The organism is Nocardia sp. NPDC050408, from assembly GCF_044458905.1.
Taxonomy (GTDB): Bacteria; Actinomycetota; Actinomycetes; order Mycobacteriales; family Mycobacteriaceae; genus Nocardia.
In genome coordinates, this window is sequence record NZ_JBITIL010000004.1 from 80,927 (window position 1) to 137,040 (window position 56,114).

General features: G+C 64.1%; 53 protein-coding genes and 3 pseudogenes (1 of these 56 cut by a window edge). 32 read left to right on the forward strand and 24 right to left on the reverse strand.

The window, feature by feature from the left end:
- The first annotated feature begins 218 nt into the window (after positions 1-218).
- The 6 genes from ACIBJI_RS13585 to ACIBJI_RS13610 all read left to right on the forward strand — a co-directional run bounded on the left by ACIBJI_RS13585 (position 219) and on the right by ACIBJI_RS13610 (position 6,385).
- Positions 219-1,349: an LLM class flavin-dependent oxidoreductase gene (locus tag ACIBJI_RS13585; protein WP_396954879.1), complete on the forward strand. Its 1,131-nt coding sequence runs from the start codon at positions 219-221 to the stop codon at positions 1,347-1,349.
- Complete coding sequence (locus ACIBJI_RS13590) at positions 1,346-2,509, forward strand: LLM class flavin-dependent oxidoreductase (protein WP_364354315.1); 1,164 nt, start codon at positions 1,346-1,348, stop codon at positions 2,507-2,509. The genes ACIBJI_RS13585 and ACIBJI_RS13590 overlap by 4 nt, the downstream gene beginning before the upstream one ends.
- Positions 2,510-2,521: 12 nt before the next feature.
- Positions 2,522-3,229, forward strand: a complete 708-nt coding sequence (locus ACIBJI_RS13595) for a class II aldolase/adducin family protein (protein ID WP_364354312.1) — start codon at positions 2,522-2,524, stop codon at positions 3,227-3,229.
- Positions 3,230-3,262: 33 nt separating this feature from the next.
- Entirely contained in the window at positions 3,263-4,213 is a 951-nt protein-coding gene (locus ACIBJI_RS13600) for an ABC transporter substrate-binding protein (RefSeq protein WP_364354309.1), read from the forward strand.
- A gap of 175 nt (positions 4,214-4,388) precedes the next feature.
- On the forward strand, positions 4,389-5,435 hold the full coding sequence (locus ACIBJI_RS13605; RefSeq protein WP_364354306.1) for a hypothetical protein: 1,047 nt from the start codon (positions 4,389-4,391) through the stop codon (positions 5,433-5,435).
- Between the two features lie 59 nt (positions 5,436-5,494).
- A complete protein-coding gene (locus ACIBJI_RS13610) occupies positions 5,495-6,385 on the forward strand; it encodes a class I SAM-dependent methyltransferase (protein WP_364354303.1) in 891 nt (296 codons plus the stop codon).
- A gap of 363 nt (positions 6,386-6,748) precedes the next feature.
- Here ACIBJI_RS13610 and ACIBJI_RS13615 read toward each other — a convergent pair whose 3' ends face one another.
- From ACIBJI_RS13615 to ACIBJI_RS13630, 4 genes are all read right to left on the reverse strand, one after another.
- On the reverse strand, positions 6,749-7,993 hold the full coding sequence (locus ACIBJI_RS13615) for an NADH:flavin oxidoreductase/NADH oxidase family protein (RefSeq protein ID WP_364354300.1): 1,245 nt from the start codon (positions 7,991-7,993) through the stop codon (positions 6,749-6,751).
- A 301-nt stretch (positions 7,994-8,294) separates the two neighbouring features.
- Complete coding sequence (locus tag ACIBJI_RS13620) at positions 8,295-9,812, reverse strand: AMP-binding protein (RefSeq protein ID WP_364354297.1); 1,518 nt, start codon at positions 9,810-9,812, stop codon at positions 8,295-8,297.
- An 11-nt stretch (positions 9,813-9,823) separates the two neighbouring features.
- Positions 9,824-10,771, reverse strand: coding sequence for an alpha/beta fold hydrolase (locus ACIBJI_RS13625; protein WP_364354583.1), 948 nt, complete (start codon positions 10,769-10,771; stop codon positions 9,824-9,826).
- Between the two features lie 8 nt (positions 10,772-10,779).
- On the reverse strand, positions 10,780-11,745 hold the full coding sequence (locus tag ACIBJI_RS13630; RefSeq protein ID WP_364354294.1) for an enoyl-CoA hydratase/isomerase family protein: 966 nt from the start codon (positions 11,743-11,745) through the stop codon (positions 10,780-10,782).
- Between the two features lie 164 nt (positions 11,746-11,909).
- Between ACIBJI_RS13630 and ACIBJI_RS13635 the strand changes: the two genes are divergently transcribed.
- On the forward strand, positions 11,910-12,614 hold the full coding sequence (locus ACIBJI_RS13635) for a WHG domain-containing protein (RefSeq protein ID WP_364354291.1): 705 nt from the start codon (positions 11,910-11,912) through the stop codon (positions 12,612-12,614).
- A 69-nt stretch (positions 12,615-12,683) separates the two neighbouring features.
- On the opposite strand, the gene ACIBJI_RS13640 is transcribed toward ACIBJI_RS13635, so the two are convergent.
- The 3 genes from ACIBJI_RS13640 to ACIBJI_RS13650 all read right to left on the reverse strand — a co-directional run bounded on the left by ACIBJI_RS13640 (position 12,684) and on the right by ACIBJI_RS13650 (position 15,679).
- A complete protein-coding gene (locus ACIBJI_RS13640; protein ID WP_364354288.1) occupies positions 12,684-13,577 on the reverse strand; it encodes an SDR family oxidoreductase in 894 nt (297 codons plus the stop codon).
- A 141-nt stretch (positions 13,578-13,718) separates the two neighbouring features.
- Positions 13,719-14,420, reverse strand: coding sequence for a WHG domain-containing protein (locus ACIBJI_RS13645; RefSeq protein WP_364354285.1), 702 nt, complete (start codon positions 14,418-14,420; stop codon positions 13,719-13,721).
- A gap of 662 nt (positions 14,421-15,082) precedes the next feature.
- Positions 15,083-15,679, reverse strand: coding sequence for a helix-turn-helix domain-containing protein (locus ACIBJI_RS13650; RefSeq protein WP_364354282.1), 597 nt, complete (start codon positions 15,677-15,679; stop codon positions 15,083-15,085).
- Between the two features lie 92 nt (positions 15,680-15,771).
- On the opposite strand from ACIBJI_RS13650, the gene ACIBJI_RS13655 reads away from it, so the two are divergent.
- Entirely contained in the window at positions 15,772-16,674 is a 903-nt protein-coding gene (locus ACIBJI_RS13655; RefSeq protein ID WP_396954880.1) for an alpha/beta fold hydrolase, read from the forward strand.
- A 302-nt stretch (positions 16,675-16,976) separates the two neighbouring features.
- Positions 16,977-17,801, forward strand: a complete 825-nt coding sequence (locus tag ACIBJI_RS13660; RefSeq protein WP_364359996.1) for an SDR family oxidoreductase — start codon at positions 16,977-16,979, stop codon at positions 17,799-17,801.
- A 170-nt stretch (positions 17,802-17,971) separates the two neighbouring features.
- Here the strand turns inward: ACIBJI_RS13660 and ACIBJI_RS13665 are convergent.
- A pseudogene (locus ACIBJI_RS13665) lies at positions 17,972-18,034 on the reverse strand (nitroreductase family deazaflavin-dependent oxidoreductase); the annotation flags it as partial.
- Between the two features lie 527 nt (positions 18,035-18,561).
- Between ACIBJI_RS13665 and ACIBJI_RS13670 the strand changes: the two are divergent.
- A complete protein-coding gene (locus tag ACIBJI_RS13670; RefSeq protein WP_364359993.1) occupies positions 18,562-19,554 on the forward strand; it encodes an NADP-dependent oxidoreductase in 993 nt (330 codons plus the stop codon).
- A gap of 384 nt (positions 19,555-19,938) precedes the next feature.
- On the opposite strand, the gene ACIBJI_RS13675 is transcribed toward ACIBJI_RS13670, so the two are convergent.
- Entirely contained in the window at positions 19,939-20,172 is a 234-nt protein-coding gene (locus tag ACIBJI_RS13675; protein WP_364359990.1) for a hypothetical protein, read from the reverse strand.
- Between the two features lie 28 nt (positions 20,173-20,200).
- Here ACIBJI_RS13675 and ACIBJI_RS13680 point away from each other — a divergent pair, with 28 nt between their 5' ends.
- The gene (locus tag ACIBJI_RS13680; protein WP_364359987.1) at positions 20,201-20,953 is read left to right on the forward strand and encodes a helix-turn-helix domain-containing protein; all 753 of its coding nucleotides are present in this window, start codon (positions 20,201-20,203) and stop codon (positions 20,951-20,953) included.
- On the opposite strand, the gene ACIBJI_RS13685 is transcribed toward ACIBJI_RS13680, so the two are convergent.
- Together ACIBJI_RS13685 and ACIBJI_RS13690 are read right to left on the reverse strand one after the other, a co-directional pair.
- Positions 20,880-22,457 (reverse strand): GMC family oxidoreductase N-terminal domain-containing protein, encoded by a 1,578-nt coding sequence (locus ACIBJI_RS13685; protein ID WP_364359984.1) that lies wholly within the window; start codon positions 22,455-22,457, stop codon positions 20,880-20,882. The genes ACIBJI_RS13680 and ACIBJI_RS13685 overlap by 74 nt on opposite strands.
- Before the next feature lie 13 nt (positions 22,458-22,470).
- Positions 22,471-24,180 carry an aldehyde dehydrogenase family protein gene (locus ACIBJI_RS13690; RefSeq protein WP_396954881.1) on the reverse strand — a complete coding sequence of 570 codons (1,710 nt, stop codon included), beginning with the start codon at positions 24,178-24,180 and terminating at the stop codon, positions 22,471-22,473.
- A gap of 129 nt (positions 24,181-24,309) precedes the next feature.
- Here ACIBJI_RS13690 and ACIBJI_RS13695 point away from each other — a divergent pair, with 129 nt between their 5' ends.
- Complete coding sequence (locus ACIBJI_RS13695; RefSeq protein WP_364359978.1) at positions 24,310-25,491, forward strand: helix-turn-helix domain-containing protein; 1,182 nt, start codon at positions 24,310-24,312, stop codon at positions 25,489-25,491.
- 285 nt (positions 25,492-25,776) lie between these two features.
- Here the strand turns inward: ACIBJI_RS13695 and ACIBJI_RS13700 are convergent, their stop codons facing one another.
- Positions 25,777-26,133, reverse strand: a complete 357-nt coding sequence (locus ACIBJI_RS13700; protein ID WP_397084327.1) for a hypothetical protein — start codon at positions 26,131-26,133, stop codon at positions 25,777-25,779.
- 94 nt (positions 26,134-26,227) lie between these two features.
- Between ACIBJI_RS13700 and ACIBJI_RS13705 the strand changes: the two genes are divergently transcribed.
- The 4 genes and pseudogenes from ACIBJI_RS13705 to ACIBJI_RS13720 all read left to right on the forward strand — a co-directional run bounded on the left by ACIBJI_RS13705 (position 26,228) and on the right by ACIBJI_RS13720 (position 30,221).
- Positions 26,228-26,836, forward strand: a complete 609-nt coding sequence (locus tag ACIBJI_RS13705; RefSeq protein ID WP_396954882.1) for a TetR/AcrR family transcriptional regulator — start codon at positions 26,228-26,230, stop codon at positions 26,834-26,836.
- Between the two features lie 313 nt (positions 26,837-27,149).
- Positions 27,150-28,026, forward strand: a pseudogene (locus ACIBJI_RS13710) (SDR family NAD(P)-dependent oxidoreductase).
- The gene (locus ACIBJI_RS13715) at positions 28,016-29,494 is read left to right on the forward strand and encodes an amidase (protein ID WP_364359966.1); all 1,479 of its coding nucleotides are present in this window, start codon (positions 28,016-28,018) and stop codon (positions 29,492-29,494) included. The pseudogene ACIBJI_RS13710 and the gene ACIBJI_RS13715 overlap by 11 nt, the downstream one beginning before the upstream one ends.
- Before the next feature lie 70 nt (positions 29,495-29,564).
- On the forward strand, positions 29,565-30,221 hold the full coding sequence (locus ACIBJI_RS13720; protein ID WP_396954883.1) for a winged helix-turn-helix transcriptional regulator: 657 nt from the start codon (positions 29,565-29,567) through the stop codon (positions 30,219-30,221).
- Positions 30,222-30,270: 49 nt separating this feature from the next.
- Here the strand turns inward: ACIBJI_RS13720 and ACIBJI_RS13725 are convergent, their stop codons facing one another.
- Entirely contained in the window at positions 30,271-30,978 is a 708-nt protein-coding gene (locus ACIBJI_RS13725; protein ID WP_364360235.1) for an SDR family oxidoreductase, read from the reverse strand.
- A gap of 242 nt (positions 30,979-31,220) precedes the next feature.
- On the opposite strand from ACIBJI_RS13725, the gene ACIBJI_RS13730 reads away from it, so the two are divergent.
- The 3 genes from ACIBJI_RS13730 to ACIBJI_RS13740 all read left to right on the forward strand — a co-directional run bounded on the left by ACIBJI_RS13730 (position 31,221) and on the right by ACIBJI_RS13740 (position 34,084).
- Positions 31,221-32,312: an alkene reductase gene (locus ACIBJI_RS13730; protein WP_364360238.1), complete on the forward strand. Its 1,092-nt coding sequence runs from the start codon at positions 31,221-31,223 to the stop codon at positions 32,310-32,312.
- A 70-nt stretch (positions 32,313-32,382) separates the two neighbouring features.
- Complete coding sequence (locus tag ACIBJI_RS13735) at positions 32,383-33,234, forward strand: alpha/beta fold hydrolase (RefSeq protein ID WP_397084329.1); 852 nt, start codon at positions 32,383-32,385, stop codon at positions 33,232-33,234.
- Positions 33,235-33,427: 193 nt separating this feature from the next.
- Positions 33,428-34,084, forward strand: a complete 657-nt coding sequence (locus ACIBJI_RS13740) for a winged helix-turn-helix transcriptional regulator (protein WP_397084331.1) — start codon at positions 33,428-33,430, stop codon at positions 34,082-34,084.
- Here ACIBJI_RS13740 and ACIBJI_RS13745 read toward each other — a convergent pair.
- Together ACIBJI_RS13745 and ACIBJI_RS13750 are read right to left on the reverse strand one after the other, a co-directional pair.
- Positions 34,081-34,959, reverse strand: coding sequence for an alpha/beta fold hydrolase (locus ACIBJI_RS13745; protein WP_396954887.1), 879 nt, complete (start codon positions 34,957-34,959; stop codon positions 34,081-34,083). The genes ACIBJI_RS13740 and ACIBJI_RS13745 overlap by 4 nt on opposite strands.
- A gap of 33 nt (positions 34,960-34,992) precedes the next feature.
- Positions 34,993-35,841 carry an alpha/beta fold hydrolase gene (locus ACIBJI_RS13750; RefSeq protein WP_397084333.1) on the reverse strand — a complete coding sequence of 283 codons (849 nt, stop codon included), beginning with the start codon at positions 35,839-35,841 and terminating at the stop codon, positions 34,993-34,995.
- A 92-nt stretch (positions 35,842-35,933) separates the two neighbouring features.
- On the opposite strand from ACIBJI_RS13750, the gene ACIBJI_RS13755 reads away from it, so the two are divergent.
- The 3 genes from ACIBJI_RS13755 to ACIBJI_RS13765 all read left to right on the forward strand — a co-directional run bounded on the left by ACIBJI_RS13755 (position 35,934) and on the right by ACIBJI_RS13765 (position 38,288).
- Positions 35,934-36,539 (forward strand): TetR/AcrR family transcriptional regulator, encoded by a 606-nt coding sequence (locus ACIBJI_RS13755; protein ID WP_397084335.1) that lies wholly within the window; start codon positions 35,934-35,936, stop codon positions 36,537-36,539.
- Between the two features lie 219 nt (positions 36,540-36,758).
- A complete protein-coding gene (locus tag ACIBJI_RS13760; protein ID WP_397084337.1) occupies positions 36,759-37,790 on the forward strand; it encodes a MauE/DoxX family redox-associated membrane protein in 1,032 nt (343 codons plus the stop codon).
- Positions 37,791-37,952: 162 nt separating this feature from the next.
- Positions 37,953-38,288, forward strand: coding sequence for a calmodulin (locus ACIBJI_RS13765; RefSeq protein ID WP_364349606.1), 336 nt, complete (start codon positions 37,953-37,955; stop codon positions 38,286-38,288).
- Between the two features lie 123 nt (positions 38,289-38,411).
- Here ACIBJI_RS13765 and ACIBJI_RS13770 read toward each other — a convergent pair whose 3' ends face one another.
- On the reverse strand, positions 38,412-39,692 hold the full coding sequence (locus ACIBJI_RS13770; protein WP_364349609.1) for a GNAT family N-acetyltransferase: 1,281 nt from the start codon (positions 39,690-39,692) through the stop codon (positions 38,412-38,414).
- A 693-nt stretch (positions 39,693-40,385) separates the two neighbouring features.
- Between ACIBJI_RS13770 and ACIBJI_RS13775 the strand changes: the two are divergent.
- The 3 genes and pseudogenes from ACIBJI_RS13775 to ACIBJI_RS13785 form a co-directional block, all read left to right on the forward strand.
- Positions 40,386-40,508: pseudogene (locus ACIBJI_RS13775) on the forward strand (alpha/beta hydrolase); the annotation flags it as partial.
- A 79-nt stretch (positions 40,509-40,587) separates the two neighbouring features.
- On the forward strand, positions 40,588-41,538 hold the full coding sequence (locus ACIBJI_RS13780; RefSeq protein ID WP_397084339.1) for a DUF5996 family protein: 951 nt from the start codon (positions 40,588-40,590) through the stop codon (positions 41,536-41,538).
- A gap of 25 nt (positions 41,539-41,563) precedes the next feature.
- The gene (locus tag ACIBJI_RS13785; protein WP_397084341.1) at positions 41,564-42,034 is read left to right on the forward strand and encodes a VOC family protein; all 471 of its coding nucleotides are present in this window, start codon (positions 41,564-41,566) and stop codon (positions 42,032-42,034) included.
- Between the two features lie 1,095 nt (positions 42,035-43,129).
- On the opposite strand, the gene ACIBJI_RS13790 is transcribed toward ACIBJI_RS13785, so the two are convergent.
- A complete protein-coding gene (locus tag ACIBJI_RS13790; RefSeq protein ID WP_364349621.1) occupies positions 43,130-43,636 on the reverse strand; it encodes a flavin reductase family protein in 507 nt (168 codons plus the stop codon).
- Positions 43,637-43,787: 151 nt separating this feature from the next.
- Between ACIBJI_RS13790 and ACIBJI_RS13795 the strand changes: the two genes are divergently transcribed.
- Positions 43,788-44,210 (forward strand): low affinity iron permease family protein, encoded by a 423-nt coding sequence (locus ACIBJI_RS13795; protein ID WP_364349624.1) that lies wholly within the window; start codon positions 43,788-43,790, stop codon positions 44,208-44,210.
- A 62-nt stretch (positions 44,211-44,272) separates the two neighbouring features.
- Here the strand turns inward: ACIBJI_RS13795 and ACIBJI_RS13800 are convergent, their stop codons facing one another.
- The 4 genes from ACIBJI_RS13800 to ACIBJI_RS13815 all read right to left on the reverse strand — a co-directional run bounded on the left by ACIBJI_RS13800 (position 44,273) and on the right by ACIBJI_RS13815 (position 47,320).
- The gene (locus ACIBJI_RS13800) at positions 44,273-44,431 is read right to left on the reverse strand and encodes a hypothetical protein (protein ID WP_364349627.1); all 159 of its coding nucleotides are present in this window, start codon (positions 44,429-44,431) and stop codon (positions 44,273-44,275) included.
- Positions 44,432-44,449: 18 nt separating this feature from the next.
- The gene (locus ACIBJI_RS13805; protein ID WP_364349630.1) at positions 44,450-44,761 is read right to left on the reverse strand and encodes a DUF3467 domain-containing protein; all 312 of its coding nucleotides are present in this window, start codon (positions 44,759-44,761) and stop codon (positions 44,450-44,452) included.
- 94 nt (positions 44,762-44,855) lie between these two features.
- A complete protein-coding gene (locus ACIBJI_RS13810; RefSeq protein WP_364349633.1) occupies positions 44,856-45,368 on the reverse strand; it encodes a hypothetical protein in 513 nt (170 codons plus the stop codon).
- Between the two features lie 518 nt (positions 45,369-45,886).
- Positions 45,887-47,320 (reverse strand): aminobutyraldehyde dehydrogenase, encoded by a 1,434-nt coding sequence (locus ACIBJI_RS13815; RefSeq protein WP_397084344.1) that lies wholly within the window; start codon positions 47,318-47,320, stop codon positions 45,887-45,889.
- 355 nt (positions 47,321-47,675) lie between these two features.
- Between ACIBJI_RS13815 and ACIBJI_RS13820 the strand changes: the two genes are divergently transcribed.
- The gene (locus ACIBJI_RS13820) at positions 47,676-48,731 is read left to right on the forward strand and encodes a D-alanyl-D-alanine carboxypeptidase family protein (RefSeq protein WP_397084346.1); all 1,056 of its coding nucleotides are present in this window, start codon (positions 47,676-47,678) and stop codon (positions 48,729-48,731) included.
- Positions 48,732-49,031: 300 nt separating this feature from the next.
- Here the strand turns inward: ACIBJI_RS13820 and ACIBJI_RS13825 are convergent, their stop codons facing one another.
- Positions 49,032-50,027 (reverse strand): alpha/beta hydrolase, encoded by a 996-nt coding sequence (locus tag ACIBJI_RS13825; RefSeq protein WP_364349642.1) that lies wholly within the window; start codon positions 50,025-50,027, stop codon positions 49,032-49,034.
- A 208-nt stretch (positions 50,028-50,235) separates the two neighbouring features.
- Here ACIBJI_RS13825 and ACIBJI_RS13830 point away from each other — a divergent pair, with 208 nt between their 5' ends.
- The 4 genes from ACIBJI_RS13830 (at position 50,236) to ACIBJI_RS13845 (ending at position 53,917) form a co-directional block, all read left to right on the forward strand.
- Positions 50,236-51,849: a GMC family oxidoreductase gene (locus ACIBJI_RS13830; protein WP_397084348.1), complete on the forward strand. Its 1,614-nt coding sequence runs from the start codon at positions 50,236-50,238 to the stop codon at positions 51,847-51,849.
- Complete coding sequence (locus tag ACIBJI_RS13835; protein ID WP_397084350.1) at positions 51,849-52,043, forward strand: hypothetical protein; 195 nt, start codon at positions 51,849-51,851, stop codon at positions 52,041-52,043. The genes ACIBJI_RS13830 and ACIBJI_RS13835 overlap by 1 nt, the downstream gene beginning before the upstream one ends.
- 277 nt (positions 52,044-52,320) lie before the next feature.
- Positions 52,321-52,833, forward strand: coding sequence for a hypothetical protein (locus ACIBJI_RS13840; protein ID WP_397084352.1), 513 nt, complete (start codon positions 52,321-52,323; stop codon positions 52,831-52,833).
- 55 nt (positions 52,834-52,888) lie between these two features.
- On the forward strand, positions 52,889-53,917 hold the full coding sequence (locus ACIBJI_RS13845; protein ID WP_397084354.1) for an AraC family transcriptional regulator: 1,029 nt from the start codon (positions 52,889-52,891) through the stop codon (positions 53,915-53,917).
- Positions 53,918-53,929: 12 nt separating this feature from the next.
- On the opposite strand, the gene ACIBJI_RS13850 is transcribed toward ACIBJI_RS13845, so the two are convergent.
- Positions 53,930-54,091, reverse strand: a complete 162-nt coding sequence (locus ACIBJI_RS13850) for a hypothetical protein (RefSeq protein ID WP_364349657.1) — start codon at positions 54,089-54,091, stop codon at positions 53,930-53,932.
- Between the two features lie 226 nt (positions 54,092-54,317).
- On the opposite strand from ACIBJI_RS13850, the gene ACIBJI_RS13855 reads away from it, so the two are divergent.
- On the forward strand, positions 54,318-55,511 hold the full coding sequence (locus tag ACIBJI_RS13855) for an IS110 family transposase (RefSeq protein ID WP_397084735.1): 1,194 nt from the start codon (positions 54,318-54,320) through the stop codon (positions 55,509-55,511).
- A gap of 38 nt (positions 55,512-55,549) precedes the next feature.
- On the opposite strand, the gene ACIBJI_RS13860 is transcribed toward ACIBJI_RS13855, so the two are convergent.
- Positions 55,550-56,114, reverse strand: the 3' portion of a protein-coding gene (locus tag ACIBJI_RS13860) for an alpha/beta hydrolase (RefSeq protein WP_397084357.1). Its footprint extends 290 nt past the window's final position; the window shows 565 of its 855 coding nt (coding positions 291-855); its start codon lies off the right edge, out of view; it ends in the stop codon at positions 55,550-55,552.

The window sequence follows — 56,114 nt, forward strand, 5'->3', positions numbered from 1 at the left end:
GGCCCGGAGGAGGCAGCGCGCGTAACCACGGAGGGCTCCTCGGGCATGCCAGAAAGGACACCGCATGACCGAGTCAGGGCCCGGAGGAGGCAGCGCGCGTAACCACGGAGGGCTCCTCGGGCATGCCAGAAAGGACACCGCATGACCGAGTCAGGGCCCGGAGGAGGCAGCGTGCGTAACCACGGAGGGCTCCTCGGGCATGCCAGAAAGGACACCGCATGACCGAGTATCTGTGGCGGCTGCCCAGCCATGGTGACGGCCGCCGAGCTCGCCCGCAGTTACGTCACCGCGGTGGATTCGGTGACCCGGTCCCGACACCGGCCGGCGGGCCCTTCGGTGCGCGCCCGGACGACCGGGAACCGACCGATGTACGCCCCGGGCACTTCGGGCCTTTCGACGATCTGCACCAGGTGATCGACGCCGCCGAGCTGGCGGGCCTCGACGGTGTGCTCGCACCGTACGACCCGCTGGGCGAGGAATCGTGGATCGTGGCAGGCGGTGCATTGCGCGCCACCCGCCACGCGCGCGTGATCGTAGAATTCCAGCCTGCTTTCGGCACTCCGGTGTACGCGGCGAAGGTCTCGGCCACCCTGCAACGGCTATCCGCGGGACGGTTGAGCTGGCGGCTGGCCGTCGACACCGACGCCGAGGATGCGCGTACCCGCGGCGACCGCGTCAGCGGGGACGACCGGTATGCGCGGGCAGCAGAGTTCCTGACCGTGGCGCGGGGTGTGTGGAATGCCGACCCGGTGCCCGGCGCGGGATTCCAAGGCACCGGGTTCGATTTCGCGGGCGAATACTACGACGTGATCGACGGCGGCTTCCGCGGCATCCTGTCCGGGTTGCCCTTCCCGACGGTGTACCTGTCGGGCACTTCGGGGCCGGCACTGGATCTTTCGGCCCGCCACGGTGATGTGCACCTGTTCACCGAATCCACCGACGGTCCGGCCGCAGCGCTGGCGCAGCTGCGAGAGCGCACCGCCGAGACCGGTCGCCGTGTGCGTGCGGGGCTGGAGCTGCCGGTGATCGCCCGCGAAACCGAGGACGAGGCATGGGCGCGCGCGGAACGCCAATGGCGCGAAGTACATCCCGACGGTCCCGGCGCGCGGTCGCTGAGTCTCGACGGTGCCCGCTGGGCCGGGTTCACCGAGCTCGGCTACCCGCAGCCGGTCGGCCTGGTCGGCAGCTACGAGGACGTGGCCCAGCAGTTGCAGGTCTACGAGGCCGCCGGTTTCGACAGCATTGTGCTGTCCGGGCACCCGCACATCGAGGAAGTGCACCGCGCCGGTGAGCATTTGCTGTTCCTGGCCGATCCGGCCGGCCGCACCCTGCAGGAGACCACGGCATGAGCATCGACATCTATTGGCGCATCGGCATGGAAGGCGACCATGCCTCCCTGCGTACCCCGCGCCGCTACAACCGCGGCGACGCCAACGGCTACGGCCCGGGCAATATCGCCCCGGCCGTGCGCGGCGGCGCACTCGATGGCTACAGCTACATCGACCACGTCGCCGCTGTCGCCAAAGCCAGTGAATCTGCCGGATTCCTGGGCGGTCTGTTGCCCTCGTTCCCAGTGACCGAGGACCCGTGGGCCTTTGCCGCTGCGCTGGCCCGCGAGACCACCACCTATCGGTTCATGGTCGCCTTCCAACCCGGGTTCCTGCATCCGGTGCAGGCCGCGCGCATGTCGGCCAGCCTGCAACGCGCCACCGGCGGACGACTGGTCTACAACATCATCAGCGGAGGCGGTGGCCCGGCCCAATTGTGGTGGGGCGACAAGGTATCCCACGACGACCGCTACGCACGTACCAGCGAATTCCTCGACGTGCTGCGCGGGGTGTGGGACGGACAGCCCTTCACCCACGCCGGCCGGTTCTTTGGCACCGACGCCGCCGCCCTGCCGCCAGGCCTGGCAGGGCAACCGTTCCCGGAGGTCTACTTCTCCGGGTCCTCGGGTGCAGCAGTGCAGGCCGCCGGCCGTCACGCCGACTACTATCTTTCCTGGCTCGAGCCCTACGCCGATCTGCGCGCCAAGTTCGATGGGGTGCGCGCGCACGCCGAAACGATCGGGCGCACCCCGAAATTCGCGGTCCGCATCGACATCGTGGCCCGTCACACCGAGGAAGCGGCCTGGGCCGAGATTCGCAAAGGCTGGGCCTTCGTCGATCGCGACGCTGCCAACCGCGCCGCCCGAGGTGATTCGGTCGGTGCGGCCCGCATCAAAGGCTGGGTGCCCGAAACCATCACCGGCTACCGCGATCTGGAAGTGCAGCCCAACGTCTGGTGCGGGTTCAGCCTGATTCGCGGCGGGCCCGCCTTCGGTCTGGTCGGCAGCTACGAACAGGTCGCCCAACGCCTCGACGAGTTGATCGATCTCGGTGTCGACGCCTTCATTCTGGCCGGTAACCCGCATCTGGAAGAGGCCTACCGGATCGGTGAGGAAGTTCTGCCGTTGCTGGGTCGCACCCGTCTGACCACCCCGAGCACTCCCGTCCTCACCCACGCCTGACTAGGAGAAGCCATGACCACCACCGAGATTCGGCTCGACGAGACCGTGCAGGCCTTCGTCGTCGCCGCGACCCGTGACGCGGAGAAGGCCTTCCGAGTGCTGCGTGAGACCGGCACCGTCACCGGCAACGGCACCGTCAATTTCGTCGAACGCGTACCGGGCACCGAGATCGCCGTCGCCCTCAACGAACCGGGCCCGTGGGCCGAGGACCGCACCGTCGTGCCGGTCGTGGCCGGCTTCGACGGAGACGTGCTCTCCGGCACCGGATCCGCCGGGTTCGTCACCGGCTATGCCAAGGTGTTCCGCGCGCACCCGGAGATCACCTCCGTGGTGCACGTGCACAGCCCGTGGCTGGGCGGCTGGGCCCAGACTCACCGCGTGTTCCCCATCCGCTACGCCGCGGTGCAGCGGCTGACCCTGTCGCGGCAGATTCCGCCGCATATCGACCGCAGCATCGGCGCCGGCGATTTCATTCTCGACCAGCTCACGCGGGACCCCGACCTGATCGCCATCTTCGAAGCCAACGGCGGCGCCAACGTTATCGGCCGCGCCGGACTGCTGGAGCTGGCCAAGCTGGTGGTCCTGCTCGAGGAAGGCGCTCAATATCAGGCCATCGCCGAAACACTCGGCGGCTCGGTTGATTTCGACAAATCCAACCTCGCCGTCCAGTGGGGTCGCACCGGCCTCGCTGACGAAGCCCGCCGCCGCGGCCTGATCTGACCACCACTCCCCAGTATCCCCAGGAGCCTTTCCATGACCGTTCGTGTCGGCTACTTCCCGCACAACAACTCCCTGTTCGTCCTGCGCCACCGCGGCATCCTCGAGCGGACCCTGCCCGAGGTGGAATGGGTGGACCTGCGCGCTCTGCCGCAGCCGGAGCGCGTGGATGTGAAAACCGCACTGCCGTCGCTGCATTCGGACTTCTTGTTCACCGATCCCGGCTACGACTTCATCGGCACCGGCTTCACCCCGCCGGTCACCGCCTTGGCCCACGGCCGCGACATCGTCTACGTCGGCATCTCCGGTCCGCGCATCGAGAACGGGCGCCTGGTCACCAAGGCCGACAGTGGCATCGAATCGGTCGCCGATTTGAAGGGCAAGCGTGTCGGCATCGCCCACGGCTCTTGGCAGACCACGCTGCTGCTGTTCGCGCTGGAGAAGGCCGGACTGGGCTGGGCCGATATCGAACCGGTCGATACCGACGTGCACGACGGTGGCGCCGCGCTGATTGCCGGCGACCTCGATGCCTGGGTCGGCGCCTACCCGGGGTTGACGGCCGTGGAGGCCGTCACCGAACTGCGGACGCTGATCGACACCGAATCGCTGTTCAGCCATCCTTCGCTGTGGTTCACCCGCCGCGACTTCGCCGAGAACAATCGCGAAGCCCTCGCGGCGATCATTGCCGCGCTGCAGGAATCCGATGCGTGGATCGTGCAGAACCCGCGCGCGGCCGCCCAGTACTTCGTCGACGACATCGTCGCCCGGGGTGGCAGCGCCGATCTGGATGCATGGGAGGCGGCGCTGCGCGGGCGGCCGTTCGGCATCGGCCCGGTGACCGAGGAATTCCTCGACGAACAGCAGCACGCCGCGGACCTACTCGCCGCGAACGGGCTACTGCCCCAGACGATTCGCACGCGCGAAGCGGTCGACGCATCGATCGGTGAGTTCGTCGCCGCGAGCCGCGAACCGGCGACCGCCAACTGACAAGCTTGATCCGGCCGCCCGAGTGAGCGGCCGGACAGCATCTCGGTGCAACCGTAGGCAATTGGGTGCTGAGCGAGGATGCTACGGGGCAGCTGACCCCGACCACGAACCGCTGCCGTTCAGATAAGTCGACGGTTCCGTAGCAGATTGCAACAGGTGCTGTGTAACCACGACGATGACCGTGCTGCCGATCTTGGAGTTGAGGGTGGCGGTGCCGTGCACCGAGTGCCTCAACCACAACCACTGGACCAAATGCGATCTGCGCCATGGGGGACCAACGATTCAGACCTCCAGGATGGGGTTGTTCCGCGGGTCTGTTGGCTATGATCGGACTGTCGAGACTCTGCGAGCTGTTGCTCATCTCAATGTAGGCGGGGGGCTGATGGTGAGTAGCGAACACTCGCGGCCTGCTCAACGGCGACAAGCCAATGAGCGCGCAATTTACCGCCAGTTGCGCGAGCAGGATACGGCCTTCGGTGGCGCCACCCCGTCCCCGCATCAGTTGGTCGCAGTGGTCTTCGACAGCGACCTATCGGAGACTGGCGACCTCACCAGAAGAATCCGGGTTGTACTTCGCCTAGGCGATCTACAAGGAGGAACACCAGAATATCTTTGGCGTATTCCGCATCCGCCCCGACGGCCGCCGTTCGCGCTTGACATTCGAGTGCTTCCGAATCCTTTGGCATATCGCATTGAGCAAGCAGAGATATCGTCCGATGTTGCCTGCACCAATGTGGTATTCGATTTGGCGGACTGCGTAGGGGGGAGGGTTATCGAGTTAGTATTCAGCTACTCACTCGAAAATTCGATAGATATAACGCGCCGTGGTCTATTCTCTACGAGTCATACCTTTGTTTGGACGTACACTTTCGTATCTCAAACCAGCTATTTCGAGACTAAACTCAGTTTTCCGAGAGGTGCGAGCCTGAGCGTCGACAGCAACGAAACCTCGCTTCATGCCTTTGAACGCACCGCGGAGATCGACGGACGTGCAGTGTATTCATATACAAGCTGGGAGCCGCGGCAAGGGCGGACAATTAGCGGCTGCGTGACGTACCGAATTTGGTCGTCCGCAATCGAGCCGGTCGTCGCGATTGCGGGAGGTGCGGTCATTGCTATTCCGGCAGCATTTGCGACGAACGTACTCACGGGGGTCATAACCTTCGGCCTTGCCGCGCTGGTTACAGGATTCGCCCAAGCTATGATCGGCCGACTGAAGTAAGTTACGTACGTATGGTCATAGTTGAAAATTGAAGTCCGCTACAATAGTATAGGCGCAATATGCGAAATTGGGCATCTCGAGTATTCGATTGGAACTCTCTGTCCGCCAGTTACCCGGCCCAGTATGAACACCTGAATGAGAAGTACGGGCAACTCTATTCGGCGGCGGCAGAACGGTTAACGGCGGTTTCGGGAATCTCTTCTGGTGGTGTTGTTGTTGATGTTGGCGCAGGCAGCGGCTTCTCTACCGAGATTATCGCCCAAGAGGTCGGGAGATCGGGCCGTGTGTTAGCCATTGATCCGAGCGTCCCGATGCTCGAGCGGGCGCGTGCGAGATCCTATCCATGTCCGATCACCTTCCGTAAGGGTGAGGCGGAAGATATCTATACGATTGCAGAAGAGGAGGGGTTCCTCGGATGTGATGAAGTTTTGTCCAGTTTCACTTACTACTATACGTTTCTCGACAGACCGTCACTCCATCGCGCCATATATGATGTTCTCAAACCTGGTGGTAAATGGGCATTCAACCTAACCAAATATCTTGGCGAGATGAGAATTGAGGGGAACGAGTACAATAAGTTTGGCAAGATTTACGTCAACAAGCTCAAATCCACCGTTGCACGTCGTGGTATTGATCCTGGCGTTCGGAACGACGAGGCATCTGGTCAATTTACGGATACGGCCTGGGAAGCGGCGGAGCTACACGCGGCTGGTTTCGTTGATATCGAGATCGAGGCCTGGCCGCTACCATTAGTGCCTAGTGAAGCATTTCGCTTCACGCTCGATGGATTCTATAGTCATGGATCGCGAGTCACCTTTCTTCCGTCCCTGATGAATGTTCCGATCGGCGAGCGTATCGAGCTTATGACGGAAGCTCTGACCGACTGCGCGGACGAGCTCGACTCCCACTCTCCTCCACATATAGCCAATTTCGTCGCCCGACGTCCATAGTTTTATGCCGACTGAACGGCGATTCGTCTTGCTATTAGGCTCCAGGTAGCTGCGGGCAAAGTAGCGGTGTGTTACCTGGTCGAGGCTCGGCTGTCGCTGCGTGCTGAGGACCGATCGCCCTTGGTCATGCCCTATGTTGAGACTTCACCATCCGCGGCGACTGACTGGAAAGCTCGTGTTCGGCGGCGTCGTGATCGCGATCCGGCTCCGTGATAAATCCATCAGTATCGCAAGGGTGATCCCGCCGCCGCTCGAACTCATCAAGGTTACCCAGAGGGTTGAACCCTTTCCTGTCCGGTTGTGTCAACCAGGATTGTTTGCGGGGCAATCTATTTCGAAGTCAGGAGTTTTCGGGGTATCTACTTACAGGCCGCGCTTGGATCCGAAAGACGCCCGGCCGTTGCGGCGTAGCAGCGCGAGAGCAGTGGCGATGCGACCCCGATTCAGATCCGGCTCCAGACCGGCACCCACACGGTGCAATTGGTCTGTGTGCCAGCCGAGGTCGAGAAATCCGTCGAGCCCCTTGATATCGGTGACCTTGCTCAGGACGCCGCGCATTCCGGCTTGTATCTGGTGCGCGGTGAGGGTCTGCGCGCGCCCCGCGAGGATTATGTCGGCGGCGTCGGGCGTCGTCGCGGTCGGTCGGCCGATGCCGACGACATCGCACTCACCGGAGCGGACCGCATCGTCCATCGCGGTGCGGGACCGGAAACCGCCCGTGACCGCCAGCGGGATATCGCCGACGAGGGCGCGGACCGTGCGGGCGTACTCCAGGAAGTAGGCCTCTCGAGCCCGCGTACTGGCCGCGGCCGTGCCCATCATGGCCGGCTCCTCGTAGCTTCCACCGCTGACCTCGATCAGGTCGAGGCCCTCGCGCGCCAGTGCCGCCACGACGCCGCGGGACTCTTCCTCGGTGAAACCGCCGCGCTGGAAGTCGGCCGAGTTGAGCTTGATGCCCACCGCGAAACCGGGTGACACTCGCGCGCGGATGTGGCGGACGACCTCGAGCGCGAAGCGCATGCGTCGTTCAGGGTCACCACCCCAGGCGTCATCGCGCTGGTTGGTCAACGGCGAAAGGAACTGTGCCACAAGATATCCGTGCGCGCCGTGCACCTGTACGCCGTCGAAGCCCGCCGTCTCGCATACGGCCGCAGCGGCCGCGAAGCGCTCGATGATGTCCTCGATCTCCGTGGGCGTCAGCTCACGAGGGATGGTCGCGCCGGGCAGGTTCAGGGGGATCGGGCTGGGGGCGACGGGGGTATGTCCGAGTGCGAGGGGATTCGACTGGCGTCCGGGATGGTTGAGCTGTACCCAGATCGGGACGCCCGCGTCCTTGGTCGTCTTGGCCCAGCGGGTCAGCGCGTCGAGGTCGCGCTCATCTTCGATGACGACGTTGCCCGGCTCGCCGAGTTGCGCGCGATCGACCATGACGTTGCCGGTGATGAGCAGCCCGTACCCGCCTTGGCTCCAGGTCGCGTAGAGCTGCTCCAGGCGGCCGTCGGGGGAGTTCTGCTTGTTGCCCAGCGCTTCGCTCAACGCGGCCTTCATGATCCGGTTGGGGAGAACCTGGCCGCAGGGCAGTGTCAGCGGGTCGTGCAGGGCGGTCATAGAAATATTCCTTTCGATCAGGTCGGCCTCGAGCCGGATTCTTGCGCGGGTAGAGGCGCGGCCTCGCTGATGGCCTCTGGGTCTCGGGTCGAACGTTGCGAATGAGCGCCGCTGGCCGGGCTGTCTCCTGGCCGGGACCTTGCAGCTTTCCCGTGCGCTCGCCGACCGACAGCTCGCTGACGACGTGCTGGCGGAGGGCATCAGGAATGTCCTCACGCTGTTGGACATCGCACATTAAAAAATGCCCCGCCGCAGGATCCTGTGGCGGGCACCCTCGCAGCACCCCGCGAGCGTGACGAGGTCACGATCCAGCGGCTCGAGCGTGGTCTGTCCGTAGTGAGACCTTGTCGATCTTGCCGACCGCGTTCTTAGGGATGGCATCGACCACCAGGAACGTGGTAGGGCGTTTGTAGTGCGTGAGTTGCCGGGAGCACAGCTCTTTCAGAGCCGCGGGATCGATCGTCGAGCCCGGGCGAGGTTGGACGTAGGCGATGACGATCTCGCCCCATTTTTCGTCCGGTGCGCCGATCACGGCCGCCTCGAGTACCGAATGGTCGCCGACCAGGACGTCCTCGATCTCCTTGGGGTAGATATTCTCGCCGCCGCGGATGATCATGTCCTTCGATCGCCCGACCAGTGTCAGATAGCCCTCCGCGTCGACATGGCCGACGTCACCGGTATGCAACCAGCCGTCGACGATCACGCGCGCGGTGTCGTCCGGACGGCCGAGATAGCCGCGCATGACGTTGGGCCCGCGCACGACGAGCTCACCGTCCACTCCCGGCGCGACCTCGGTGCCCGAGTCGTCGACGATCCGAATCTCTTGTCCCGGGAACGGAAGTCCGACTGTCCCGGCGCGGCGTGGACCCGCGAGCGGGTTGATCGTTGTGCCGCATGTTCCTTCGGACAGCCCGTAGCCCTCGATGAGGGGAAATCCGTATCGGGCCTCGAATCGGGTCAGTAGCTCGGCCGAGGCTGGTGCCGCGCCACAGACGGCGAAACGCAATGACGAGGTATCGGGCCGGACACCGTCCGGGAGCGCGGCAAGAATGCTGTAGATCGTCGGCACCCCGCTGAAGAAGGTGGGACGCTCGGATTCGACGAGGTCGAAGAAGGTTCGGGGATCGAACCGGCCCGCGATGACGACACTCGCACCGGCGAGCAGCGGCGTGAGGATACTGACCACGATCCCATTGACATGGAACAGTGGCAGGATCAACAAGCACCGGTCGGTCGGTCCCACCACCAGTGCCTCGACTCCCATGAGCGCCATGGCATCGATGTTGGCGTGATCGAGCATCACGCCCTTTGGAACGCCCGTGGTGCCACTGGTGTAGATGAGCAGGGCCAGGGCGGACGAGTCCACCTGCGGCTGCTGGACCCACTCCAGCGCCGTTCGATGCAGGAGGTCCAGTGCGGACGTCGGCTCAGGGATATCCGCCACCTCGGTGGGCAGGTCACCCACCGCGAGTGTGGTGATGCCGCCGACCGGGGTTATGTCGTCCTCCACCACCAACAGGCGGGCATCGGAGTCGTCGAGCTGTCGAACGACCTCGTTATCGGTCAGGCTCGGATTGACCGGGGTGATGGTGGCGCCGAGCCGCCAGGCCGCGAACAGCAGCAGCACGAACTCGAGGCGGTTGCGCAACTGAAGAGCCACGACGTCGCCGGGGCCGATCCCGAGCTCTCGAAGGTGATGAGATGCCGCTCGAACGCGGTCCAGCAGCTGGGCATTGGTCAGCGACTGGGACCCATCGGCGATCGCGGGCCCATGCGGGTCCAGCTCGGCGCGGCGGTCGGGCAGAGAAGCAAAATTCATCGCGAGCGTACCTACCTTGATGTGACGCGATCCGGTTCGGGAATCGAAGGGGCGGGCGCCGGGGCGAATTGGCGGGTCAGGAACTCGACCTGGTCACGCACCAACGCTTCGAAGGCATCGCCGAGGTAGAAGTCGAAGTGGCCCGCGTCGTAGGTCTTGATCTCCCCTCGGGGCGCCGTGCGCGCGTATCGGAGGGTCTGCGTGGGTGGCGTGACAGTGTCGGTGTTGCTGACGCAGAACAGGATCGGGATGGTTATCTTCTTTGCCGCGCGTCCGGGTCGGTAGGCGGCGATCGTCGGAATGACCCGCGCGGCAGCCTCGTTCACGAACGTCGTCCCGTTGGGGATCAGCGCCTGGTAGCCGGGTAGCGCGTCCGGGGCGTTCATCAGGGCAGGGGAGCCGGGGGGTGCGGCCAGGGGGATCGTCACCGGTGCGCGGCCGAGGATCATGGCCGTCAGGTCTCGGACCAGCACTGGAGCAAGTTTGAGCGATGCGACCGGGCCCAGCGCGAGCGCTGAGGCCAAACCGTCGGTGAACGGGCATTGGGCCACGGCCGCTCGCAGTTCGGGATGGCGGGAAGCGACGGTGATGGCGTGGCCGCCGCCAAAGGAGCTGCCCCAGACCGCAATTCGTGTGCCGTCGACGTCCCGGCGAGCCCGGGCGTAGTCGATGGCGGCATCCCAGTCGGCGAGCTGCCGCTGGATCGACAGCAGTTGGCGAGGTTGGCCACCGCTGTCACCGAAGTGCCGATAGGTGAAGGCCAGGCAGGCGATCCCGGCCTTGGCGAACCGCTCGGCGAAGGCGTCCAGCCGCATCTCCCGGGTCGCGCCCAGGCCGTGACCGAGGACGACGACGGGTGGCGCGGTGACGCCGGTCGGCAGGTAGAGCCACGCGCTACATGTGCTGGTGCCGGAGGAGAAGTAGACGTCCTGACGGGTAAAGGGCTTTTCGGCGGCCATGGGTCGTCTCATCGTCCGTTCGTCGAGCGACGCCCGGGCACAATGCCCAGTTCGAGCGCTTGCTTGTAAATGTCGGGGTTGTAGAGGGGGAGTTCACCGTTGGATTCAGTGCTCTGCATGTAGTCGAGCATCAGTTCTTGACCGTCTTTCGACAGTGCGGTGCCCAGGAACTCGGTGCGCTCGACGTGCAGGCCGTCCGTCAGCGACATCGACCCGCCGAAATACACCGCTCGCTTGATGGCTTCGACCGATCCCTTTGTCCGCGAGCCGAAGTGGGCTGCGAGTTCGACCGCCCGCGCGACGACCTGGTCCTGTGGGACCACGTCGTCGACGGCCCCGTTGGCGAGTGCTTGCGCGGGTGTGAACGGCTTACCTTCGAGGATCGCGACCAAGGACTTGTGCGTGCCGATCAGGCGAGTCAGGCGCTGGCTGCCACCGCCGCCCGGCATGATGCCGAGGAGGACCTCCGGTTGGCCGATTAAGAAGTCGCCGTCGGCCATCACCCGAAGGTCGTTCGCCCAGGCGAACTCCGCCCCGAGGCCGAGTGCCGAACCGTTGAGAGCGGCGATGAAGATGACGCCACTGCGATTCATCCGAAGGAACGTCGTGTGCAGGCGCTCGAGTTCGACCGCGGGCCCCATCGGGGTCCGGTTTACCAAGGGGCCCAGGCGGGCCCGGTCCACATTCTTCGCGGTACGCGCGAGAACGGAGGCTCCGAGTCGGTTGACCGAGGGCACCGCGGCGCCTCCCTCCTGCAGCCAGCGGACATCGGCGTGGCTGACGAACCGCTCGGGATGCGCCCCGGTGAAGACGACCGCGTGCACGTTCGGGTCGCCGTCGACGCGGTCCACCAACGCTTCCAGCTGGTTGGCGATCTCGAGGCCGAACAATCCATGCGGGCCGCCGTCGACGCGGGCGATCAAAACTGCGCCGCGGTCCTCGATATCGAGGTGGCCCTTGCTGTGTTGTCTCATCGACTCTGCCTCCGTAATGCAAGTGGATTGGGATCGGCAGGCCGAGCCGGTGCCTGGCCGAGCTGCCAATAACGAAGTTACAAGGCTAATATAACGAAGTTACATGATGTGTGGCAATAGTCGTACCGTCGCGGGGCGGGCGAGCTGTGGAGTCGGGTGGAAATATGAGGAACGTGTCAGAGGATTCGACCAGCGAAAGCGTGCCGGAGCGGCTCGTCAAGGCGACCATCGGTCTGCTGGCCGAGCAGGGTCCTTCGGCCATCAAAGCGCGGACTGTGGCGTCGGCGACCGGACTGTCGACGATGGTGGTCTACAGCCACTTCGGTGGGATCCCCGAACTCGTTCGAGCTGTCGTCGACCGGGGATTCAAGGACCTCGACCTGGCATTTTCCCGAATGCCGGTGACCGCGGATCCGATCGCGGATCTGTTCACGATGGCGTTGACATGCCGGCGCGTCGCCCGGGAGAACCCCCACCTCTATGACCTGATGTTCGGTCTGTCCACACGCGCGACATATCGGCCGATGGGGGATTCCGACATACGTTTCAGCGGGCGGTCGCCGGCCTTCCGGGACGCCTACGCGCACATGGTCGAAGCGTGCCAGCGGCTCCTGGACTCCGGCCGAATCGAGCAGCAGGAACCCGAAGTCGTCGCCGCCCAGTTGTGGAGCTTCGTGCACGGCTATATCACCCTCGAGCTGGCCGAGCACTTCGCCGATTTCAGCGACCCGGTTGTGCAGGTGATGCTGCCGATGGGCGTGAACCTTTCGGTCGGGCTCGGCGATGAGCGGGAACGGGCACACGCCTCGCATGAGGCGGCACTGCACTCTTGCGACGCGCTCAATCCTCGGCCGATACATCCTCGATGAGCAGGGCCATCGGCGTGGCCTCGATCGCATAGTCCGTAGCCAGGCGGCAAGGGCGTCACTTTCTGATGGTTACGGGTGTTGTGCCGGACGGGTTTTGTCGGCTCCCGGCGTGAGTTGGTCATGACGCCCCAGTGCCGCGACCTCACGCTCCATGGTCGGAACCAGTTCGGCCGCGAAGCGCCTCGCCCAACGCCAGGTCAGCGGTGAGTTCACGGCGCCTTTCGCCCAGTTGGCGACGGCGACCGCGCGCGGTACGTAGACGCGGGCACGCCGGCGCGCGAGTCCATCGACGATCGCGGTGGCTGCCTCATCGACGCTCGTGGTGACATTGCCCGGATAGGGCAGCTTTTCGCGTATTCCCTGGAAAGAGGGGAGGTCCGCTTCCGCGCCTCGGACGAGATCGGTGTCGATCCACGAGGGGTGGACCACGCCGACCGTGATACCGAGGTGCGCCACCTCTTGGCGGTACGTCAGGGTGAGTATTTCGACTCCGGCTTTGCTCGCAGCGTAGGAGGCCATTCCTGCCAGGGGCATGAAGGACAGTGCGGACGCGATGACCAGCACGTGGCCTCGGGTGCGCTCGAGATGCGGTGTCGCGTGCTTGAGGGTGCGGAAGACGCCGTTGAGGTTGATGTCCAGAACTCGATCGAACGACGCCTCGTCCATCTGCCGCACGGTCCCGTAGGCCGCTACTCCGGCATTGGCGACAAGGAAGTCGATGCCACCCATGATCTCCGCGCAGTCATCGATTGCTGATCGCAGCGCGGTGCCATCGCACACGTCGGCCTCCCGCCAACATGCGGTGGGGCCCAGGTCGGCAGCGAGTGCGCGCAATTTTTCGGGCTCGAGTCCGATCAAGGCCAGGCGCGCGCCGCGGGCGGCGGCAAGACGTGCCACCTTCTCCCCGATGCCGCGTGCTGCTCCGGTAACTACCAGTCGTCGTCCCGCCAAGCTTCGTTGCATCAGCCGAGGATAACTTCGTTATAGACCGAAGGCAATAGCGCCGACGATTGCGGTGTCATGGTCCGATGCCGATGCCGATGCCGATGCCGATGCCGATGCCGATGCCGATGCCGATGCCGCCGTCGTTCGGTGGCTGTCCGCCTATTTCGAGTCGGTGCTCAGTGAGCGCGATGCGGCGGTCTCGGAGGCATTCGCCGACTCAGTCGTATCGCCCAACCCGACCAGCAGGTTCACTGTCATCGGTTGCAGTATCAAGCGGACGGGGTCTTGGACGTGGGTGAAGGAACCGCCCAATTCCAGCGTGATGAATCCGTGAACGCAACTCCAGAGTTGGGTGGCGATGGCGTCGGGGTCCTCGTCGCTGCGAACGCGGCCGCTGCGTATGAGTCGAGTGCATGTCTCGACCAGATGTGCGTAGTCCGACTGGAATTCCTTGGAGCGTCTGATGGCGCCGGAGTTCGAGGTTTCCAGTGCTCGATAGCTTCCACGTGTCGAGAGGCCGAACATCGCGTCGTAGAGGTGCGGATTGTCTTGGGCGAACCCGCGATAGGCCAGCGCCATCGCGAACAGATCGGTGACCGGATCTTCGCTCGGTGGAACTGCGACGAGGGTTCGGCCGAGGTCTCGGAATCCTTGCTCGACGACGGCTCGGAGTAGCTCGGGCACGCCACCGAGGTGGTAGTACACCGCCATCGTCGATACCTGCGCGGCCTCGGCCACCGACCGTGCCTTGATCTGCGACGGCCCCTTCTCGGCGAGCAGTCTCGTGGCCGCCTCGACCAACCGTTCGACGATCTGATCTGGCGTCAATCGAGTGGCGGCTTCCTTGCTTGGTTTCGGCATCGGAGCCGCGCACCTCCCTGTTCGGACTGCCGTGGGTTTGTGAAACGAGGCTACCGGGCATCCGTGCGAAGGATCGAGACGGCGAACACGGCGCATCATGGCGGCGTCGTATCCGCCGGGCCGATACAGCGGCAACTCACCGCTGTCTGCGGTCTATCGGTGACCTGCTCCTTGCCTTGCCGGTCCCGTCCCATGCCCCGTCTCGGTGGCAGCGGTCGTGCTCGAAATCGCCGGAATGCCGATCATGCTTGCCTGGCAGAGGCGCATCTCCTCGCGTTGAGCGAGATCGGCAGATCGATATCAGCGAGTTCGAATCGACCGGTGGTGGGATCTGGCGGTTCCGCGCGATCATCGACTTCGCCGCAAAGTATTGCCTGGCGGTGACAGTCACGCGGACTGCCTGCAGGGCGGACGCGCTGGCCTGCCAAATGGTGGCAGTTGAGGAGGCGGGCGGGTCCTCGGGGCTGTTTGCTGAGGCCGCAGCTCAGCAACGGGCGCTGCGAGCAGCGCTTGCTGCTGCTGTCGCCATCGTGGGCGGCGATCCACAATCGTGACGTGCGCCCATCGAGACGTCGCCGGGCTGCGTCTGCCCTGTATGCCTCGACTCCGGGCGGCGGACACGGGTCGTGGCGCTATCAGGATCCGGAATGGATCAGGTGAGCTCAGCGGTTTGTTGCTTGGCTGATGAGAGCTTCCGCCGCTCCCCGGGCATGTGCCCAGGGCGCCGGATCGTCGAGGGATGTGGACACGGCTGCACCCTCGAACAGGACAGCGAGCTGGTCGCCCAGCAGCTGGGGGTCTGCCGCGCCGGCTTGTCGGGCCAACTCGGCGAGTCCGTCGATGTAGTTCCGCTTGTACGCGTGGACGATGGCTTGAACACCGGGCATGGTCTCGGCTGCCTCAACCGCCGCATTGTGAAACGGGCAGCCGCGCATCGGCGCATCGGCGACATCTGGGCTGTCGAACAACGCGAGCAGCCGCGAACGCGGATCCGAATCGGACTCCCGCGACGGCGTGTCCGTGATGTCACCCGCCGCTTGTCGCAGCATGCGCAGATACTCCTCCACCAACGCGGTCTTACTCGGGAAGTGTTGGTAGAGAGTTCTTTTCGACACAGATGCTTTGGTCGCGATCAGTTCGACACCAGTGGCGTTGATGCCCTCGGTGTAGAACAGTTCGGCAGCTGCGTTCAGGATGCGCTGACGCGCACCACGCCCTCCTCGACGGGGTGATGCCTGGGTACCGGTCAGCGAAGCCATGAGCTAAGTATACCGATCTGTTTACAAGTGAGGCGATGTCGGCTACCGTCGTCCTCAAAGGTACACCAATCGGTTTACATTAGGAGGAAGTCATGACAGACCGGCGATCCACTCAGCGTGTTTCCGACCGTCATCAGCAGGGGTGGAGTGTTCGTGTGGGCGGCACGTCGTATGCAGATGCGCCGTCGAAATCCGTGCGGGTCGGTACAACGCGGTTCGCGTACCGCGAGTTGGGGCCCGATACCGGCGTGCCGGTGATCTTCTTGAATCATCTGGGTGCGAATCTGGACAACTGGGATCCCAGGGTGGTCGATGGCATCGCATCCAGGCATCGCGTGATCACCTTCGACAACCGTGGGGTCGGCGCATCCGAGGGCACGACACCGGACTCGGTCGAGGCGATGGCAGGCGATGCTGTCGCCTTCATCCACGCACTCGGTTTCGACCAGGTCGACATTCTGGGATTCTCCCTGGGCGGCTTCGTCGCGCAGGTGATCGCTCGCGAAGAGCCCGAACTGGTGCGAAAGCTGATCCTCGCAGGCACTGGCCCAGCGGGAGGTGACGGCATCCTCAACGTCACCTCGGTGACCTACCGCGACACATTCAAGGCAGTAGCCACCCTCAAGGACCCGAAAGAGAATCTGTTCTTCACCAAAACCGCGCACGGCAAATCGGAGGCTCGCGCGTTCGTGAACCGGTTGAAGGAACGCAGCGTCGACCGCGACAAGGCGATCACGCTGCGCGCTTTCCGCACTCAACTCAAAGCCATCCACGCATGGGGCGCACAAGAGCCAACCGACCTCGGCGGTATTCAGCACCCCATCCTCGTAGCCAACGGCGACGACGATCGAATGGTCCCGACCAGCAACTCCTTCGACCTACAACGACGCCTGCCGAACGCGACGCTCCGCATCTACCTCGACGCCGGACACGGCGGCATCTTCCAATACCACGACAGGTTCGTCGCAGAGGCACTCGAATTCCTGGCTTCCTGAGCCTCGGGCGCATCGGTTTCGCACTCGGTTCGCCAGGCCGAAAGGGGATTGGCGCAGGGGCCTGCATCAATCCTCTTGGTCTTTCTGCACAACACATATCGCGGGAATGGCCCCTCGAAGTCTCGCGCCTCACGCCACGAACGCATACGTAAGCACACCGATTGGTTTACATCGCGGCGCTGGACGGCGTACCGTCACACAAAGAAGTAAACCAATCGGTACACATCAGCGATCGATGGTGCATCGATCATCGGCCCGAGCAGCCTGACCAGTCGACGTTCGACGACGAGAGTAGGAAACGCATGCCTTCTGTATTGATTACCGGCGCCAGCAGGGGGATCGGTCTGGCGATCACCGAACACATGAGCGGACGAGGTTGGGAGGTGTATGCCACGGCTCGATCCGATGCCGCCCTCGAAAGTCTCGATCGCTTACCCAATGTGCACGCGATCGGTCTCGACATCACCGACAGGTCCGCCATCGCTACGCTTCCCGATCGACTCCCCGCTGAACTGAATGGCGTTGTCAACAATGCCGGCATCATCGTGAACGGACCGGTGGAGGGGTTGGCCCTCGATGAGTTGTCACGGCAACTCGAGGTCAACGTGACAGCCCAGATCGGTGTGACGCAGGCGGTGCTGCCGAAAATACGTGAGGCACGTGGACGGGTGGTGTTCATGTCATCGGTCAGTGGGTTGATCACCACGCCGGGTACCGGCGCCTACAGCGCATCGAAGTATGCAGTCGAGTCCTTGGCTGATGCACTCCGAATCGAGCTGCGCCCGTGGCGGATCCCCGTCTCGCTGATCGAGCCCGGGCCCACCCGTACCGACATGTGGGGTGGCATGCTCGACGAGCACGACCGCATGACCGCGCAACTGACCGACGAGCATCGCGAACTGTACGCATCACACCTTGCTGGGAGTCGGAAGCTGTTGGGCCGCATGCAAAAATTCGCGGGCGATCCCCAGAAGGTCGTGAAGGCCGTCGACCACGCGCTGACATCGAAACGCCCGAAGCGTCGATACCTGTGCGACAACGCCAGTCGGGCGCAGAAGTTCGTTGTCTCGATAACTCCTACAGCCGTCAACGACGCGGTCCTGTCAGCGGCCACCACGTCGAAGTGAATCCTTGCCGGTTGCCCGGAACCGGCCCGAGCCACCCGGGCAACCAACTCGCCGCGCTCGAAGAAGGCGCGTCGGGCCGGCTGCAGTGGACGACTCCTAATCCGCGGCGCCGATCTCGGCGGCCATACCGGCAATAGATTCGCGGCGCCGACGGGGCCGCCGCGTTGATATCAGCGCTGCTCGAGGACGAGCACGGGGATTTCGCGGTCAGTCCAGCTCTGGCGCGAGTCGAGGTCGGCGTAGGCCGCAACAAGTCGTGGCCACTGCCGCGCTCGCTCCCGCTTCGATCGCGCTCACCGCGCGGCGAGCGCCGCTGATCTCGATATGGGTGTCAGGATGTGCCGGCAGGTTGTAGTTACCACTGCGGGTTCTCGGGCGATCCAGCGGCCGACGCGACAATGATGATGTTGGGACCGTCGGTGATGTAGACGCGTCGCCCTCTACTCAGGCGTCGAGCAGACGCTTGTGCCGCAAGATTTCGAAGCTCAATGGCGAATCGGGCGGCCCACCGCTCCGCGACGGGCGGCGAGCTCACCATCAGGCGCGCGATCGGCGATCTCCTCAGTCGACGGCACCGACGGCGCAGGTTGACCCACTTTGATAACTTCGTTATTCTAAGTCCATCGTCCATGCCGAGGCGCGCCGATTGCAGGTCGCAATCATGTTGTGGACACACTTCCGCGCAATTCCATAAGTGGCCGAGCACATGCTCCGGGGCCACCAAACCGCGCATTACCCGAGAGAAGAGAAGGTAGGTGACATGAAGGCGTTCATTGTCGAGTCCTACGGCAAGGACGGACTACGGGCCGCAGACGTGCCCGAGCCCAGCGTGGGCCGTCGTGACGTTCTGGTCCAGGTCCGCGCGGCCAGCATCAACCCGCTGGACAAGATGGTTCGCAACGGCGAGTTCAAGCAGCTGCTGAAGTACAAGCGCCCGTTCATTCTTGGCCACGACGTCTCCGGTGTCGTGTCGGAGGTCGGCTCGGACGTCCATGCCTTCAAGGTCGGCGATGAGGTGTATGCCAGGCCGCGAGACCACCGGATCGGCACCTTCGCCGAGTTCATCGCGATCGACGAGGACGATGTAGCACTCAAGCCTCGCTCCTTGTCGTTCGACGAGGCCGCTGCCGTGCCGCTGGTCGCGCTGGCCGCCTGGCAGGCACTCGTCGACCTCGCCGAGGTCAAGCCTGGCCAGAAGGTCCTCATCCACGCCGGTGCGGGCGGACTCGGCTCGACCGCCATCCAGGTCGCCAAGCATCTGGGCGCCTACGTCGCCACCACAGCCCGCACCACTGACGTCGACAAGGTCCGCGCCTTGGGCGCCGACGAAGTCATCGACTTCACCAAGCGGGACTTCTCCGAGGTACTCACCGGATACGACGTCGTACTGGACTCGCTCGGGGGCACCAACCTGGAGAAGTCCCTGACCGTACTCAAGCCGGGCGGACTTGCCATCAGCGTAGTCGGCCCGCCGGACCCCTCCTTCGCCGCGCAAGTCGGTCAACCGCTCCTCGCACCCGTCATGGCGCTGTTGAGCCGCAAGGTCCGCAAGCAGGCGAAGAAGCGGGGAGTGCGGTACTCATTCTTCTTCATGAAGGCCAACGGCGCCCAACTCAACGAACTGGCCACGCTATACGACAACGGCACGCTGCGGACGGTGCTCGACCGCACCTTTCCTTTCGATCAAACACTCGAGGCCATGGCGTACGTCGAACAGGGCCGCGCCAACGGCAAGATCGTCGTCACGCGATGAGTGAATGCCTGAGATAGCTCGATGTCGAGGCATGGTCCAGCGGATCCTCGGTGCTCTCGCTGACGATGACGAGTCCATGGCCCGGCTGTGGGAGACGCTGCGGAGATTGCTCGATACGCCCGGTAGTTCCACCGACGACCCCCTTTCGCACCGAACCTTCGCTGGCGAAGCGAGATCACGGCCAGTTCCCGCGCCAACCTGTTGCACTGGGCTGCCTCCTTACTGCGGGCTCCGCGGGAACCGGTCACGGCGAACCTGAGCGCGGAAGTGGTCGGCATAGCCCGTGACGCATTCCGCCGAGGGGTCGAACAGATTCTGGTCACGGCGTATCACTCGGGACACAACGCACTCTTGAGGCATTGGATGCGGCTCGCGTTCACGGTCTCATCCGATCCGGTCGCACTCCAGGAAGCCCTCGACGTGGCTGCTCGCTCCCTGGTCGACTTCGTCGATGTCACGCTCGCCGCGCTGGCTGAGCAGCTCGAATCCGAACGTGCCGAACTCACCCGAGACAGCCACGCGCAGCGGTTCGAGTTGGTGAGCCTCGTCCTCGAAGGGGCACCGATGGCCGACGATCGCGCCAGCGACCGCCTCGGCTACCGATTCGACTGCCGCCACACCGCGGTCGTTTTGTGGACGGACCCCGGTGCGCCTGATCGACCCCGGCTTGCAGCGCGCGGCGGAGGCTCTGGGGACAGCCACTCACGCGCAGCAGACGTTGCATGTCATTGCCAGTTCCACCTCGCTGTGGACCTGGCTGGCAAACGTGACGGTCGACGACGCGCAAGCCCTCGCCGCGGCGACGTCACATATCGAGGGCGTCCGCATAGCCATGGGGCCACCCGACACCGGGGTAGAGGGCTTTCGGCGCAGCCACCTGGATGCGGTCGAGACACAGCGATTGATGCAACGGTTGCCGGACTTGCGTTTCGCCAGGTTCGCCGACGTCCAGCTCGTGACGCTCGCAACCTATAACGAGCAGCGGGCCCACGAGTTCGTCGCCCGCACGCTGGGGAAGGTGGCGAGCGCGGATCCCGAGCTCCGTGAGACCTTGCGGGTCTATATCCGTGAGCAGTTCAGCACGTCCCGTGCCGCACGAACACTCTTCGCGCATCGCAACACTGTCCTCAACCGCATCCAGCGCGCTGAGGAACTCCTGCCGATCCCTCTCGATCACAATGGTCTCGAGATCGGGGGGTCGCCTTGGAGATCGCGCACTGGCTGGGTCATCAGCCGGCCAACGGCGACAATCCGCAGAGCTGAGGAACGAGGTTCACCCGACGGGCGCCAGCTGATGGCCAACGCCCGGCGGGATGTCGCTGGAACTATGAGCCGCGGATCAGCTCGGCTGCTTTCTCACCGATCAGCACGCTCGGGGCGTGGGTGTGTCCGCGAATGATGCTCGGCATCACCGAGGCGTCCGCGACGCGCAGACCTTCGACACCACGAACCCGCAATTCCGGTGTTACTACGCTGGTTTCGTCGCTCCCCATCCGGCAGGTGCCCACTGGGTGATACAGCGTGTGCGAACAGGTAGTGAGCGCCAGTTCGAGCGTTTCCGGACCGGTATCCGCCGCGCCTGCGGGCCGAGCGACCTTGCCGAGCAGGGCTTTCAAAGCGGGTGCTTCGGCGATCTCCGCGCACATGCGCAGGCCCGTCAGGATGGCCGCGCGGTCCACTCCGCCACTGTCGGACAGGTAGCGGGGATCGATGATCGGCTTTGCCAGCGGATCGGCGGAGCGCAGCGAGATCCGGCCTCTGCTCTCGGGTTTGAGCAGAATAGATCCCATTACCACCGCGTGGCCGTACGGTTCCCCGATTCCCTCGTCGAAAAACGGTGCGGGTCCGAAGATGAGCTCGAGGTCGGGCAGATCCAGGTCCGGGCGGCTACGCACGAATCCGTATGCCTCCCCGACATTGGAGGTGAGCATGCCGCGGTGTCTGGCAACGTAATTGATGAGTTCCAGTGGCTTTTCCGCGGCGAACAAGCTGTCGTTGTCGACGTCGAAGCCGAGCATCGCGACCAGATGGTCCATCAGGTTCTCGCCCACCTCCGGTGCGTGGTGCACAGTGGCGATTCCGTGCTCGGCGAGATGTTCGCGATCGCCGATGCCCGACAGCATCAGCAGCTGCGGACTGTTGATCGCGCCGCCGCACAGCACCACCTCACGGCGGGCGTGCACCACCGCACGCTTCCCGCCCGACTCGAATTCGACTGCCACAGCACGCGTGCCATCGAAGATGATGCGCGTCGCGACGGCCTCGGTGCGCAACGTCAAATTCTTTCGGCCGAGCGCCGGCCGCAGGTAGGCGTCCGCCGTGCTCCAGCGTGCGCCGCGCTTCTGCGTCACGACGGTCTCGCAGAACCCCTTCGGCTCGGGCAGATTCGGGCGCTCCACCGTATGCCCGGCTTCGACCGCTGCCGCCAGCCATGCCGCGGTGAACCGGCGTGGACTGCGCTGCCGCGCAATATGTAGCGGACCGGCGACACCCTCGTCGGCTTCGCGTGCTCCCTCGACTACTTCGATCTTGCGGAAGTACCTTACGACCTCGGCGAAGGACCATTCGCTTCCAGCCCGCGCGGCCCACTCGTCGTAGTCCGCGGCGAATCCGCGCACCCACATCATCGCGTTGAGGGAGGACGAGCCGCCCAGCGTTTTGCCTCGGGGCCAATAGATTTCGCGGCCGCCGAGTCCGGGCTGCGGTTCGGTGCGGTAATCCCAATCCACCTCGCTGCGAAACAATTTCGAGAATGCGGCGGGGATATGGATGAACTTGTTTGTGTCCTCCGGCCCGGCCTCCAGCACGATGACGCTGGTGGCGGGGTCGGTACTGAGTCGGTTGGCGACCACAGCGCCCGCCGATCCGGTACCGATAACGACGTAATCGGCGTAGGTGTCCACGTGTGCTCCTGGGTCAGCCGCGCAGCGCGGATGCGAAGATTCCCGGCAGTTTTCCCCACCCGGGTGCTCCGGCGAACGCGGCGAGCCGCCGACCGGTTGTCGCTGCGGTCGTATTGTTCACAAACCACGGCGGCTTCGGTGTCAGGGACCACTCGCCGCGCAACACCGAGCGCGGCGCAGGGCGGAACGGCCCGCGCACGACTGTCCGTTCGGGCCGGTCGATCAGGAACGCGTTGTGCACCACACCGATTCCGCTCTGTACGTCGTCGATCGTATGGCCCGGGTAAGCGCCCCAGGTCGCCGCGGCGGTGAGGAACCCGGCGCCGGTCCACGCATTGATCGCGATTGTGCCGTAATGCAACTGCTCGACCAGTTCGTCGAATGCTGCGCCCAACGTACGGATGGTCGCCGGATGTGCGATGACGTTCACCCCGAGCGTGCCGACGAATTCATCGTTGGCCGTAGCCGCCGCCGCGCGCGCGAAATCGGCTCCGAGGCCCGACAATTCGACAACTCCGAGGACGGGTGCGAAATATTCGGTCCGCAACAGTGTTTCGCTGCGGTCGCCGCGCAGGCCGGACAGCAGCAAGCGACCGCCGAAATGTTCGGCACTCGGATAGGTCGATTCGGCTGACGCGACGCGATCGTCGCTGCCCGGGTAGTACGCGGGCCGGCTCGGTGCGGCATCGTAGGCGGTGCGCAGCTCTCGAAGGAAGTCGTCCTTCTGATCCCAGTCGGACGAAATCACAACAGCCTGTGTCGCGACACAGTTGTATCCGCCGTTGTGCAAGCGCTGAGTGGCGATGTGTTCGGCCTGGAATCGCAGATCGGCCTTGCTCCACCGGCCGGGTAGCACGATGGTCGGAGAGACGCCGCCGAGTTCGCTGGTGATCGGCTTGTCGAGTCGAGGTCGACCGGTGGCCTTGCGTGCCGCGGCATCCTCGCCGCGGCCCCAGACGATCGCGTCGTGTGTCGCTGCGCTGCCCGTCATATGCACGTGTGCGACGTCCGGATGCTGTACCAGGTATTCGCCGACATCGGCTGCGCCGGTGAGGATCCGGACCGCGCCGATCGCAATGAACGGCTCCAGCACCTCGGTCAAGGGCTTCAATAGCGGATCGGTGATCGGATTCAGTTTCAAGGCGACGACGCGGTTGTGCGCGATCAGTTCATAGAGCACGTCCAACGGGGCGATCGAGGTGATGTTGCCCGCGCCGAGCACCACGCCTATCCCCTGGGTGCGAACCGGGTCGAGCTGTGCCAGCCCCGCCGCTCGGATGGCTTCGGCCCGGCCGATGCCCGGCTGGAGCCACACCTCGGCGCTGAATCCGCTCAACAGCAACGAGTCGAAGACCGATGTGGGCAGCACGCGGACTGTCGTGCGTCCGCCGGTTGTACCGAAGTGTGCTTTCTCGAGCGGGCTACGCCCGTCGGCAAGGGTGAGCAGGCTGCGCTCCAGTGCCCCGGCCCCGGCTGCCATCGCATAGGGCCCGGATATCCATTCCTCGCCGACCAGCGCCGTCCGCGGATCCAGCCGCTTGTAGCTGATCGCCGCATCGACCCACTCTCGGGCGTATTTCGCGGTGAGTTCCCGCACGCGTCCGAGCAGCTCGGCGCGTGCGGCCAGGGAGATCGTGGCCCAAGCCTTTTCGCCCTCGACAAGGTCCGACAGCGCGGCGTCGACGGCGCCCCGCACGTCGGTCGGCGAATCGTTGATGGTCATAGCCCGAATTGTCCGCACCAACGCCGTCGCGCACTATGGGCGACGGTCGCGGGAGTGGGTGATCGACTTTGTGCGGCGGCACAATCGAGGTGTGGCGTGGCGCACACTCCTGAGTGGTACGCTGCGCTGGTGGCCAGGCCGTTGCATTCGATCGCGGCCACCGAACTCGCGAGGCAATTGCTGGAATCGGTGGATTCGCTGGCCGACGAGCTCGCCGACCGGATCGTCGCATCCGAACGTTCGTACTTGGACTCCCGACTACTGACCCGTGCGCAACTGCGCGGGGCCTGCCTGGACAACCTGACCGCAATGCTCGGCTACCTCGCGGGCCGCGATCCGGTCCGTCTGGAATCCGCGCGTGCGGCAGGCAGATTGAAGGCCGAGCAGGGCTTGCCGATAGCCGCGATGCTGCACGCGTATCGGCTCGGTGGTCGGCTGATCTGGGAAGAGTTGCTGGTCCGCGCGGGCGGTGTCGCCGACGGCGAACTGCTGAAGATTCCGGCCGAGTTGTGGGCCATCGTCGACCGGTGCTCCGATGCCGCGGCCGAGACCTACCGTGAGACCGCAACCCTGCTCGCCCTGGCCGATATCGAGTCGCGAGCCCGGGTGATTCGGACCCTGTTCGACGACCATGCGGAGAATCCCGCCGTGGTATTGGACGCGGCGCGCACTCTCGGCCTACCGGAGACCGGGATATTCGTGGTAGTCGCCGCCGAAGCCGGTCCGACCCGGACGACGATGTCGGCCGCGATCACGAAGCTCAACGACCGAGGCATCGTCTCGATCTGGGATAGCTACGCCGATACCCAGAACGGGGTGATCTGCGCGCACTCGGCCACCGAAATCGACACTGCCATAGCCTTACTCGGTGAAGTGATCGAAGCTCGTGCCGGTGTCAGCCGCACATTCACCGGTCCCCAAGGCATCGCTGCCGGGCTCGATGAGGCGCGACTCGCACTGAAGTGCACACCGAGCGGCGCGACCGCGATTACCCGCTACGAAGCGGCCCCCTTGGCACTACTGCTGGTCCGGCTACCTGATGCGGCGCACAGTGCGGCCGCACAAATCCTCGGACCGGTCATACATCTGCCGGAGACGGAGCGGACGGCTTTGTTGCAGACCCTCAACGCGTGGTTCGAATGCAAAGGGTCGACCGTGGCTGCCGCGCAACAGATGCACTACCACCGCAATACGGTGCTCTACCGGCTGCGCAAGATTCGCGATCTCACCGGCCGCGACTGCGATGACCCGGCGCAAGCAGCCGAACTTTACGTTGCGCTGCAGGCGATCCGGCTGCTGCGCCCGATGTAATGCGCGGCGGCTGCCCGAGTTCTACTGCGCGCCGCATCGCGACGAACCGTTGCGAACACGAGAGCTTCATCCCAGGTCGCGTGTTTCTGGATGAGCCCTCGGATATTGGCCGCGATGGACTCGCAAATTCCGAGCCCGGTGCATTTCGTGTAGTCGACGGTCACCTTCATGTGAATCACCTATCGGGGGAGTGTGCGACCTGGTGGCCGGTGTTTTCTGGCTCGCGCTGCGGAGGCGTTGTTTCGCGAGGGCTGCGGCCGCAGCGGACCTCGGGCGTCGAGGTCCTCAGAGTCCGCCGCGGTTGGCCGCCGGCAGTTTCGGAAAGGCCGGAGCGTAGATCCCCAGGTGTCCGGTGCTTGCCAGTGGCCGTATTCGTAGGAAGCACCCGACCTTGTGCGTGTTGGTCTTCAGGGCATGCTCGAAAGCCTTGGCGTGTCCGCCCGGTGAATATGCGTAGTCCTGGGCCAGGGCGAGTGTCTTCCACAGGCTGATCGAGGTGTGTTCGAACGGCAATTTCGACGACACGTCGACACTGCCGCGGTGGCCGGGGTGATGGGCGGCGCGACTGGCGGCGTGCAGGTTGTTGTGAATGAAGTTCGTCAGCTCGCGAGGGCGCACGATGCCGTGCACGATCGCTACCATCGGCTCGTCGTTGGCGAGCCTAAAACGGACACAGTGTCATCACAAGCAGTCACTCATTTCTGGCTGAGTTGGGCGCCCGCGATAGCCTGTCTCGGTGGCCGTCCTCGACAAACGCACCCGCGACGATCCGCGTCGGCGTGCTACCGAACTCGCTTTCCTGAACGCCACCGAGGCGCTGCTCGAGGAGGGCGCTTCGTATGCGGATCTCAACGTCAGTCGCATCGCGGAACGTGCAGGCCGCACTCGGACGGCGTTCTACGCGCACTTCGAAGATCGTCGCGAGTTGTTGCTGGCCCTCGTCGAAAAGGGCGGCGACGAGGTGCTGGTAGCTATCGCACCGTTCCTGGCGGTCGATGGCCCTATCACGCGCGATCAGGTCATGACATCGGTGCAGGGCATACTCGCGACCTTCCATGAACGCGCCACCCTGTTGCGGGCCGTGATCGAGGCGGCCGGTTACGACGAGGGCATCGCCGCCTACTGGGACGGAATTCTCGGCCGGTTCGTCGATATCGCACGGGAGCGACTCCGGGCCGAGGGTTTCGGTGAGGCCGAAGCCGCGGCTACTGCCACCTCGCTGATCTGGATGACCGAGCGCATGTGCTATCAGCAGGCCGTCCGCGGCACAACGGGCCTTGACGACCCCTCGGCCATCGCCGGAATCACCGAGGTGTGGTGGAGCGTGCTGCGAACCGCACATTGACGGCGGGATGGCGGTGTGGCAATCGAGCCGCCATCACGTGTGCCGAGGAATAGCCAGTGTGCGTCGCGTCATGACGCGAGGAGTGTCGCGCGGTCAGAGAGTCACTATACATTTCGTATACTGGCCTGTAGCGTGCGTCACATGCAACCGTCATCGACGTATCGTCGTCATGCATCGCTCGCGGATCGAGTCCGGCTTTATGGTGCACTGCACCAGACCGTGGCCCGATACGGAAAATACTGCGCAGCAACATCTTTGGTTGCTCCCCTGGCGATGCTGTCCCCTTCGTCGCAACTCGTCGAGGAGTGGTGACATGACACGTTATTCGCTTTCCGACAAGGTCGTCCTGATTACCGGAGCCGGTCGCGGGTTGGGTGCGGCCACCGCCGCAGCCCTGGTTGGGCGTGGAGCGCGGGTGTTGCTGGCGGATATTGATCTGGCTGCAGCGCAACAAGTTGCGGGCCACACTGCCCAGCGGGCAAGTGTTGGCGCTGAAATGCGATGTCACCCAACTCGATTCCGTTCAGGAAGCTGTGCGGCGAGCGCATGAGGTGTTCGGGCGTATCGACGTCGTGATCGCCAATGCCGGCGTTCTGGGGCGTGGTGCCACCTTCCGCGCACTGACACCGCGACAAGTGGGAAATGTTCTGTCGGTCAACGTCGATGGAGTTGTCAACACGGTGTCGGCCACGCTGGAATCGGTGATCGAGAACCGGGGACAGATCGTCCTGGTGAGTTCGGTATTCGCCTACATCAACGGCGCGGGCGCTATCCCTTACGCGATGAGCAAGGCCGCCGTCGAGCAACTGGGCCGGGGCCTCGGTGTCGAGTTGGCCAGGCATGGCGCGTCTGCCATGACGGCCTATTTCTCACTTATCCAGACCGACATGATCCGACAGGGCGTGGACGCGGATCCCCATGTACTCGCCCTGCTTGCCGCGATGCCCAAGTTCATCCTCAAACGAATTCAGCCGCAAACCGCGGCCGCCGCGATCGCCGACGGACTGGAACGTCGGCAACGCGCCATCACTATCCCTGGACGCTGGCGGCCAGTCGCAGCCCTTCGTGGTCTGGCCGGACCGATCGTCGACGGAAAACTTGCGCGCGATGTCACCGTGCAGCGAGCCCTTGCCCAACTCGAGAATCTTGCCGCTGTCGACGAACTCCCTCGGAGGAACCATGTCGGATGATCTTGCCTTCGCACCCGCCCACGAGCTACTGGCACATCTGCGCAGCGGTGAGGTTTCCAGTCGCGAACTCGTCGACCTCTACTTGCAGCGAATCGAGAAGCACGACCGTCGCCTGAACTCGGTGATCACGTTGGATGTCGAGCGTGCGCGCGCCGAGGCCGCCAAGGCGGACCAGGAGCGGGTCAGCGGCAATGAGTCGTTGGGACCGCTGCACGGATTGCCCATCACCGCGAAAGACAGTTACGAGACGGCAGGCATGAGGTCCGCGTGCGGTCGGCGCGACCTCGTCAACCATGTGCCGACCCGGGACGCGGAGCCGATTGCGCGGCTTCGCCGAGCCGGGGCAATCATCATGGGCAAGACGAATATGCCGCCCGGAAATCAGGACGTGCAGGCGGACAATCCTGTTTTCGGTCCGACGAACAATCCGTGGGACCTCTCACGCACATCGGGTGGTTCTGCTGGGGGAGGGGCGGTGGCGACCGCCGCCGGGCTCACCGCTTTCGACTTCGGCTCGGAAATCGGTGGCTCGACTCGGATCCCGTCGCATTTTGTCGGCTTGTACGGGCACAAAGCGACTTGGCGGTCGATCCCGCTGGTGGGCCACCTCCCACCAGGTCCTGGGACCGGCCGGTGGGCTGAGCCCGACCTTGCCTGCGCCGGCGCTCAGGTACGCGACGCGCGTGACCTGATTCCCGTCCTGGAGGCGACCACCGGCGCGTTGGCGCGTGACGGCGGCTTTACGTATCGGCTTGCGGGCCCCCGAGCCACCACTCTGAGCGACTTCCGCGTCGCGGTCTGGTTCGACGATCCGGACTGCCCAATAGACTCCGAGGTCAACGCCGCCATGATCAACGCGATCGACGTCTTGGAGCAGGCGGGCGCGAAGGTCCAGATCCAGCCTGCCGCGCTGCCGGTCAGTATCGGCGAGTCGCATAGAGTCTTCGAGCCACTGGTGTACGGACAGTTGTCGGGCGATCGCACCGGCATCACCCCGGCCTCTGGTGCCGCGATGGCGGTGCGTATCGCGCAGAACCCACGAGGAGCGGCCACGCGCGCTTTTCGAGGCACGTTCCAGTCGCACTATGCCTGGATGCAGGCGGACGCCAAGCGTCAGGAAATACGGGAGGGGTGGTACGAGTTCTTCAGCGAGTTCGACATCGTGCTCATGCCGGTTACTCCCACAGCGGCACCTGTGCACCACAACAAGTTGATCGACCGGTTCGGTCGGCGATTCGAGGTCGACGGCAAGGCCCGCTCCTACTGGGACCAGGTCAAATGGTGTGCCATCGCCAATATCGCCGGAGCGCCTGCCACGACGATTCCCACTGGTCTCGGCAGATCCGGGCTGCCGGTGGGCCTGCAAGCGATGGGACCCGCCGGCGGCGATCTGACCACGATCGAGTTCGCGGCACTTTTGGGCGAGCGACTCGGCGGGTATCTCCGCCCTGATGGCTATGGCGCGTGACTGTGACGGCACCGGCCCAAGCGCCACGGCGGTGCCTAGCCGACTCCTGGCCGTCCCTACACTCAGTCATGTGGAGACGGGTCGCCTGTACGGACAAGGGTGTCCGCTCGCGAGCGCTTTGGACGTGCTCGGCGAACGATGGACCTTGCTGATCATTCGGGAGTTGCTCCTCGGACCCAAGCGCTTCAACGAACTCGGTGCGAAGCTGCCGGCCGCCGGACCGAACCGCCTGACGAGCCGGCTTCGTCGGCTCCAAGGGGTCGGCGTCGTGGCGAAGGCATCCAGCGGTGCCTACGCGTTGACCGAGTTCGGTGAGGGACTGCGGACGCCCGTCATCGGCTTCGGGCTCTGGGGACTCGGTCTGATGTCAGAGGGAATCGAGCCGGAAACGGCCCGACCCGACATGGTCGCGCTCTGTATGACGGGAGCGGTCTCCCCGAATCTGCTGTCTGGTCTGAATCTCGTGTGCGTCGTACACACTCCCGAGGTCTTCACGATGAGCGTTCGCGAGTCTGCGCTGTCGGTGGCGTCCGGGGAATCAGAGTCGGAGTCGCCGGTCAGGCTCCACTGTTCGTCCGCAACCTTCATCGCGTTGACCATGGGCGCGGTCACCTTGGCGGAGGCCCGCCGCGTCGGTGCGGCCCGCGTGCTGGGCAAGGGGACAGGTCTTCCGAAGTTGTTCACGGCATTCGCGGCCACCACCCGGGAGTTCACAGCGGCTCTGTGAGTGGATGAGCTTCAATGCTCATCCGCGACACACGCCGCGTCGGCGTCCCTCAGCTGCTCATCAGCTGCGCGACCCGTTCCTGCACGGGGTCGCTCAACCAGGTGCGTGCCTGGCGGCTGAGCTCGTCGGCCAGTACCTCCGCATCGCCGGACTCGATGCCATCGAGTACCTGGCGAACGACATCTGCGGGATCGGACTTCGGCGAATCCGAGAACTTGCCCATGTCGGTGTCGACGAGTCCCATGTAGACGCCCACCACCTGGACCCCGCGTGGGGCGAGTTCGGTGCGCATCGAGTCCGTGGCGCTCCACATCGCCGCCTTCGATACGCCATAGCTCGCGCCGATGGGAAGCCATGCGAGAACCGACGAGACGTTGACGATGGCGCCGGAACGCTCGGCGATTCGATCGGCGAATGCGGAAGCCAGCGCAAGTGGACCGAACAGGTTCGTCTCGAGCTCCGCGCGAAGCATGGCCGTGGACCGGTCGAGCACCGAGGCCCCGCGGGCGATACCGGCGTTGTTGATCAGAACGCTGACATCGGTTGCGGTCGCGGCCGCTTCGGCGATCGACATCGCATTCGTGACATCGAGCTGCAGCGGAACGATGCGTGGGTCCGCCACGTGGATTGTCTGTGGGTCGCGGGCGGCGGCGTAGACCCTCGCCACACCACGGCCGAGTAGTTGCTCGACGTACTCGCGGCCCATGCCGCGGTTGGCTCCGGTGACGAGCACCGTTTGATCGGCGAGCGAAGTCATGCTGTCCTCCTGGATTAAGTAAACCGTTCGGTGTACTTTAGTGAAGCTACCCGGATGGCGCGCCTTTCGCAATGGGCGTCCATGTCGCCGCTCGACTTACGTAAACGTCGCTAGACATTGAAGTACCTGCCATCTGCGGCGTTGCTAAATCAGATACTAAAGACTATCGTTTTTTAAAGTGACAATCAGCTGCAGTGCTGTCGTCGTTCGTCATCCCAGCCCCTAATCAGGAGGATCACCGCATGTCTGTTGCTTTCAAACCGGTACGGATCGGACCTTGGGACCTGCCGCAGTCTTTCGTTATGGCGCCACTGACTCGTAGCCGCGCGGGGGAAGGCAACGTGCCCACGGCGATGAACGCCGAGTACTACACCCAACGAGCCGAAGCCGGGCTCATCGTCACGGAGGGCACTGCACCCAGTGCCGTCGGCCAGGGCTACCCCACTGTGCCCGGGCTCTACACCGACGAACAGGTCGCCGGATGGCGCCTCGTCGCCGATGGCGTTCACGGCGCCGGCGGCACGATCGTGGCTCAGTTGATGCACGTCGGGCGGGTCGCTCATGCCAGCAACAAGGGCGGTGTCGACACGATCTCGCCCAGCGCTGTCCAAGCTCCAGGCCAGATATTCACGCTGACCGGCATGGTCGATCACGATGTGCCCCGGGCCATCGAGACCGGTGAAATCGCCGGAATCATCGCCGAGTTCGTCGAGGCCGCCCGCAACGCGATCCGTGCCGGTCTCGACGGCGTCGAGATCCACGGTGCGAACGGCTATCTGCTGCACCAGTTCCTCGATCCGACGGTCAACCTCCGCGACGACGAATTCGGCGGCACGCCGGCGAATCGGGCTCGGTTCGTCATCGACGTGGTCAGGGCAGTCGCCGAGGCGATCGGCGCTGACCGTGTCGGCCTGCGGCTCTCGCCCGGCCATCAGTTGAACGGCATCGGCGAGGTGCCTGGTGCCGACCTCGACCAGACCTATCAGACGGTCGTAGATGGGATCGCGCCGTTAGGTCCGGCGTACCTGAGCATTTTGGCCAGTCCGTTCGAGTCTCTCGAACCGCTCGTCCGCGACCTCCGCACGCGATTCGGCGGCTCGGTGCTGCTGAACCTCGGTGCCACACCGGTGGCGACGTCGCTGGAGACGGTCGAGGAGCTGCTGGACAAGGGCGTGGCTGACGCCGTTGTCGTCGGGCGTGCCTTCCTCGCCAATCCCGATCTCGTAGAGCGTTGGCGCACTGGCGCGGAGCTGAACGCGGTGGACTTCACCACCCTGTACGGCGGCGACTCGCGCGGGTACACCGACTATCCGAGTCTCGCGGAGATCGCCTGAGCCGCAAGATTTTTCATCCCGCAGCTGGTAGTCGCGCAACCGATCCCGCACCACACCCGAGGAGAACGATATGAGTACCTACACACCTGTCAACACCGCCGAGAACCTGCATGTCGATGCCGCGTCGGGTCGTTTCACCTACCGCCGCATGGGCCCGCGCGGCGGAGTTCCGCTCGTGCTCGTGCACCGCTTCCGTGCCACCGTCGACTGGTGGGATCCGGAGTTCCTCGACATCCTCGCCGCCGAGCGCGACGTCATCCTGTTCGACAACATCGGTATCGGATACACCGGCGGTGAAGCTCTCACCACCGTCGAGGGATTCACCGCGGGCACGATCGAATTCATCGAAGCGCTGGGGCTGACCGAGGTCGACCTTCTCGGGTGGTCCTTCGGTGGTGTCGTCGCGCAGGCGGTCACGCTCACCCGACCCGATCTCGTCCGCAAGTTGATCGTTGCGGGCAGTGGATCGGGCCTCGCCCCCAACATGCCGACCATGAGCGAGCGGGTCCTCGGAATCATGGCCAAGCCGGATGCCGACCTCGATGACATGTTGTACCTGTTCTATCCCGAAACCGAAGGGGCTCGGAAGCTGGGGCTCGAACACTTCGACAAGGTTTCGGACATGATGCCGGCCGACGCCCCGGTAGTCAGCGAGGCGGCCGCGATGGGTCAGCTCCAAGCAATCGTCGCGGCGTTGGCGACTCCGTGGGAGCAGGTTGTCGCGGGGCTCGCGACCATCCGGCAACCTGTGCTCTACGCCAACGGTATGCACGACGTCATGATCCACGCCTTCGCGTCGTACTCCGCGGTTGAACACCTGCCGTCGGCCAAGTTGGTGCTGTACAGCGACGCCGGCCACGCATTCCTGTTCCAGCACCTCGAGGAGTTCACGGCAGAAGTCAAATCTTTCCTCGCGGACTGAGCTGCTATTCGGCGCTGTCTGTGAGTCGATCTGCGTGAACAACGTTTTCGTCAGCGTTCACGACATTCGACGAAACTCCCGATTCGTTTTCAGTCGGGAGCGGCGGCCAGGCTTCTTTGGGCATGGTGCGAACGTTCGATCGGCTGCCAGCAGCCATGACACATAAAAATGAAGTATTTACTATACTATGGTTATGCAACCTCGCACGTACGGCCAGAACTGCGGTCTTGCTCGTGCGCTCGACATCCTGGGTGATCGATGGACTCTTCTGATCCTGCGTGACCTGGGTATGGGGCCACGGAGATACAGGGACCTGGCCGAGGGACTGCCGGGCATCGGTACCAACCTGCTGGCCAGTCGTCTCAAAAGCCTCGAAGGGGCGGGCTTGATCGAGCGCACGGTGCTCGGGCCGCCGGCGCCGGTCGCGGCTTACGCCCTCACCAGCGTCGGCGAAGAGTTGCGGCCGGCGCTCGGTCAGCTCGCGGCATGGGGGTTCAGGCATGGTGCACCATTCGACGCCGCGGATATGACGCGCGCGGAATGGGTGGTCCAGGGGATATTGGCGCGTGCCGAGCCTGATGCCGTCGATCGGTTCGGCGGCGTCGTGCAGTTCAACGTCGGCGACGAGTCCGCGTGGATAGGGCCCTCGGCGGATGGAGTCATTTTGCGACCGGGAACGGCGCCGACGTTGCCCAAAGTCTGTCTGAATACCGATGTCTCGACACTTATCGCGCTGATGAACGATGAGATCAATGCAGCCGATGCCATAGAATCCGGCGCGATCACGGTCGAGGGCGACGACGAGCTGCAATCCTTTCTTCACGCCTACAGCCTGATGGGCTCCCGCTAGCTCGCCAGGAAATCGCGCAACGCGTCGATGGTCTGCTCGGGGGCTTCCTCCGGGAGGAAATGCCCGCAGTCCAAAGCGTGGCCGCGGAGGTCGTCGGCGTATCGACGCCATACCTCGAGCACGTCATAGTGAGTTCCGACAAAGCCGTGTGCGCCCCATAGGACCAGCAGTGCGCAGGTGATGCGACGGCTTGCCGCGGCGTCGACTTCGTCGTGTTCGAGATCGACGGAGGCCGCAGCGCGGTAGTCCTCGCAGCTCGCCCGGATCGCCTCGGGATCGCTGAAGCAGCGCACGTACTCCGATATCGCCTCTTCGTCGAATACCGCGCCCGGGCCGGACCATTGGTCGAGCTTTCGGCGCACGAAATACTCGGGCGCGCCGCCGATGAGAACTTCGGGCAGATCGGGTTCCTCGGCGAGGAAGAACCAGTGGTCGTAGACGGTTGCCAAGGCGCGGTCCACGTTCGCGAAAACATGTCGGGTGGGGGCGATGTCGAGAACCGCGGCTCTATCGACATGTTCGGGGTGGTCGAGGCAGAGTCGATGGGCGACTCGGGCGCCGCGGTCGTGACCGACGATCGCGAAACGGTTGTGCCCCAAAGCTGTCATCAATCCGACCTGGTCCGCGGCCATAGCGCGTTTGCCGTACGACGAATGATCGGTTTCCGAGGCAGGCTTGCCGGAGTCGCCGTACCCACGTAGGTCGGATACGACGACGGTGTGCGACTGCGCCAACGCTGCTGCCACCTCACGCCACATCACATGGGTCTGGGGGTAGCCGTGCAGCAGCAGTACAGGTGGCCCCTCACCGCCTACACGTGCGTGAATGCGGACACCCTCGACATCGATGTCGTGGGTGGTGAATTCGGTGAACATACGGGCGATCTCCTACTTCGGCGCGCGCCGGTCTCAGGAAGCCAGGAATTCGAGTGCCTCTGCGACGAACCTGTCGTGGTATTGGAAGATGCCGCCGTGTCCGGCGTCGAGGTAGATGCGGAGCGTCGCGTTCGGCAGGCGTCGTTGTAGGTCGAAGGAGTTGCTGGTCGGGACCATTCGATCGTCGTCGCCGTTGGCTACGAGGATGGGGTGCTGAATACCGCCGAGGTCGGTTGGCTCTTGTGCGCCCCATGCGTGGATGGCTTTGAGTTGAGTGCGGAAGGCGCGCAGTGTGATCGCCTTGTCGCGGTCGACGCTGCGTTCCTTCAACCGGTTCACGAACGCGCGAGCCTCCGATTTGCCGTGCGCGGTTTTGGTGAAGAACAGATTCTCTTTCGGGTCCTTGAGGGTGGCTACTGCCTTGAATGTGTCGCGGTAGGTCACCGAGGTGACGTTGAGGATGCCGTCACCTCCCGCTGGGCCAGTGCCTGCGAGGATCAGCTTTCGCACCAGTTCGGGCTCTTCGCGAGCGATCACCTGCGCGACGAAGCCGCCCAGGGAGAATCCCAGAATGTCGACCTGATCGAAACCGAGTGCGTGGATGAAGGCGACAGCATCGCCTGCCATCGCCTCGACCGAGTCCGGTGTCGCGCCCTCGGATGCGCCGACCCCACGGTTGTCGAAGGTGATCACGCGATGCCTGGATGCGATGCCATCGACCACCCTGGGGTCCCAGTTGTCCAGATTCGCACCCAGATGATTCAAGAAGATCACCGGTACGCCGGTATCGGGCCCCAACTCGCGGTACGCGAACCGCGTTGTACCGACCAGCACGGATTTCGACGGCGCATCTTTGTACAAGGTGCCGCTGGCACTAGTCATGACTTCCTCCTATTGTAAACCGATTAGTGTACTTTCAATGGTGACCCTACCCTCGAGCGTCCAACTTGTAAACAGATCGGTATACTTGCTTCATGACTTCGCTCACCGATACTCAGGAACCAACCCGTCGGGGAGGGCGTGGCGCGCGTCAGCGCATCCTGAAGGCAGCTGCCGAACTGTTCTACACCGAGGGCATCAACACCACTGGTGTCGAGCTGATCGCGACCAGAGCATCCGTGTCGAAAAGAACTCTCTACCAACACTTCCCGAGTAAGACCGCGTTGGTGGAAGAGTATCTGCGCATGCTCCGTCAAGCCGCGGGCAACCTAACCGATGAGCCGTCAGCGGACTCCGATTCGAACCCGCGTGCGCTGCTGCTCGCTTTATTCGACACCCCCGATGCCGCGGATACACCGATGCGTGGCTGCCCATTTCACAATGCGGCGGTTGAGGCAGCCGAGGCCATGCCCGGTGTTCAAGACATCATCCACGCGCACAAGCGGCACTACATCGACGGACTCACCGAACTCGCCCGACGAGTCGGCGCCGCAGACCCAGAGCTGCTGGGCAACCAGCTCGCCGTCCTATACGAGGGGGCGGCCGCGCTATCCACCTCCCTCAACGATCCGGCACCCTGGACGCACGCCCGAGCAACAGCCGAGGCACTCATAAACCAAGCAACGCACGAATTTGCCTGACCAGCAAGCCGCCGACACCGAGCCCGCCACTGCTCTAAAGACAGGTCATCAGCGGTTTTCAGTATGCCGCCAGTGTCGAGACGTGCGCGCTCAGGTGGGACACAGCGAAATCAGCCGGGCATGAAAATGCTTCTGACAAGAGTAGACCTTCGCAACACCTCGAATACTCTTCCGGCGATTCCGAATTCGAATAACCGCGGATGTGGGAGGGTGCGGCCCATGCTGATCGAATACGGGGTGTGGGTTACGCGGTTGGCGCTCGCCGTGGTGTTCGGGTTGTCGGCCTGGGGGAAGCTGGCCGATCGCGCCGGTACGCGGCAGGCGGTGGGGGAGTTCGAGGTGCCGATGCGGTGGGTGCCCGCCGTGGCGTGGGGGCTGCCGGTCGTCGAGGCGGTATTGGCGGTCGGCGTCGTCCTGTCGTGGACGGCCGTCGCGGCGGCGGTCGGCGCGCTGCTCCTGCTGATGGTCTTCACGGTGGTCATGGTCGGCTTGTTGCGGCGCGGCAAGCGTCCCGCATGCTCATGCTTCGGCGCGGCGAGTACGACGCCGATCGGCGCGCGCAGCATCGTGCGCAACGGTGTGCTGATGATGCTCGCGGCGTTGGTCCTGTGGGGCGCGTTGGCCCGTCCCTCGGTGCCCGCCGGACTGGCTGCCGATGCCGCGACGGGGCTCGCATTCGGTGCGCTGCTGTGCGGGGTCCTCGGGTGGCTGGTCGCCCAGGTCGGCGCGCTGCGGCGTCGGCTGGACGAGCAGGCGCTCTCGACGCTGGGGGCCGAGGGTTTGCCGGTCGGCTCGGTCGCGCCGGAGTTCGAGTTGCTCGATGTAGCGGGTGCCCGCACGAACCTCGCGGATCTGCTCTCGGGTGGCCGGGCAGTGCTGCTGGTGTTTGTGCACCCGGGCTGTGAGATGTGCGCCGCGCTGGCCCGCGAGCTGCCGCGGTGGCGGGCGCGCACGGCCATGACCATGGTCGTCGTCGGAAACGGTGATGCCGATGAGCAGGCAGTTTGGGGTGTCGAACAAGGTCTGGGCGAGATCCCGTCGCTGGTGCAGCAGGGCAACGAGGCGGCGCTGCGATATCGCGTCCGCGGCACACCGTCGGCTGTGCTGATCGACGCTGAGGGCCGGGTCGCCGCGCCTGTCGCGCGGGGCGCTATCGCGATCCGTGAGTTGATCCTCGCCGGGAAATCGATCCGAGCCCAGCTTTCCTCTCGAAGCAACGGCCACCACGCCGCTAACCAGGGTCGGAATTGACCCTCATCCAGGTTAGCTACGTCGAAAACCGGCTGCCAGTCGAAATTGTTTGTCGCACAGAGATTTTCGTATACAACAGTGCTCTCCCGTCGATACGATGCTGAGTGCATCGATGCAGAACCGCGCGCGACCCCCATCCACCACTTTTGGCAGGGAGATGTCATGGCGGACTTCGCATTCACCGATTATTCCGGCAAGGAATTCGTCATCCGGCTCAATAACGAACAGCGCATCGAGGAAGCGCGTCGGATCCTGTCTGGCGATGAGCAGATGTCGATCCATGTCATGGGACGCATCAGGAAGCAGGAGGTCGACTACAACCCGGGTTGGAGCTTCCACCTCGACCCGGACACGATCACCTTCTTCACCATGGCGATCGAGGTCTGTGACTCGTCAATCTCCTACCTCGAGGATCACCTGGACGAGGCTTGCGGTGCTTTCCTACCGGGTTGCTTCTGGTGTCCGTGGTCGTCCCGACTTACTCGAGAGATCCGCTGATCGCGACGCCGTAGCCGAGACCCCGGTCGAGTGCTTTCGGCCGGGGTCCGCGGGTGCCTCCACCACTGAAGCCCTACTCACGACCGCAATCTGCAAGGCGGAGCTGAACTGAGACGGCGGGCCTCAGAGTCTGGTGTAGTTCGCTTGGTCGTGTTCGAACGCGGTCAGGATGTCCGGTGTCAAAGTCAGGCGGGTGTTGGCAATGGCGGTGAGGTAGTCCTCGAGGTTGACGGGTTTGTTCGTTCCGTCGCGCATCGCGCGTTCGAACGCCGATTGTGCACCGGCACGGGCTGCGTACTCGATGTCGGCGGGAGTGAAGTGGGCTGTAACGCGCACCAGATGGCCGAGGTCGACGTTCTCGGCGGCGGGGCCGAGGTAGCGCCGCCAGATCGCTTCGCGGGCGGGTTCATCAGGTGGACCGACCGGTATCACGTAGTCGAAGCGGCCCGGCCGTAGGAAAGCCGAGTCCAACGAACGAACCGAGTTGGTGGCGCAGATCAGCAGGCGGCTGTAATCCTCTCGGAATGCCGGAATCAGCTTGAGAAGCTCGTTCGTTACTCCATGCGCCGCGCTGGTCGCCGTCCCCTCGCGTGCGCCCGCGATCTCCTCCACCTCGTCGATGAACAACAGAAGTTCGTCGAGTTCGGCCAAGTCCGCGAACACCTCACGCAAGGACGCCGCGAGCCCGCCGCTTGCCGTCGCGGCCAACCGAGACGGGAACAACTCGACGAACGGCCACTCCAGTCTCGAGGCGACCGCTTTCGCGAAACTGGTTTTTCCGGTGCCCGGCGGACCGAACAAAATCACGCTCTTGGGTGGCCGAACCCGATAACGCTCCGCGACATCCGGGTTCGCCAACGGCAACACGATCCGTCGTTCGATGATTTCTTTCTCGCGGTCCATCCCCGCCATCGACTGCCACAACCCGGGTGGCAGCAGCCGCCCACCCAGCTCGGTCAGCAAATAAGACTGCGCGGGTGCCAACGGTTCCAGCAGTTCGTAGTAGACCAGACCGGTCCTGTGCTGATATCCGGAATTCTCGAACGCGACCGACCCGGTCGCATCCTGTGGGAGGAGCGTGCAGATCCGCCGCACGCCGTTCGACCGCAGCCGCCGCTCCAGTTCGGTCAGCAGCGCACTACCGATACCGCGCTGCCGCCACTGCGCACCCAGGGCCACCAGCAGGACCCAGGCACGCTCGCTGTGGATCTGGGCGACGGCCATTCCGACAATTTCTTCCCCGACCTCCGCCACCACCGCCGGCTGCCCTGCTCGCGCGGACGCCAGCACCTCCGCCAACGCGAACACCGGCTCCTCCCCGGTCGCCCGTCGGCTCTGTTCCCAGATCTGGATTGCCTGATCCAGATCATCGTCACGAAATTCACGCAGTCGCCATACCGGCATACGCACCTCGAACTGCCATTGGAGTGGGCCAACTGAGACGCTCTTTCAGTAAACACCCATAGAGGGTGTGAGCAAGCCAGGGCGCGAACCTCCGGGAAATGCAAATCGGCGAGACGTCCATCGCAGGAATCGCGCCGTCCGTCGGGCTGGCCGGTCTCATCCAGACCGCGCTGCCGCTCGATCGAGGAATGCAGCGCAGCGGCCAGTAGCGCTCGGGTGTTTGTTCGCGGTTTGGTCAAGGCATGGCAGGGGGAAGCCGAGGGTGGCGACCTCCCGCTGGCCTGCCATGAGCGACCGACCATGTCGTCACTCCGGCGCTCCTGCGCGAATCCCCTCGGGGCCAGCGTTGAGGATGATGCCTTACTGACGAATCAGGCCATCGCTGGCGGGCGGGCATTTACACTGGTCGAGTGGGGCCTGGGTCATTAAAATCTGTTGGCCTCTACCCAGCCGTCGTCGTTCTGGCCATAGGTCCGCAGCCGCAACGGCGGAAACCTGTCTGTGCACCGGCTCGCGGGGTTCTGCCTGGCGGGGCGTCAGCTGGGGCGCGCTTCGCCGAGTTCAGCGGTCAATTCCGGCTGGACAGCTGCTGACATTTCGGGTCGTCATTTGCTGACACGGTTGTCGTGCGGCGGGCTCCACTGGATCGGACAGCTGACGTGGCAGTGGGGTGAGCCCGATACCGTACCGGCCTCCGGCCCGTTGTCCGGGCAGCTTCTCGAGAACGGTGCGCAGAAGACCTATAAGGACTTCCCGCGCGGCATGCCAACCACCCAGACCGTCAACGCGGACCTGCTCGCTTTCCCGAGTGCCTGATACCAGGCCGACGCCCGCAGCACCACGGCATCCGCACCGCGACCGGCACCGAAACCGACAGACGGACCAAGGAGGTCTGATGGTCGAGACCACTCGCACGGAGATCGCGTCGTCGCGACGCTGGCCGCAGTTGCGGGTCGAGGAGTGGACCGCTACCCGCGACACGGTGCATATGTGGACCCAGATCATCGGCAAGATTCGACTCGCTCATGCGCCGATGATCAACCACTGGTGGCAGGTCACCCTCTACGTCAGCCCACGGGGTTTGACCACCTCCGCGATGCCCTACGAGGCCGGTGTGTTCGACATCGAGTTCGACTTCAATGAGCACCGGTTGCACATACGAGCCAGTGATGGCGGCGCCCGTCAAGTCGCGCTCGAACCCAAGCCGGTTGCGCATTTCTATGCCGAAACGATGAGTGCGCTCGACGAACTCGGCATAGCGGTACAGATTCAGGCGAAGCCCAACGAGGTCGATCCTGCGATCCCGTTCGCCGACGACTATGCGCATGCTTCTTATGATCGCGACGCCGTGCATCTGTTCTGGCGCCAACTCGTCGCGGCCCATCGAGTAATGAGCGAGTTTCGTTCGCATTTCATCGGCAAAGTGAGCCCGGTGCACTTCTTCTGGGGCGCCATGGATCTGGCCTGTACCAGGTTCTCCGGCCGCACCGCGCCGAAGCATCCGGGCGGCGCACCCAACTGCGGTAATTGGGTGATGGTGGAGGGCTACTCCCACGAGTTGAGTAGCTGCGGTTTCTGGCCGGGTGGTGGCGACGAAGGCGCCTTCTACGCCTACGCCTATCCCGAACCCGACGGCTTCGCCGACTATCCGGTCGGTCCTCGGCACGCCTTTTACAGCGCCGATAACGGCCAGTTTCTGCTGCCCTACGAGGCGGTACGCACCGCCGCAGATCCGGAACGAACCCTTCTGGAATTCCTGCACACCACCTATCAAGCGGCCGCTGAACGCGGCAAGTGGGACCGAGCAGCACTCGAATGCGATCCGCACCGGTGGGCCCAGAAATAGCGAACACTGAACCCAGGAGGGAATCGTGACCAATCGGAACGACCTACCTGCTCCCGAACAGGGACTGCTCCTGACGCATTTCTTGACCGTGCGCGACGTCGCTCGCTCCCGAGATTTCTACACCGAAATTTTCGGCGGCCGGGTCGTGCTGGGGGAGAACCCGGCCATCGTGAAGGTCGCCAACAGTTGGATCATCCTGAACCCGGGCGGCGGCCCGACCCCGGACAAGCCCGACGTCACTCTGGCTTCCCCTGAACCAGGTGATCCGATCTCGTCATTCTTGAATGTGCGGGTCGCCGACATCGCCGCGTTCTACTCCGACGCCAAATCCAAAGGGGCACAATTCCTCACCGAACCACTCGACCGCAAAGCCGAGATCCGGTGCTATCTCCGCGACCCAGACGGCTACCTCATCGAGATCGGCCAGGCCACCGGCATGCTCCGCGGCATATACGCCGACCGACATGCGGGGGGCGCTGAAATCGGAGAAAGATAGAGGCTCCGGCAAATGCCGAGCGAATGCGCGGCCGAGTCGTTCACGCTGGCCCGATTTGGTCGTCACATCGTCATCACGATGGCTTGACTGAGGTTGGATCGGGCATCACGCTTGAAATGCAGAGTAGATAATCCAGCGCTCTATCAGAGGAGACGATGGAGGTATGTCTAGCAAACATCTATCTGAAGAGCCCCAATCGGAGCGAGGAGCCAAAGGCTCGCGAGACACCGGGTCGGATATTCAGGGCGGCGGATCGGCGGATCGCCCGGTCGGCACATTCGACCAAGAAGAAGTCACCTCAACACGCGACCACAACCCGACGGACGACACCATCGGCACGACCGGGACCGTCCCTCCGGGAGACGCGGAACCGGCCGTACCGCCCTACGAAGGCCGCCAAACGAGCGCCGAAAGAATTGCCAGTAGCAGTGCGGGCGAGGGGACCGGCGCCAACACCGCGGGCGCTGTACATCCGGTGAGCGACTCGAAGTTCAAAGCGCCTGACCCCGATGACACTCCCGGAGGGGCCACCGCGTCCCCGGCTGACGAGCAACCGGCATCGCAGGCCCCGGAAACCGAAGCCGCCGACGAGGGTGTAGAGGGCGGCCATCAGAGCGGCGTACGCAGAGCCGAGGACCAGCCCCGCGAATCCAGGCCGCAGTGACACAGTAGTTCAACGACGGCGAGCACCCGGTCGCTCAACTCATCATCGGTCCGGACGACCGGGGGTCGGGTAACCACGCCTCGATGGCGTGACGCCAGCCGTGTCAGCGCCGTCCTGGCGGAGGCAGGGCAAGGTCTTGCTCCGACGGCACCTACACACAGCCACCAGGAACCGATTCCGAATGCACCGCCGTGCCGTCCTCGCGCATCAGCTCGACCGGCCCCTGGACCAACGCGGGACCATCGGTGACGAAGGTGATTTATCGCCGATCAGGATCCGAGGCGGCCGTCACGCGCTGCGGCCCGACGCCGCGTTCCTTGGGGATGTCAACCTGCTGAGGCATTGGGTACGGCGTAACCAACACTGGCTGGCGCGTCTCCGCATTTCCGAATGCAACGAAACCCCTGGTAAGCCGACGCTTTACGTGGGTGTTAAGCCGGGTGACCGGGCTCGAGGTCGGCGACAGAGCTCCATCGCACCGCATCAACTGTTCGACCGGGCGCGTATCCAGCTTCGGGTGCCAAGACCAGGCCCACATGGTCACCGAAGTCGTTGCGAGCCTGGATCGTTCCGGAAAACCATGCGACCGCGTCCACCAACACAGGTACTCCGTTCGGGCCGACCCGCCATCGGCACCGGCTGAATTTATCGACCTCGTCGCCGGTCTCCGCACCGAACAGTTGCGCCAGCGCGAGGTTGTCTCGATCGACCAGGTGCACCGACATATATGCGGCTCCCGTGGCGGTCCGGTATGTGTGGTTGTTCTTCGACAAACAGACCAGAAACCGTGCCGGATCGATACTTACCTGCGACGCGAACCCCACCAGACAACCACTGCGCTCATCCCCGACCGCGACCGTCACGATGAACACCGGGGCATCGGCCATGGCCACCATTGACTCGAACGCGCTGGGACCGTCTACCGGAGCATCCGACATCGTGTGTGTATATCAGACCGCTGTTGACTTCGGCCGCGACTGTCTATGAGCACGTCTCCGCTGGCGCGAGGTTGTTTGCGCGCCGACGGCGCGGCTATGCGTGTCACAGGGCGGTGAGCTGCCCGGTACGTTGTCTGGAAGGGCGGGTTCGATGCAGGACAATCCACAGCAAGCCGACCAAGAGCCCGGCACGATGCCGTCGGATGTGCGGGGCCGGTTGACGATTTTCGACCGCTTCGCAACGGCAGCTGCCGCTTTTGCCTCCAAGGCCGGATTCTTCGTTTTCTGCGTGCTCCTGGTTTTGGTGTGGGCACCGACGTTCCTGGTAATGCCGAGTATCGACACATGGCAACTGGTGATCAACACAGCCACCACTATCGTCACTTTTCTCTTGGTAGCGCTGCTGCAGAACACGCAATCTCGTGCCGACGAAGCCGTTCAGCAGAAACTCAACGCCATCGCGGACGCCCTCGCCGACTTCATGGGCGAACTCCGCACCGAGCATCCAGAACTCGACCGCCACCGCAAAGAACTCGCCGACGCAGTAGGTCTGGAAAAACGAGAATCGACCTGATCGGCGGCGCTAAACAGAGCGCTCGAGACCCAGCGCCGCGAGGTCGATGAGACCGGCAGCGCTCATTCGAAGGCGGGTTGGTCTGCGCGTTCTGGCGTGGTGGTGGTGACGTGGTAGCGGCGGCCCGCGATCTTGGCGGGCCGGTAGCAGATGGCGGAGTCGATCACGACTGCCCGGTCGCGTGGGCTCGCGAGGATAATGATGGGACTGGATAGGAGCATCGTTTTTCTCCTGTCCGGTTATTCTCCGAGGTGGGTAATCGGGCCGAACTGGTGTTCATAGTTGCTCATGCTGTCGTTCAAGATCTGCATCAGCCGGAAGATCATCGCCGGCGGGAACTTCACCCTCGACACCACTTGAGCCGGTTGCCGCATCACCGGCTGACCGGCGTCGTCGACACCCTGATCGGTCGGCAGATATACGAGGAAGTCGAGGGTGAAGTCGGTCCGGTTGTACCAGCAGGTGAACCCGTTGGAGTAGGCACCGGCGCTCATCACCTCCGGCACGATCACCTCGACGTCGTTCGGGGGCGGCAGAGTCGGTTCGTTCATCCGCGGTCACCTTTCACCGGTCGACGAAAAGAGCACATCGCTGGGCGGTGGCCCCTTTCGTCGACACGTCGTTCATCGACAGCAGATTCGGTGACTAGCGGAACTGTGCCTGGCGTGCCTGCTCGCGAAGGTGATGCAGCTGCATTTCCCACTGCCCGGACCGGTCCTGGGTACGGCTGGCCTGATCCTCGGCCTGCTGGGCCAACTGGCTGGCCTGCTCGGCCTGATCCTGTGCCGACTGAGCCCGCTGGTTGGACTGGTTGGCCTCGCCCTGTGCCTGCTGGGCCTGGCTCTGCGCCCGATCGGCCTCGCCTTGGGCCTGCTGAGCCTGGTTTTGCGCCTGCTGGGCTTGTTGGCGGGCCTGCTGGGCCTGCTGGTTGGCTTGGTTGGCCTCGTGCTGGGCGATTTGCGCCTGGTGCTGGACTTGACGAGTCTGGTGTTGCGCCTGCCGGGCAAGGTTCTGTGCCTGCTGGGCGTACTGACGAGCGCTTTGAGCTTCCTGCCGCGCCTCATCGATCTGAAGCCGCAGCACCATCTCGATGTCCCGAAGGTTCTGCATGTCGAGGACGTCGCCACGCTTGCTGTCAGTGCTTGTTTCCTGAGCCATATGAGCTTCCCTCCAAGGGTTGGTTGAGTGGACAGACTCGATTGACCGAACTCATTCTGACCGAAGATCAACACCCTGTCAGCAACTTCACTGCAACCGTTTGGTAATGGACGTGAACGCGTCGGGTCGATCCAGTCCCGGTTGCGTTCATTGGTCCGCGACCGGGCTAAGGTCGCCGATGCGGGCATGACTTCTCTGCTGATCGGCGCGACCAGCCAGCATGATTAGTGTCATGCCGATCTACCTTCGCTCCCGCTCAGCTATGACGTGGTTATCTAGTCGGTGTGTCGATGTGTCGCATCGCCGAACCGTATTCGGGACACTCGGTCACTGGCACTCGGCGGTAGCAAAAACAGGATTTGTTGATGCGGGCACGGATCTCATCGGTCGAACCCTGGAACGTGACATGACGCCCCCACGTCGCCGCGGCCGCAGTGTTCGGGGTGCCTGACGAGAAGATCGTGGTCTCGGATTCCGGCCCACGCAAACGAGTTCGGAAGTGCGGCGCGGTAGCTGACCTAGTCGATCTTGGCCATCACATGCTTGACGCGGGTGTAGTCCTCCAGCCCGTACATCGACAGGTCCTTGCCGTGCCCGGACGACTTGAACCCGCCGTGCGGCATCTCGGCGATCAGCGCGGTGTGGGTGTTGATCCACACGCAGCCGAAGTCGAGCGCGGCCGACACGCGGAGCGCCCTCGACACATCCTTGGTCCACACCGAGGATGCCAGCCCGTATTCGACGCCGTTGGCCCATCGGATCGCCTCGTCTTCGTCGGTGAACGACTGCACGGTGATCACCGGGCCGAATATCTCGTTCTGGCTCAGTCGGTCGGCCTGCCGCAGCCCACCGATGACCGTCGGCTCGACGTAATACCCGTGGTCGCCCTGCCGGTGCCCACCGGCCACGACCGAAGCGTGATCGGGCACCTCATCGAGGAAACCGAGCACCCGCTGTAGTTGGTTGGCGTTATTGACAGGTGGCACCCAGGCGTTCTCGTCCTCGGTGGCTTTGCCGAACGTCGTTGTGGCATTGCCGGCCTGCTCGGCCAGCGCCGCGGTCAGATCTTCGGCCACCGATGCGTGGCCGAGCACCCGGGTGGCCGCCGTGCAATCCTGCCCGGCGTTGAAATAGCCGGAGGCCGTGATGCCCGCGGCGGCAGCAGCGATATCGGCGTCGGGGAACACGATTACCGGTGCTTTGCCACCCAACTCCAAATGCGTGCGCTTGAGGTGGGTTCCGGCCGACTCCGCGACCGCACGGCCTGCGGCCAACGAACCGGTGATCGATACCATCTGCGGGGTCGGATGCGCGACCACCGCCGCACCGGTCACCCTGTCACCGGTTACCACGTTGAGCACGCCTGGCGGCAGGTGCTCGGCGGCCAGTTCGGCCAGCATCACCGTCGTCACCGGGGTGGTGTCGCTCGGCTTGATCACCACGGTGTTTCCCGCCGCGATCGCGGGAACAAACTTCCAGATTGCCATCATCATCGGGTAATTCCACGGCGTCACCTGTCCGATGACGCCGATCGGCTCCCGGCGGATCCACGATGTATGGCCCGCCAGGTACTCGCAGGCCGACTTGCCCTCAAGTACCCGTGCCGCCCCCGCGAAGAATCGGATCTGGTCCAGCATCTGCGGGATCTCTGCGGCCAAGGTGAGGTGCTTCGGCTTGCCGGTGTTGCGGCCCTCGGCCGCAACGAGCGCGTCGGCGGCGTTCTCCACCTCGTCGGCGAAATCCAACAGCGCCTTCTGGCGGCCGGACGGCGTTGTGCGCTTCCAGTCGCAGAATGCCTTGGCCGCCGCTGCGTACGCGTTGTCGATGTCCTGTTCGGTGGACACCGGGGCGGTGCCGTACTGATCGCCGGTGGCAGGGTCGACGAGGGCCATCGTCGCACCGCCGACCGAGTCGACGAGCTTACCGTCGATGAAGTTCTGGACCATTACCATGAAGCCTCCTCGATAGCTCTGTTCAGTCGCCAACTCTCTGACGTGGAACGTTTCACCCGCCCTTGTCTATGCTGACGTAGCGTCCCGACAAGATCCGCTCGTTCGATCACGATGCGGCTGCTATTCAGCTCGAGCTCTTCAAGCGTTCTCGGCTGATCGCGAACCGTGGTCGAGTTTGTCGAGCGGTAGTCCGCACGCAAGGTTGCTGTGCCACGCCGGGGCGTCGCGTGCGGGAAAGCGATCCTCGACGCCGCCGAGGCGCTGCGGGGTACGAGTCTGCGACGCTCGAGGCGGTCGGTGAGCGGGCATCAGCACACGAAGGTGCCGCCGTTGGGGCGCTGATCCGGCCAGGCGGGTGGGGCGCTTCTCCAGGAAGGCCGTTATTCCTTCCCGAGCGCATCCTGAATTAGCCGATTGCATGCTGACGCCAGCGCGGCGCGGTTGTTCGGTCGGTGAAATCCCACTGGTTGACGGTGTCGCACGGCAGAATGCGGCCATGCGGACATTTGCTCAATTGTTGCAGGCGGCGGTCGCCGGGGCGCTGGTCGTGGTCGCCGGTCATGGCGTCACGGCCGCCCCCGCCGCGAGCGAGGCCCATATTCAGTTGCCCTGGCTGACTTCTGAGCCGGACGCAGTGCAGGCGCCGGGAGCAGCGCTGGCAGACGGAATCACCGGCACGGTGCTCTGGTCGCGGCAGCCGAATACCCCGGTCCCGATAGCCAGCATCGCTAAGGTGATGACGGCATTGGTTGTGATCAACGCCGGCGACCTCGACCGGACCATCGCCGTGCCGCAAGAAATCATCGCCTACGGCACCAAGTACGACGGAAGCAACGCGGGCCTGGTCCCCGGCGAGGTGCTCACCGCCCGACAGCTCCTGTACGCGATGATGCTGCCGTCCGGCTGCGACGCCGCCTATACCCTTGCCGAGGCATACGGACCCGGCCAAGACGGCTTCATCGCCAAAATGAACGACACCGCGCATCAAATGGGCCTTGTGGGAACACATTTCACCGATCCCAGCGGGCTGCCCGCCCCCACCGACTACTCCACCTACTCCACACCGACGGACCTGGTGGCCCTCGGCCTGCGCGCCATGAGCCTGCCAGTGTTCCGCGACATCGCCAGGTCGCAGAGCTATCACCTGCCCGCCGGCCCGGACAACCGCGCGCACCTCTGGCAGAGCACGAACAGGCTGCTGCACGAATATCCCGGCACTATCGGCATCAAAACCGGATCCACCGACGCCGCCGGAACCTGCCTGCTGTTCGAGACGGTCAGGGCAGGAATACCGCTCATAGGTGTGGTCCTGCACAGCTCACCCGACAGTGCCGTCGCCGCAAAGGACGACGCCGAGCGCATGTTGAACTGGGCCTACGGCCCGATCCTGAGCGCGCTGCCGATCAGTTAGCGTCGAATGCGGCAGGCCGCCTGCGGATCCCGGTGCGCACCAGGACGATCCGCGGCCACACCACGACCGTGTCCGCCGCCCGCCGCTCCTGCGTTATCGCCGGCGTGCTGGAGCTTTCGCCGGCGGAGTACTTGCGCTGGTCCACGAGTAGTGAACGAGTCTCCGACGCTGGGGCTTTCGCACCCGCAGGTCGAAGCGCTCCTTGCGGCGGCGCGAGATTCGGCCCAGCGATTTCGCATTGGTGACGATGCTGTCGCCGGGTAATCGGCCGCTGCGCTGTCGAAGGCAGTACGCCACAGCTCAGATCCGGTCTCGGTCCAGTGCAGGCTGCGGAGCGACGTAGGTGGCGGCCGCGTGGCGGAACCAGCGTTCCCGTGACCGCAAGGCCCGCCGGCTCACCTCGGCGCGGGGTACCAGACGGTCGAAGCCGTGCCAGCAACCCGGGTAAACCTCGAAGTCCACCGGCACCCCGCAAGTACGCAAACCATCCACATAAGCGACTGTCTCGTCCAGGAACGGCTCGAGTTCGCCGACGTAGGTGAAAGTGGGTGGCAGGCCCCGCAGATCGATTGCGCGGGCGGGCGCGGCATATATCGGAACACGTTGTGTCCCATAAAGATCGCGTAGATACAGCTTCCATGCGGTCACCAAGGTGACGGTGTCGAGCATTGGGGCGTCATTGTCACACGAGGAGGCAGTGCAAACCCGGTCGTCGATCATCGGGTAGATCGGCATCTGGAAGGCGATATTCACCTCACCGCGGTCGCGGGCGAGCAGTGTCAGCGCGGCCGTCAGTCCGCCACCCGCACTCTCGCCTGCCACGACCAGCTGATCGGGACGAATACCGAGCCGAAACGCGTTGTCGCGCATCCAGATCAGCGCGGTGTAGCAATCGTCCAGAGCCGCGGGATACGGCTGTTCGACGCTGCGTCGATAGTCCGGGGCGAGGATGACACATCCGGTCTTGACGACCATCCGGCGATAGACCGCGACATCCTGTTCGGGCCGTCCGAGGAAGTAGCCGCCGCCATGCAGCCAGAGCACGCCGGTGGCGGCGGGGGTCGGTTCGAGCGGCGAGTAGATCAGCATCCGCAGCCGGGTGCCATCGCCTCGCTCGATGCCGACCTGTCGCACCCGCATCGTTCTCGACACACCGATGCGTGCCAGCGGCGCCACCGCGTCGACGAGCTCGGCCGTCCGCCGCAATCGCCGTTCATCGTGCGAGGACATCAACCGGCGAATCCACACGCCGGTGCGCCGCAACTGCTTGTCGATCATCGCGTCGCTGATTTTCATGCCGAACCTCCCGAAGGTGCGGTGACGCTATCACAAAAGCGGAACCATCTACGAACAACTGTCCAGACAGATGATCGGTCAATGTGGGCGTCAATCCGTCCTGCTCACAAGGCGCAGTGTTGATTTGGAGGTCTGTCCGGAATAGCATCCAGACGCATGTCCTGAAGCGCATTACCCTCGATCAGGACGTGAGCAGACAGGCGAAATCATGAGCGAAGCCGACTACATCGTCGTAGGCGCGGGCAGCGCCGGCGCCGTCATCGCGGGCCGACTGGCCGAGCACGGTGCCAACGTGCTCCTGCTGGAGGCGGGACGTGCGGACAACACCCGACTGGTCACCAGCCCCGGGCTGATCACGATGGTCCACACCATTCCGGCGCTCAAAAAACAAGTGTGCTGGAAGCAGTACTCGATACCGCAGAAGCACGCCAACAACCGCACAATCCCCATGACCCGCGGAAAGGTGCTCGGCGGCTCTAGCTCGGTCAACGGCATGCTTTACGTACGCGGAAATCGAGCAAACTTCGATTCTTGGGCAGCGCAAGGCAATACCGGCTGGACCTACGAGCAGATCCTGCCCGCCTACAAGCGCCTCGAGAACTGGGAGGGCGGCCCCGACGCCTATCGCGGCGCCGGAGGGCCCATCCAGGTCACCCGCCAGAAGGACCTCACCCCGATCGGTGAAGAGTTCATGACCGCATCGTCCGAAACGCTCGGGACACCGATTATCGAGGACTACAACGGCGAATCACAGGAAGGCATCTCGATCTTCCAGCAGAGTGTCTGCAATGGCTTGCGCTACAGCTCTTCTCGCGCATTCATCACCGAATGGCCGAGTGCGGGCCTGCAGGTCATCACGCGGGTCCACGTGACCCGCATCGTTATCGACAACGGCCGCGCCACCGGCGTCGAAATCCAGGAGAACAACGGCGCGCGCCGAATCGTCCACGCCGGCAAGGAGATCATCGTTTCCGGCGGCGTGATCGGCTCCCCGCAACTGCTCATGCTCTCTGGCATCGGCCCGGCAGCACACCTTCGTGAACTCGGAATCACCGTGCACGCGGATCTACCGGTAGGCCAGAACCTGCACGATCACATGTTCGTGCCCATGACCTACATCTCCAAGAAAGCCATCCACCGCGGCATACCCACGTATTTCGCCCGCGCGCTGCTGCGCGAACTGCGCCGTCCGGGCAGTTCCTGGATGGGGCGCACCGTGTTCGAGGCCGTCGGCTTCGTCAAGACCAGATTCGCCGAGGCCGGGTACCCGGATATGCAGCTGCACAGTCTGCCGTGGAACTATCCGGTGCCCAATCAGGACGAGGACAAGATGTACCTGGTGGAGCGCCGCCCCGCACTGACGGTGCTGCCCAGCCTGATCTATCCGAAGAGCCGTGGTGAGCTGAAATTGGCCTCGACGGACCCTTTCGCCGCGCCACTCATCGACCCCGGCTATCTGAGCGATCCCCGCGATACCGAATTCCTGATCGAAGGCATCAAAATCGTCCGGGAAATCATGGCGCACAAGAGTATTGCCGGTGACATCGTCGAGGAGCACACGCCCGGCAGGGAACTGATGGACGAATCCGCGCTGCGCCGGGAACTGCCCAACCGGGTGCATTCGATCTATCATCCGGTCGGCACATGCCGCATGGGCGTCGATGAGGCGGCCGTGGTCGACCCCGCGCTGAAGGTGCGCGGCATCGAAGGTCTACGGGTCGCTGACGCTTCGATCATGCCGAGCATCACGGGCGGCAATACCAACGCGCCGTCGCTCATGATCGGTGAGAAGTGCGCGGAGCTACTCGGTGCCGTCGGCTGATGCCCGTGGCCATGGTGGCCGCCGCGATCTTGGTCGCGCTGATTCCGATAGCCACCAATCTGCCTGCCTTGGCGGTGCTCGGGCTGCGGTGCGCGGTGCTCGTGGTGCTCATCGCGACTGGAGCGCTCGAGTACCTGCTGACATCAATCGATGTCAGCCCGGCAGCGGGTGCGCCTGGAAGAAATCCCAGATGATCTGATCGGTGTTGATCGATGGCCGCAGTGTGCTCGGTTTGTCGACTTGGGCACCGCCGCGGACGGTATGTAGCGGAAGTGTGCGACTTTCGGATCAGTTATGGCGCTTTGCTGGACACGGCCGCTCGGCAAAGCTGGAAACGCACCCGGCGTGGCAGCCGCTGAGGTCGGTACCCGTCTCCGCAGGCGCGTACAGCGGTAGCGCCAGAACCGTTACACGGCAATCCAATCCACCGTGTCTGGTCGCCACGCCGGGTGCACCTACCAGGAGGCGCCCATGCAACGACCCACCTCGCCTTCCCGAGACCGGTGGCTGAAGCTGGTCGATGTCCAAGAGCTGACGCATACCCGGGTATCCCACCAGATTTCGCAGGCCCACGGTCTGCCGGGCGTGCGAGAAATCTTGGCCGCGGTACTCGGCGCACAGTCCACAGCGGCTGCGCGGGAACAACATACGATCGCGCGATGGGCGGGCGAGCTCGCCCACATTTGTTTACAAGGCCACAACGAGCACTCTGGCGATAGGCGGGTGCGGGCGGTGCGGATCATCCGGATCATCGACTTCTGGATCGAAGTCTATGTCCGACAGGACGGTGACGTTCAGGTCGAACCGGGCGAGACCATCGGAACGGTAATCAGTCGGATAGCGGAAGTCGGCGCAGAGCTGTACAGCGTCAAGGATTCGCGGATTCCCGTGAACCCGGCGGTCGCCATTCTAGAGCGCAAACTCGATCGGCTTGCCGAGCAATACACCGATCGCGCCACCGCGCTCGCCGCCGCTGGGCGCTAGCGGCCAACGCTCGGGTTCCATCCGCACATCGGTACGAAGGCGCGAGGTTCACAGCATGGTGCCACGACCCCACGCGCTCAATGACGCGATCATTCCACCCATTGTGTTGTCCGGAGTGGTGGAGATAGGACATAACCTCGGCATATCGGTCGAGTCGTGGTTCTGGGGAACCGGATTGGATTCGGAGCGACTATTCGAGTCCGACATCGTCAAGGTCTCCTACGATCAGGCGGCCACCGTGTTGCGACGCGCCCTGCGCGCGCTTCCTCCCGGTCCCTGGGGTATGCGACTCGGCCAGCGCGACGTCCTGGTCTCGATGGGGATGCTGGGAATCGCGCTGAGCGCGTGCGCGTCGCTCGCCGACGCCCTCGTACTGGGTGCCGAATTGCACGTGGCCTCCGGCAGTCTGGTCGACATCGAGTTCGAGACCGTCGACGGCGAGGTAGTGCTGATTCTGCGTCAGCGTGAAACCGATCCGGAGCTGACGATGTTCCTTTTCGAAGAGGCGTTGTGCACCGCATTGACATTCGTGCGAACAATGCTCGGCGCCAACCGATCACCGCTCTCGGTCGAGTTGTCCTATCCGGCACCGGCGTACGCCCGCGAGTACACCCAGTTCTTCCGCTGTCCGATCGAGTTCGATGCCGAAGCCACCCGCGTGCGCTTCCCGACTTCCCTGCTGGCTTCCCGACTTCCACACCACCACGAACCGACCCGCAGCGTGGCCGCGGCCGCCTGCCGCCAACTGATCAGCCTGCACACCTTCGAGAGCGACATCATCACCGCGGTCGAAACCCTGCTCGAGGGCCAGGCCCGCACCCCCTTGACAGTGACCGCCGTGGCCCGCCACCTGAACCTCACCGAACGCACGCTACGCCGCCAATTGACCACTGCCGGTGTAAGTTTCAGCACCGTGCGTGACCGGGTCCGCGAACGATGGGCGACCGTCCTGCTGCAGGAGTCGGCCCTGACCATCGGCGCCATTGCCCGTGAGGTCGGATTCAGCAATGGTCGTGAATTCCGACGGGCCTACATCCGCTGGACCGGACGCTCACCGACTGCGGCACGGTACGAACGGAACTGAGCCGCGAGGCGCCTACTGGCTTGCCATGCCGAGGTATTCACCCAGGTTCTTCTCGACCTCGTCGAGTCCGATCTGGCCGATGAGCGTGCCGAACTGGGGCAGCCGTGCCTGGAATCCCGGCAGTGGATGGATTCGTGCGGGGCGATCTGGTTCCGAGCGGTGTTCTTCAGTCATCCCTACCCTCTTTCGTGGGTTGCTCGGGCCAGTCGTAGGGTCTTGGTGCCCAGGGGTGCCGGGTATGGCTCTCAGTCATCTGCATCGGTTGTGGCTTAACACGATTGGCCGCCCAGCACCCCCTCGACGACTCGGCTGCTGATTGAGAATTGCGAACCAGTCGCTCCGTAGGGATAGGCCAGCGAAGTCGTCTGTGGTGCAACCGGTTTGGTGAGCGAGGGAGGCGATCTTGGAGTGTGCTTGGGCCGGAGTCGACATCGGCAAGGAACATCACCATGCGGTGGTAATCGACACCGACGGCAACCGGCTGCTGTCGCGGAGAGTTCACAATGACGAGACAGCCCTGTTGGATCTGATCGACAAGATCACTACTCTGGGCGACCAGGTCGACTGGGCCGTGGATATCGTCACCGGCGAGTCCGCGCTGCTGTTGACCTTGCTCGCAGCCCACCATCAACGGGTCTTCTACATCAGCGGCACCCAGGTCAACCGGGCCGCTGACGGCTACCGTGGCGCTGGAAAGACCGACGCGAAGGACGCGGCGATCATCGCCGATCAGGTCCGCATTCGCCGCGATCTGTCCCCGATGCGTATCGATGACGAGCTCATCGTGGAACTGCGGATGCTCGTTGCCCGCCGTCGTGACCTCGCCGGCGACCGTGTCCGGCTGGTCAACCGGCTGCACCAGCAGACCATCAGCCCCGCCCTCGAGCGAGCCCTGGACTTGACCAACAAGGGACCGCTGGTGCTGCTCACCGGCTATCAGACCCCCGACGCTCTGCGGCGGGCAGGTGTCGCCGAGGTCGAGCAATGGCTGCGCTTGCAGAAGGTCAAAGGAGCTGGGGCGCTGGCGGTCAGGGCCGTCACCGCGGCCACCGCCCAGCACACCACCTTGCCCGGACAACGGTTGGCCGCCGAGTTGGTGGCCGACATGGCCAAGGGGGTGATCACCCTCGACGAGCAGCTCAAATACATCGACAAGCTCATCGAGGGCCGATTTCGCCGCCACCATACCGCCGAAATCCTGCTGAGCATGTCCGGTATCGGTCCGCTCATGGGCGCCACGTTCCTGGCTGCCACCGGCGGCGACATGACGGTCTTCGATTCGCCCAACCACCTGGCCGGCTACGGTGGCGTCGCACCAGCACCCCGGGACTCTGGACGAATATCGGGCAATCTGCACCGGCCCCGGCGCTATCACCGAGGATTGCACCACATGTTCTACACCTCGGCACTGATCAGTATCCGATTCCATGAGCAATCGCGAATCTTCTACGACCGCAAAAGATCTGAAGGCAAACACCATAATCAGGCGGTGCTCGCCCTCGCTCGACGCCGGGTCAACGTCCTCTGGGCACTTCTGCGCGAGGGCCGCACCTACGCCCCAGCCCCGCCCGACCACGCGGCTACCGCCGCCTGACACCAGACGCCCAAACTGATCTTGAAGGCTTGACATCATCATTGAGAATCGAGGAAGTTGGCTACCTGGATAGCGAAGGATTCGGCGTGCTGGAACAGGAAGGCATGACCGGCGTCGCTGTATCCGAGCAGAGTGGCGTTGCGGGTGTGTTCGGCGGCGGTGTAGGACACCACGGCCGGTGTCATGATGTCGCGTAGGCCGGTGGCGTACAGGACTGGCTGGTCGAGGCGTTGCAGGTCGGTAACCACCTGCTCGAGCGGGATCGACATGTTTTTTCCGATCGCGGTGATCTGGCCCTTGCCCGCTGCCTCGGACACAGCGGGCCCGCCGGTGGTCAACCGGGTGGCGACCCTGGCGAGGTATTCGTGTCCGGCGGCGCGGCCCGTGTCGGTCTCGGGGAAGAACAGGTACACCAAGTCGTCGCCGGTGACCTCCGGTTTGGTCATGGTGGCCAGCACATTCTGGTTCGGAGCAGGTGCGCCGGGCACCTGACCGCCGGGATTGCTTGCCGCCAGCACCAGCTTGCGGACCAGGTCGGGCCGCCACAGCGCCACCCGCTGGGCGACGGTGCCGCCGAGGGTCCAGCCGAGCAGATCGACCTGG

Coding starts and splice junctions, on each gene's coding strand:
- ACIBJI_RS13725 (WP_364360235.1), bottom strand. CDS start 30,978: ATGACTTCGCTCGCCGATCAAACGGTGCTCGTCACCGGAGCCAACCGC.
- ACIBJI_RS13845 (WP_397084354.1), top strand. CDS start 52,889: ATGGTGCCACGACCCCACGCGCTCAATGACGCGATCATTCCACCCATT.
- ACIBJI_RS13595 (WP_364354312.1), top strand. CDS start 2,522: ATGACCACCACCGAGATTCGGCTCGACGAGACCGTGCAGGCCTTCGTC.
- ACIBJI_RS13800 (WP_364349627.1), bottom strand. CDS start 44,431: ATGCTCCTATCCAGTCCCATCATTATCCTCGCGAGCCCACGCGACCGG.
- ACIBJI_RS13805 (WP_364349630.1), bottom strand. CDS start 44,761: ATGAACGAACCGACTCTGCCGCCCCCGAACGACGTCGAGGTGATCGTG.
- ACIBJI_RS13835 (WP_397084350.1), top strand. CDS start 51,849: ATGCCCGTGGCCATGGTGGCCGCCGCGATCTTGGTCGCGCTGATTCCG.
- ACIBJI_RS13610 (WP_364354303.1), top strand. CDS start 5,495: ATGCGAAATTGGGCATCTCGAGTATTCGATTGGAACTCTCTGTCCGCC.
- ACIBJI_RS13715 (WP_364359966.1), top strand. CDS start 28,016: ATGTCGGATGATCTTGCCTTCGCACCCGCCCACGAGCTACTGGCACAT.
- ACIBJI_RS13630 (WP_364354294.1), bottom strand. CDS start 11,745: ATGAGACAACACAGCAAGGGCCACCTCGATATCGAGGACCGCGGCGCA.
- ACIBJI_RS13825 (WP_364349642.1), bottom strand. CDS start 50,027: ATGAAAATCAGCGACGCGATGATCGACAAGCAGTTGCGGCGCACCGGC.
- ACIBJI_RS13780 (WP_397084339.1), top strand. CDS start 40,588: ATGGTCGAGACCACTCGCACGGAGATCGCGTCGTCGCGACGCTGGCCG.
- ACIBJI_RS13625 (WP_364354583.1), bottom strand. CDS start 10,771: ATGGCCGCCGAAAAGCCCTTTACCCGTCAGGACGTCTACTTCTCCTCC.
- ACIBJI_RS13660 (WP_364359996.1), top strand. CDS start 16,977: ATGCCTTCTGTATTGATTACCGGCGCCAGCAGGGGGATCGGTCTGGCG.
- ACIBJI_RS13815 (WP_397084344.1), bottom strand. CDS start 47,320: ATGGTAATGGTCCAGAACTTCATCGACGGTAAGCTCGTCGACTCGGTC.
- ACIBJI_RS13700 (WP_397084327.1), bottom strand. CDS start 26,133: ATGGTAGCGATCGTGCACGGCATCGTGCGCCCTCGCGAGCTGACGAAC.
- ACIBJI_RS13730 (WP_364360238.1), top strand. CDS start 31,221: ATGTCTGTTGCTTTCAAACCGGTACGGATCGGACCTTGGGACCTGCCG.
- ACIBJI_RS13760 (WP_397084337.1), top strand. CDS start 36,759: ATGCTGATCGAATACGGGGTGTGGGTTACGCGGTTGGCGCTCGCCGTG.
- ACIBJI_RS13590 (WP_364354315.1), top strand. CDS start 1,346: ATGAGCATCGACATCTATTGGCGCATCGGCATGGAAGGCGACCATGCC.
- ACIBJI_RS13765 (WP_364349606.1), top strand. CDS start 37,953: ATGGCGGACTTCGCATTCACCGATTATTCCGGCAAGGAATTCGTCATC.
- ACIBJI_RS13690 (WP_396954881.1), bottom strand. CDS start 24,180: ATGACCATCAACGATTCGCCGACCGACGTGCGGGGCGCCGTCGACGCC.
- ACIBJI_RS13605 (WP_364354306.1), top strand. CDS start 4,389: ATGACCGTGCTGCCGATCTTGGAGTTGAGGGTGGCGGTGCCGTGCACC.
- ACIBJI_RS13635 (WP_364354291.1), top strand. CDS start 11,910: ATGAGGAACGTGTCAGAGGATTCGACCAGCGAAAGCGTGCCGGAGCGG.
- ACIBJI_RS13670 (WP_364359993.1), top strand. CDS start 18,562: ATGAAGGCGTTCATTGTCGAGTCCTACGGCAAGGACGGACTACGGGCC.
- ACIBJI_RS13745 (WP_396954887.1), bottom strand. CDS start 34,959: ATGTTCACCGAATTCACCACCCACGACATCGATGTCGAGGGTGTCCGC.
- ACIBJI_RS13615 (WP_364354300.1), bottom strand. CDS start 7,993: ATGACCGCCCTGCACGACCCGCTGACACTGCCCTGCGGCCAGGTTCTC.
- ACIBJI_RS13755 (WP_397084335.1), top strand. CDS start 35,934: ATGACTTCGCTCACCGATACTCAGGAACCAACCCGTCGGGGAGGGCGT.
- ACIBJI_RS13840 (WP_397084352.1), top strand. CDS start 52,321: ATGCAACGACCCACCTCGCCTTCCCGAGACCGGTGGCTGAAGCTGGTC.
- ACIBJI_RS13790 (WP_364349621.1), bottom strand. CDS start 43,636: ATGTCGGATGCTCCGGTAGACGGTCCCAGCGCGTTCGAGTCAATGGTG.
- ACIBJI_RS13735 (WP_397084329.1), top strand. CDS start 32,383: ATGAGTACCTACACACCTGTCAACACCGCCGAGAACCTGCATGTCGAT.
- ACIBJI_RS13740 (WP_397084331.1), top strand. CDS start 33,428: ATGCAACCTCGCACGTACGGCCAGAACTGCGGTCTTGCTCGTGCGCTC.
- ACIBJI_RS13810 (WP_364349633.1), bottom strand. CDS start 45,368: ATGGCTCAGGAAACAAGCACTGACAGCAAGCGTGGCGACGTCCTCGAC.
- ACIBJI_RS13795 (WP_364349624.1), top strand. CDS start 43,788: ATGCAGGACAATCCACAGCAAGCCGACCAAGAGCCCGGCACGATGCCG.
- ACIBJI_RS13645 (WP_364354285.1), bottom strand. CDS start 14,420: ATGCCGAAACCAAGCAAGGAAGCCGCCACTCGATTGACGCCAGATCAG.
- ACIBJI_RS13585 (WP_396954879.1), top strand. CDS start 219: ATGACCGAGTATCTGTGGCGGCTGCCCAGCCATGGTGACGGCCGCCGA.
- ACIBJI_RS13770 (WP_364349609.1), bottom strand. CDS start 39,692: ATGCCGGTATGGCGACTGCGTGAATTTCGTGACGATGATCTGGATCAG.
- ACIBJI_RS13850 (WP_364349657.1), bottom strand. CDS start 54,091: ATGACTGAAGAACACCGCTCGGAACCAGATCGCCCCGCACGAATCCAT.
- ACIBJI_RS13620 (WP_364354297.1), bottom strand. CDS start 9,812: ATGAATTTTGCTTCTCTGCCCGACCGCCGCGCCGAGCTGGACCCGCAT.
- ACIBJI_RS13830 (WP_397084348.1), top strand. CDS start 50,236: ATGAGCGAAGCCGACTACATCGTCGTAGGCGCGGGCAGCGCCGGCGCC.
- ACIBJI_RS13600 (WP_364354309.1), top strand. CDS start 3,263: ATGACCGTTCGTGTCGGCTACTTCCCGCACAACAACTCCCTGTTCGTC.
- ACIBJI_RS13640 (WP_364354288.1), bottom strand. CDS start 13,577: ATGCAACGAAGCTTGGCGGGACGACGACTGGTAGTTACCGGAGCAGCA.
- ACIBJI_RS13750 (WP_397084333.1), bottom strand. CDS start 35,841: ATGACTAGTGCCAGCGGCACCTTGTACAAAGATGCGCCGTCGAAATCC.
- ACIBJI_RS13655 (WP_396954880.1), top strand. CDS start 15,772: ATGACAGACCGGCGATCCACTCAGCGTGTTTCCGACCGTCATCAGCAG.
- ACIBJI_RS13650 (WP_364354282.1), bottom strand. CDS start 15,679: ATGGCTTCGCTGACCGGTACCCAGGCATCACCCCGTCGAGGAGGGCGT.